Source organism: Lentzea alba (assembly GCF_011067745.1).
Taxonomy (GTDB): Bacteria; Actinomycetota; Actinomycetes; order Mycobacteriales; family Pseudonocardiaceae; genus Lentzea; species Lentzea alba.
In genome coordinates this window covers 227,685-284,424 of record NZ_JAAMPJ010000002.1, presented here as the reverse complement: position 1 = coordinate 284,424, position 56,740 = coordinate 227,685, and the positions used below count along the sequence as shown (strand labels likewise).

At 68.6% G+C, this 56,740-nt stretch carries 55 protein-coding genes, 2 tRNA genes and 1 riboswitch (2 of these 58 only partly in view); of the genes, 32 read left to right on the top strand and 25 right to left on the bottom strand.

The features are described 5' to 3' along the window. On the bottom strand, positions 1-852 hold the 5' portion of the coding sequence (locus G7043_RS09635; protein WP_166045235.1) for an ABC transporter substrate-binding protein. It extends 459 nt beyond the left edge of the window; the window shows 852 of its 1,311 coding nt (coding positions 1-852); the start codon lies at positions 850-852; its stop codon lies beyond the left edge, outside the window. Positions 853-1,113: 261 nt separating this feature from the next. On the opposite strand from G7043_RS09635, the gene G7043_RS09630 reads away from it, so the two are divergent. From G7043_RS09630 to G7043_RS09615, 4 genes are read left to right on the top strand one after another with little or no spacing between them, the layout of a single operon-like run. Next, positions 1,114-3,096: a beta-galactosidase gene (locus G7043_RS09630; protein WP_313887774.1), complete on the top strand. Its 1,983-nt coding sequence runs from the start codon at positions 1,114-1,116 to the stop codon at positions 3,094-3,096. A 1-nt stretch (position 3,097) separates the two neighbouring features. Next, positions 3,098-3,895 (top strand): DeoR/GlpR family DNA-binding transcription regulator, encoded by a 798-nt coding sequence (locus tag G7043_RS09625; protein ID WP_086666230.1) that lies wholly within the window; start codon positions 3,098-3,100, stop codon positions 3,893-3,895. After that, a complete protein-coding gene (gene galT, locus G7043_RS09620) occupies positions 3,892-4,980 on the top strand; it encodes a galactose-1-phosphate uridylyltransferase (protein WP_166045234.1) in 1,089 nt (362 codons plus the stop codon). The genes G7043_RS09625 and galT overlap by 4 nt, the downstream gene beginning before the upstream one ends. Positions 4,981-5,031: 51 nt before the next feature. Beyond that, a complete protein-coding gene (locus G7043_RS09615) occupies positions 5,032-6,522 on the top strand; it encodes a S1C family serine protease (RefSeq protein WP_166045233.1) in 1,491 nt (496 codons plus the stop codon). A 146-nt stretch (positions 6,523-6,668) separates the two neighbouring features. Here the strand turns inward: G7043_RS09615 and G7043_RS09610 are convergent, their stop codons facing one another. Next, entirely contained in the window at positions 6,669-7,451 is a 783-nt protein-coding gene (locus G7043_RS09610; protein ID WP_313887773.1) for an RNA-guided endonuclease TnpB family protein, read from the bottom strand. Continuing rightward, positions 7,382-8,041, bottom strand: coding sequence for a helix-turn-helix domain-containing protein (locus G7043_RS48175; protein WP_242642082.1), 660 nt, complete (start codon positions 8,039-8,041; stop codon positions 7,382-7,384). The genes G7043_RS09610 and G7043_RS48175 overlap by 70 nt, the downstream gene beginning before the upstream one ends. Before the next feature lie 148 nt (positions 8,042-8,189). Between G7043_RS48175 and G7043_RS09605 the strand changes: the two genes are divergently transcribed. From G7043_RS09605 to G7043_RS09595, 3 genes are read left to right on the top strand one after another with little or no spacing between them, the layout of a single operon-like run. Beyond that, positions 8,190-8,873: a response regulator transcription factor gene (locus G7043_RS09605; RefSeq protein ID WP_313887772.1), complete on the top strand. Its 684-nt coding sequence runs from the start codon at positions 8,190-8,192 to the stop codon at positions 8,871-8,873. A gap of 41 nt (positions 8,874-8,914) precedes the next feature. Then, positions 8,915-9,775 (top strand): sensor histidine kinase, encoded by an 861-nt coding sequence (locus tag G7043_RS09600; protein ID WP_166045705.1) that lies wholly within the window; start codon positions 8,915-8,917, stop codon positions 9,773-9,775. A 5-nt stretch (positions 9,776-9,780) separates the two neighbouring features. Next, complete coding sequence (locus G7043_RS09595) at positions 9,781-10,281, top strand: MogA/MoaB family molybdenum cofactor biosynthesis protein (RefSeq protein ID WP_045311897.1); 501 nt, start codon at positions 9,781-9,783, stop codon at positions 10,279-10,281. A gap of 724 nt (positions 10,282-11,005) precedes the next feature. On the opposite strand, the gene mscL is transcribed toward G7043_RS09595, so the two are convergent. From mscL to G7043_RS09575, 4 genes are all read right to left on the bottom strand, one after another. Continuing rightward, a complete protein-coding gene (gene mscL, locus G7043_RS09590) occupies positions 11,006-11,446 on the bottom strand; it encodes a large-conductance mechanosensitive channel protein MscL (RefSeq protein WP_166045232.1) in 441 nt (146 codons plus the stop codon). Further along, positions 11,446-12,000 (bottom strand): SAF domain-containing protein, encoded by a 555-nt coding sequence (locus G7043_RS09585; protein ID WP_166045231.1) that lies wholly within the window; start codon positions 11,998-12,000, stop codon positions 11,446-11,448. Before G7043_RS09585 ends, mscL begins: the two co-directional genes overlap by 1 nt. Before the next feature lie 70 nt (positions 12,001-12,070). After that, positions 12,071-12,373: an FmdB family zinc ribbon protein gene (locus tag G7043_RS09580; protein ID WP_166045230.1), complete on the bottom strand. Its 303-nt coding sequence runs from the start codon at positions 12,371-12,373 to the stop codon at positions 12,071-12,073. A gap of 94 nt (positions 12,374-12,467) precedes the next feature. Then, on the bottom strand, positions 12,468-13,034 hold the full coding sequence (locus tag G7043_RS09575) for a 5-formyltetrahydrofolate cyclo-ligase (RefSeq protein ID WP_166045229.1): 567 nt from the start codon (positions 13,032-13,034) through the stop codon (positions 12,468-12,470). A 38-nt stretch (positions 13,035-13,072) separates the two neighbouring features. Here G7043_RS09575 and G7043_RS09570 point away from each other — a divergent pair, with 38 nt between their 5' ends. The 11 genes from G7043_RS09570 to G7043_RS09520 all read left to right on the top strand — a co-directional run bounded on the left by G7043_RS09570 (position 13,073) and on the right by G7043_RS09520 (position 21,034). Beyond that, complete coding sequence (locus G7043_RS09570) at positions 13,073-13,957, top strand: UTP--glucose-1-phosphate uridylyltransferase (RefSeq protein ID WP_166045228.1); 885 nt, start codon at positions 13,073-13,075, stop codon at positions 13,955-13,957. A 31-nt stretch (positions 13,958-13,988) separates the two neighbouring features. Then, the gene (glp, locus tag G7043_RS09565) at positions 13,989-15,212 is read left to right on the top strand and encodes a molybdotransferase-like divisome protein Glp (protein WP_166045227.1); all 1,224 of its coding nucleotides are present in this window, start codon (positions 13,989-13,991) and stop codon (positions 15,210-15,212) included. After that, entirely contained in the window at positions 15,212-15,865 is a 654-nt protein-coding gene (locus G7043_RS09560) for a GNAT family N-acetyltransferase (RefSeq protein WP_166045226.1), read from the top strand. Before glp ends, G7043_RS09560 begins: the two co-directional genes overlap by 1 nt. Before the next feature lie 155 nt (positions 15,866-16,020). After that, positions 16,021-16,746, top strand: coding sequence for a divisome protein SepX/GlpR (gene sepX / locus G7043_RS09555; protein WP_166045225.1), 726 nt, complete (start codon positions 16,021-16,023; stop codon positions 16,744-16,746). 58 nt (positions 16,747-16,804) lie between these two features. Further along, positions 16,805-16,877 (top strand) — tRNA-Ala (locus G7043_RS09550). Between the two features lie 271 nt (positions 16,878-17,148). Next, on the top strand, positions 17,149-17,616 hold the full coding sequence (locus tag G7043_RS09545) for a MarR family winged helix-turn-helix transcriptional regulator (RefSeq protein ID WP_166045224.1): 468 nt from the start codon (positions 17,149-17,151) through the stop codon (positions 17,614-17,616). Between the two features lie 182 nt (positions 17,617-17,798). Beyond that, the gene (locus tag G7043_RS09540; protein ID WP_166045223.1) at positions 17,799-18,296 is read left to right on the top strand and encodes a SigE family RNA polymerase sigma factor; all 498 of its coding nucleotides are present in this window, start codon (positions 17,799-17,801) and stop codon (positions 18,294-18,296) included. Then, positions 18,293-19,060, top strand: coding sequence for a hypothetical protein (locus tag G7043_RS09535; protein WP_166045222.1), 768 nt, complete (start codon positions 18,293-18,295; stop codon positions 19,058-19,060). The genes G7043_RS09540 and G7043_RS09535 overlap by 4 nt, the downstream gene beginning before the upstream one ends. A gap of 135 nt (positions 19,061-19,195) precedes the next feature. Continuing rightward, on the top strand, positions 19,196-19,927 hold the full coding sequence (locus G7043_RS09530; protein ID WP_166045221.1) for a hypothetical protein: 732 nt from the start codon (positions 19,196-19,198) through the stop codon (positions 19,925-19,927). Positions 19,928-20,019: 92 nt separating this feature from the next. After that, positions 20,020-20,400: a cupin domain-containing protein gene (locus G7043_RS09525; RefSeq protein WP_166045220.1), complete on the top strand. Its 381-nt coding sequence runs from the start codon at positions 20,020-20,022 to the stop codon at positions 20,398-20,400. A gap of 79 nt (positions 20,401-20,479) precedes the next feature. Continuing rightward, positions 20,480-21,034, top strand: a complete 555-nt coding sequence (locus G7043_RS09520; RefSeq protein ID WP_166045219.1) for a hypothetical protein — start codon at positions 20,480-20,482, stop codon at positions 21,032-21,034. On the opposite strand, the gene G7043_RS09515 is transcribed toward G7043_RS09520, so the two are convergent. From G7043_RS09515 to G7043_RS09505, 3 genes are all read right to left on the bottom strand, one after another. Next, positions 21,022-22,992 (bottom strand): hypothetical protein, encoded by a 1,971-nt coding sequence (locus tag G7043_RS09515; protein WP_166045218.1) that lies wholly within the window; start codon positions 22,990-22,992, stop codon positions 21,022-21,024. The genes G7043_RS09520 and G7043_RS09515 overlap by 13 nt on opposite strands. Next, complete coding sequence (locus G7043_RS09510; protein ID WP_166045217.1) at positions 22,989-23,714, bottom strand: hypothetical protein; 726 nt, start codon at positions 23,712-23,714, stop codon at positions 22,989-22,991. The genes G7043_RS09515 and G7043_RS09510 overlap by 4 nt, the downstream gene beginning before the upstream one ends. An 82-nt stretch (positions 23,715-23,796) precedes the next feature. After that, complete coding sequence (locus tag G7043_RS09505) at positions 23,797-24,456, bottom strand: Crp/Fnr family transcriptional regulator (protein ID WP_242642155.1); 660 nt, start codon at positions 24,454-24,456, stop codon at positions 23,797-23,799. A gap of 289 nt (positions 24,457-24,745) precedes the next feature. On the opposite strand from G7043_RS09505, the gene G7043_RS09500 reads away from it, so the two are divergent. Continuing rightward, the gene (locus G7043_RS09500; RefSeq protein WP_166045215.1) at positions 24,746-26,719 is read left to right on the top strand and encodes a serine/threonine-protein kinase; all 1,974 of its coding nucleotides are present in this window, start codon (positions 24,746-24,748) and stop codon (positions 26,717-26,719) included. Positions 26,720-26,860: 141 nt separating this feature from the next. Here G7043_RS09500 and G7043_RS09495 read toward each other — a convergent pair whose 3' ends face one another. Continuing rightward, positions 26,861-27,460: a hypothetical protein gene (locus G7043_RS09495; RefSeq protein WP_166044997.1), complete on the bottom strand. Its 600-nt coding sequence runs from the start codon at positions 27,458-27,460 to the stop codon at positions 26,861-26,863. 64 nt (positions 27,461-27,524) lie between these two features. Here G7043_RS09495 and G7043_RS09490 point away from each other — a divergent pair, with 64 nt between their 5' ends. Beyond that, on the top strand, positions 27,525-28,046 hold the full coding sequence (locus G7043_RS09490; protein ID WP_207310913.1) for an RNA polymerase sigma factor: 522 nt from the start codon (positions 27,525-27,527) through the stop codon (positions 28,044-28,046). Beyond that, positions 28,036-28,695 carry a hypothetical protein gene (locus G7043_RS09485; RefSeq protein ID WP_166045213.1) on the top strand — a complete coding sequence of 220 codons (660 nt, stop codon included), beginning with the start codon at positions 28,036-28,038 and terminating at the stop codon, positions 28,693-28,695. The genes G7043_RS09490 and G7043_RS09485 overlap by 11 nt, the downstream gene beginning before the upstream one ends. On the opposite strand, the gene G7043_RS09480 is transcribed toward G7043_RS09485, so the two are convergent. Together G7043_RS09480 and G7043_RS48170 are read right to left on the bottom strand one after the other, a co-directional pair. Further along, positions 28,692-30,809 carry an acyltransferase family protein gene (locus tag G7043_RS09480; protein WP_166045212.1) on the bottom strand — a complete coding sequence of 706 codons (2,118 nt, stop codon included), beginning with the start codon at positions 30,807-30,809 and terminating at the stop codon, positions 28,692-28,694. The genes G7043_RS09485 and G7043_RS09480 overlap by 4 nt on opposite strands. An 89-nt stretch (positions 30,810-30,898) precedes the next feature. Then, complete coding sequence (locus tag G7043_RS48170) at positions 30,899-32,461, bottom strand: dolichyl-phosphate-mannose--protein mannosyltransferase (RefSeq protein ID WP_242642081.1); 1,563 nt, start codon at positions 32,459-32,461, stop codon at positions 30,899-30,901. Between G7043_RS48170 and rsmI the strand changes: the two genes are divergently transcribed. Then, on the top strand, positions 32,462-33,307 hold the full coding sequence (gene rsmI / locus G7043_RS48165) for a 16S rRNA (cytidine(1402)-2'-O)-methyltransferase (RefSeq protein WP_313887771.1): 846 nt from the start codon (positions 32,462-32,464) through the stop codon (positions 33,305-33,307). It begins immediately after the preceding gene. Positions 33,308-33,375: 68 nt separating this feature from the next. Here the strand turns inward: rsmI and G7043_RS09465 are convergent, their stop codons facing one another. Genes G7043_RS09465 through G7043_RS09455 form a run of 3 tightly spaced genes read right to left on the bottom strand, consistent with a single transcriptional unit; the run spans position 33,376 to position 35,639 of the window. Next, on the bottom strand, positions 33,376-34,104 hold the full coding sequence (locus G7043_RS09465; RefSeq protein WP_166045209.1) for an ABC transporter permease: 729 nt from the start codon (positions 34,102-34,104) through the stop codon (positions 33,376-33,378). Next, the gene (locus tag G7043_RS09460) at positions 34,094-35,026 is read right to left on the bottom strand and encodes an ATP-binding cassette domain-containing protein (RefSeq protein ID WP_166045208.1); all 933 of its coding nucleotides are present in this window, start codon (positions 35,024-35,026) and stop codon (positions 34,094-34,096) included. The genes G7043_RS09465 and G7043_RS09460 overlap by 11 nt, the downstream gene beginning before the upstream one ends. Positions 35,027-35,084: 58 nt before the next feature. Beyond that, positions 35,085-35,639, bottom strand: a complete 555-nt coding sequence (locus G7043_RS09455) for a PadR family transcriptional regulator (protein ID WP_166045207.1) — start codon at positions 35,637-35,639, stop codon at positions 35,085-35,087. 54 nt (positions 35,640-35,693) lie between these two features. Here G7043_RS09455 and metG point away from each other — a divergent pair, with 54 nt between their 5' ends. The 9 genes from metG to G7043_RS09410 all read left to right on the top strand — a co-directional run bounded on the left by metG (position 35,694) and on the right by G7043_RS09410 (position 46,790). Then, entirely contained in the window at positions 35,694-37,484 is a 1,791-nt protein-coding gene (gene metG, locus G7043_RS09450; RefSeq protein WP_166045206.1) for a methionine--tRNA ligase, read from the top strand. Beyond that, on the top strand, positions 37,481-38,305 hold the full coding sequence (locus G7043_RS09445; protein WP_166045205.1) for a TatD family hydrolase: 825 nt from the start codon (positions 37,481-37,483) through the stop codon (positions 38,303-38,305). Before metG ends, G7043_RS09445 begins: the two co-directional genes overlap by 4 nt. A 302-nt stretch (positions 38,306-38,607) precedes the next feature. Further along, complete coding sequence (locus G7043_RS09440; protein ID WP_242642080.1) at positions 38,608-40,017, top strand: resuscitation-promoting factor; 1,410 nt, start codon at positions 38,608-38,610, stop codon at positions 40,015-40,017. A 180-nt stretch (positions 40,018-40,197) separates the two neighbouring features. Beyond that, positions 40,198-41,028: a 16S rRNA (adenine(1518)-N(6)/adenine(1519)-N(6))-dimethyltransferase RsmA gene (gene rsmA, locus G7043_RS09435; protein ID WP_242642153.1), complete on the top strand. Its 831-nt coding sequence runs from the start codon at positions 40,198-40,200 to the stop codon at positions 41,026-41,028. Positions 41,029-41,116: 88 nt separating this feature from the next. Continuing rightward, positions 41,117-41,210: riboswitch (SAM riboswitch) on the top strand. A 215-nt stretch (positions 41,211-41,425) separates the two neighbouring features. Beyond that, a complete protein-coding gene (locus G7043_RS09430; RefSeq protein WP_166045203.1) occupies positions 41,426-42,424 on the top strand; it encodes a methionine ABC transporter ATP-binding protein in 999 nt (332 codons plus the stop codon). After that, complete coding sequence (locus G7043_RS09425; protein ID WP_166045202.1) at positions 42,421-43,104, top strand: methionine ABC transporter permease; 684 nt, start codon at positions 42,421-42,423, stop codon at positions 43,102-43,104. The genes G7043_RS09430 and G7043_RS09425 overlap by 4 nt, the downstream gene beginning before the upstream one ends. Before the next feature lie 70 nt (positions 43,105-43,174). Next, positions 43,175-43,930, top strand: a complete 756-nt coding sequence (locus G7043_RS09420; protein WP_313887770.1) for a MetQ/NlpA family ABC transporter substrate-binding protein — start codon at positions 43,175-43,177, stop codon at positions 43,928-43,930. Positions 43,931-43,987: 57 nt separating this feature from the next. Beyond that, the gene (locus G7043_RS09415) at positions 43,988-44,950 is read left to right on the top strand and encodes a 4-(cytidine 5'-diphospho)-2-C-methyl-D-erythritol kinase (RefSeq protein ID WP_166045200.1); all 963 of its coding nucleotides are present in this window, start codon (positions 43,988-43,990) and stop codon (positions 44,948-44,950) included. Between the two features lie 67 nt (positions 44,951-45,017). Continuing rightward, positions 45,018-46,790, top strand: coding sequence for an ABC-F family ATP-binding cassette domain-containing protein (locus G7043_RS09410; protein ID WP_166045199.1), 1,773 nt, complete (start codon positions 45,018-45,020; stop codon positions 46,788-46,790). Here the strand turns inward: G7043_RS09410 and G7043_RS49290 are convergent. Next, positions 46,787-48,100, bottom strand: a complete 1,314-nt coding sequence (locus G7043_RS49290) for a DivIVA domain-containing protein (protein ID WP_313887769.1) — start codon at positions 48,098-48,100, stop codon at positions 46,787-46,789. The two genes, G7043_RS09410 and G7043_RS49290, sit on opposite strands and share 4 nt — an antisense overlap. A gap of 100 nt (positions 48,101-48,200) precedes the next feature. Between G7043_RS49290 and G7043_RS09390 the strand changes: the two genes are divergently transcribed. Then, positions 48,201-49,814 (top strand): fatty acyl-AMP ligase, encoded by a 1,614-nt coding sequence (locus tag G7043_RS09390; RefSeq protein WP_166045198.1) that lies wholly within the window; start codon positions 48,201-48,203, stop codon positions 49,812-49,814. Between the two features lie 253 nt (positions 49,815-50,067). Here G7043_RS09390 and pth read toward each other — a convergent pair whose 3' ends face one another. From pth to G7043_RS09350, 8 genes are all read right to left on the bottom strand, one after another. After that, a complete protein-coding gene (gene pth / locus G7043_RS09385; RefSeq protein ID WP_166045197.1) occupies positions 50,068-50,646 on the bottom strand; it encodes an aminoacyl-tRNA hydrolase in 579 nt (192 codons plus the stop codon). Further along, positions 50,636-51,142: a DivIVA domain-containing protein gene (locus G7043_RS09380; RefSeq protein ID WP_207310910.1), complete on the bottom strand. Its 507-nt coding sequence runs from the start codon at positions 51,140-51,142 to the stop codon at positions 50,636-50,638. The genes pth and G7043_RS09380 overlap by 11 nt, the downstream gene beginning before the upstream one ends. Positions 51,143-51,204: 62 nt before the next feature. Continuing rightward, on the bottom strand, positions 51,205-51,804 hold the full coding sequence (locus tag G7043_RS09375) for a 50S ribosomal protein L25/general stress protein Ctc (protein WP_166045196.1): 600 nt from the start codon (positions 51,802-51,804) through the stop codon (positions 51,205-51,207). A 411-nt stretch (positions 51,805-52,215) separates the two neighbouring features. Then, positions 52,216-53,187, bottom strand: a complete 972-nt coding sequence (locus G7043_RS09370; protein WP_207310990.1) for a ribose-phosphate diphosphokinase — start codon at positions 53,185-53,187, stop codon at positions 52,216-52,218. 14 nt (positions 53,188-53,201) lie between these two features. Then, complete coding sequence (gene glmU / locus G7043_RS09365; RefSeq protein ID WP_166045194.1) at positions 53,202-54,671, bottom strand: bifunctional UDP-N-acetylglucosamine diphosphorylase/glucosamine-1-phosphate N-acetyltransferase GlmU; 1,470 nt, start codon at positions 54,669-54,671, stop codon at positions 53,202-53,204. 47 nt (positions 54,672-54,718) lie between these two features. Beyond that, on the bottom strand, positions 54,719-56,407 hold the full coding sequence (locus G7043_RS09360; protein ID WP_313887768.1) for a GGDEF domain-containing protein: 1,689 nt from the start codon (positions 56,405-56,407) through the stop codon (positions 54,719-54,721). Positions 56,408-56,439: 32 nt separating this feature from the next. Beyond that, a tRNA-Gln gene (locus G7043_RS09355) sits at positions 56,440-56,510 on the bottom strand. 99 nt (positions 56,511-56,609) lie between these two features. Then, a protein-coding gene (locus tag G7043_RS09350; RefSeq protein ID WP_166045193.1) for an alpha/beta hydrolase family protein crosses the window boundary here: on the bottom strand, positions 56,610-56,740 show its final stretch. 1,012 nt of this gene lie beyond the right edge of the window; 131 of the gene's 1,143 nt are visible here — the last part of the coding sequence; the start codon falls outside the window, past its right edge; its stop codon occupies positions 56,610-56,612.

The window sequence follows — 56,740 nt, the reverse complement described above, 5'->3', positions numbered from 1 at the left end:
CAGGTACATGCCGGACTTCTTCTGCTGCAGCGTCTGCGCGGCTTCCTGCCACTCGCGGCCGAGCGCGTTCTCCTGGTGGAACGGCAGCAGCCGCTTCCAGGTGTCGAAGACGTCCTTGACCTTCTTGTCCTGCCAGTTCTCCTTGCCGGCCAGCAGGTCGACGTGGAACTGGTAGCCGTTGAGGCGGAAGTTCAGCTGGTCGAACGTGCCCATGAGGGGCCAGCCCTGCTTGCCGGCGGACGCGATCGGGATCAGGCCGTCGGCCTTCATCTTCGTGGCGAGGGCCACCAGCTCGTCGAGCGTCTTCGGGACCGCGTAACCCTTCTCCTGCCAGACGCTCTTGCGGTAGAACATGCCCCACGCGTACTGCGTGAACGGCACGAAGTACTGCTTCTTGTCCGAGCCCGTGGACGCCTGCTTGAGCGCGTCGGAGTAGTTGCCGCCGATCTTGCCCCACAGGTCGCTCAGGTCGCCCGTGAGTCCCTGGTCGGCGAAGAACCGCATGCGGTACCCGGCGAACCAGGCGAGCACGTCGTCCGGCTTGCCCTGCAGGTAGTTGTTGATCTGCTCCTGGTACTGCTCGTGCTGCTTGGTGTTGATCGTGACCGACAGGCCGCCGGAGTTGGCCTCGAAGGCCTTCACCGCCGCCGTGATCGCGTCCTTCGGCACCTGGTCGGACAGGTTGTTGCCGAACGTCACGACCTTGGAACCGCTGTCCGAGCTCGATCCGCCGCTGCCGCAGGCCGCGAGGCCACCGGTCGCGGCGACACCCGCACCCGCCAACATGACCCGCAGCAGCGTCCGCCGGTCCAAACTTGGTGACGGAGAGGAACCGGGTGTGTACCGAACCATCATCGCTCCTACGGGTGACGCTCGGTCTCGCGAACCGAACAGGACTCCAACAAAGTTGCGCACAATGTGGTCCCAGGCACACACCATGTCAAGTCTCGTTACGCAGCTGTTAACCCCCGTGTACGCGGCGTTTAGCCCCGTGCACCGGGTGTTTGGGGGTTATGCCGGGACGGGGCCCGGTCAACCGCCGAACAGAGCTAAACGCAAAGTTGTGTTTGCTTGTGTTGACGTTGGGGGTTGTTGTCGGCCACGCTTGCCGCCGTGACGACATGGCCGACTGGCATGCAGGGGCTCGCGTGGGGTGCTGACTACAACCCCGAACAGTGGCCTGAGCACGTGTGGGCCGAGGACGTCGAGCTCATGCGACGGGCCGGCGTGAACCTGGTCAGCGTGGGGATCTTCAGCTGGGCGAAGATCGAAGTCAGCAAAGGTGAGTACCGGTTCGACTGGCTCGACCGGGTGCTCGACCTGCTGCACGAGGGTGGCATCCGGGTCGACCTCGCGACCGCCACCGCCGCGCCTCCGCCATGGCTGACCGCCCAGTACCCCGAGATGCTGCCCGTCCGCGCGGACGGTGTGCGGCTCTCGCACGGCTCGCGGCAGGCTTACTGCCCGTCATCGCCGATCTACCGTGACCGGGCGACCGCGCTCGCGGCCGAGATGGCCACGCACTACCGCGACCACCCGGCGCTGGCGGCGTGGCACGTCGGCAACGAGTACGGCTGCCACGTCCCGCGCTGCTACTGCGACACGTGCGCCGCGTCGTTCCGTGAGTGGCTGTCTGCCCGTTACACGCTCGACCAGCTCAACGACGCGTGGTCGACCGCGTTCTGGAGCCAGGGCTACACCGACTTCTCGCAGATCCTGCCGCCGCGCGCCACGCCCACGTACTCGAACCCGGGACAGGTGCTCGACTACGACCGGTTCAGCGACGACGCGCTGCTGGAGCAGTACAAGGCCGAGCGCGACGTGCTGCGGATGATCACGCCGGACGTGCCGATCACCACGAACTTCATGGTCACCTGGACGATGGAGGCCCTGGACTACTGGAAGTGGGCCCGCGAGGTCGACTTCGTGTCCAACGACCACTACACCGAGGCCCAGTCGCCCGACCGGCACATCGAGCTCGCGATGTCCGCGGACCTCACCCGAGGCCTCGCGGGTGGCAAGCCGTGGCTGCTGATGGAGCACTCCACGTCGGCGGTGAACTGGCAGCCGCGCAACATCGCCAAGCTGCCCGGCGAGATGCGGCGGAACTCGTTCCAGCACATCGCGCGCGGCGCGGACGGCACGTTGTTCTTCCAGTGGCGGCAGTCGCGCGGTGGTGGCGAGCGCTACCACTCGGCGATGGTTCCGCACGCGGGCGCCGACACCAAGGTGTACCGCGAGGTCTGCCAGGTCGGTGCCGACTACGCGGCGCTGTCCGACGTCATGGGCTCCACTGTGGACGCAACCGTGGCGATCCTGTTCGACTGGCAGTCGGGTTGGGCGCTGCGGCAGGACTCGCACCCGACCACGGACTTCGAGTACCGCAAGCACGTGCTCGGCTACTACAAGGCGTTGTGGCAGGCCGGTGTGACCGTCGACTTCGTGGCGCCGGGCACGAACCTGTCGGCGTACTCGATGGTGGTCGTGCCGGCGTTCTACGCCGTGTCCGACGCGCACGCCGCCGTGATCGCCGACTACGTGGCAGGCGGCGGTCATGTCGTGGTCACGTACTTGTCCGGTGTTGCCGACGAGCACACGCGGGTGCGACTCGGCGGATACCCCGGCGCGTTCCGGGACGTGCTCGGCGTGTGGTCAGAGGAGTTCTACCCGCTGCGGCAAGGCGAAACCATTTCGTTGACAGACGGGTCAACCGCTTCGCTGTGGACGGAGCACCTGCACGTGCGCAGTGCTGAGGTCGTTGTCTCCTATGCCGATGGGCCGTTGCCCGGCGTGCCCGCGGTGACACGCAACGCGTTCGGCAACGGTGTCGCCTGGTACGTGGCGTGCGACCTCGACGAGAGCGGTCTCGGCCGAACGGTGGAAAACGCGCTTTCCGGTGCGGGCGTACCGGTGTCTCGTTCTGAGATTGAGCTTGTCAGGCGCAAGGGCGACGTATCGTGGCTCTTCGCCGTCAACCACTCCGACACCGACGCGCAGATCGAGGCGTCCGGTGTCGACGTGTTGTCCGGCACGCAGGTCTCCGGACGCCTCACCGTGCGAGCCGGGGACGTCGTCGTCCTCAGGGAAGAGGTGTGAGGTGCTGGCACGTCAACGGCAAGCGGTAATCATCGAAGAGGTCCGGCGGACGGGAGCGGTGCGCGTCAGCGACCTCGTCGTCCGGCTCGGTGTCTCGGACATGACCGTGCGCCGCGACTTGGACGTGCTCGCCTCACGTGGCCTGGTGGAAAAGGTTTACGGCGGCGCGACGTCCGTCGTCGGGCGCTCGACCGACGAGCCCGGTTTCGAGGCCAAGTCGGTCCGGCAGCTGCCCGAGAAGGAAGCGATCGCGGCGGCGGCCGCGGGACTCGTGCGTCCGGGGACCGCCATCGGTCTGTCGGCGGGCACGACGACGTGGACGTTGGCGCGCTTCCTCGACGACATCCCGGACCTGACCGTCGTGACGAACTCGATCCGCGTCGCGGACGTGCTGCAGCAGAGCGGGCGCACCGACCGCACGGTCGTGCTGACCGGTGGCGTGCGCACACCGTCCGACGCGTTGGTGGGTCCCGTGGCCGTGCAGGCGTTGCGGTCGCTGCATCTGGACGTGGTGTTCCTGGGCGTGCACGGCATGGCCGAGCGCTCCGGCTTCACCACCCCGAACCTCAACGAGAGCGAGACGGACCGCGCGCTCGTCGACGCCGCCGGCCGCGTCGTCGTGGTCGCGGACCACGAGAAGTGGGGCACCGTCGGCATTTCCACGATCGCGGACCTCGACGAGGCGCACGTCCTGGTGACGGACGAGGGTTTGCCCGACGACGCGAGGGCGATCCTCAGCGAACAGGTCGGCGAGTTGGTGTTGGCTCATGTACCAGGAAGCGGCGAGGAGTTGGCGTGAGGCGTACCGCGGGGAAGCTGGCGGACGGCCGGGAGATCATTTACTTCGACGACAGCGCTGAGGCACCACCGCGAGTCGCGGTGGACTCCCGGGACCTTCCCGAGTCGCAGCCGCTGTCCGAAGTCCGGTTGGACCCGTTGACCCGCGAGTGGGTCGCCATGGCGGCACACCGCCAGACACGGACCTACAAACCGCCGGCGGACCTCTGCCCGCTGTGCCCGTCGACGCCGGGCCGGCCCACCGAGATCCCCGAGGCCGACTACGACGTCGTCGTCTTCGAGAACCGGTTTCCCTCGCTGGCGCAGAACGTTCCCGATGTGCCGTCCACTGTGGATGGTGAGGAGCTGTTCGCGCGCGCGCCGGGGCGTGGACGGTGTGAGGTCGTGTGCTTCACCTCGGACCACAACAAGTCGTTCGGCGAGCTGTCGGTGTCGCGCGTGCGGACCGTCGTGGACGCCTGGGCGGACCGGGTCGCGTTCTTGTCAACGTTGCCAGGCGTGGAACAGGTCTTCCCCTTCGAGAACCGCGGCGAAGAGATCGGCGTGACGCTCTCGCACCCGCACGGTCAGATCTACGCGTACCCGTTCGTGACGCCGCGGACCGAGCGGATGGTGGAAGCCGCACTGGAGTACTACGCGGCACACGGGCGTCCGCTGTTCGGTGACGTGCTGGAAGCCGAACTACGCGCGGGCGCGCGCGTGGTGGAAGAGTCCGCGCACTGGGTGGCCTTCGTGCCCGCCGCCGCGCGCTGGCCCGTCGAGGTCGTGCTGGCGCCGCGTCGCCAGATCGCGGACCTGGCCGGTCTGTCCTCTGTGGAGCGTGACGACTTCGCGTCGTTGTACCTGAACGTGCTGCACCGCCTGGACGCCCTGTACGACCGCCCGCTGCCGTACATCGCCGCCTGGCACCAGGCACCGGTCAACGTCGGCCGTGACGAGATGTGGCTGCACCTGCAGGTCTTCTCGGTGCTCCGGACCAAGGACAAGCTGAAGTACCTCGCGGGCTCCGAGTCCGGCGAGGCCGTGTGGATCAACGACGTGACGCCGGAACAGATCGCGGAACGCCTCCGAGGAACACACAACTAGCTCCCAGGCTGGTTTAAGGGTTCTCTCAGGACGGGCCGAGAGACTATGCCCATGACCGAGAGCAACCAGCCAGCGCAGCAGCCGGAACAGCCCAACTCCGCGCCGCCGATCGCCGGTCAGACCGACTCCGGCGCGCGGGAGCAGGGCCCGCCGCAGCCGGATCCCGGCCAGCCGGATCCTTTGCAGGGGGGATCCGGCCAGGCTGGGGCCTCGGACGTGCCTCACGGTCTCGGCAGCGTGCCTGCCTCCTTCACTTCGGCCCAGCCGCAGGTCCCCTCACCTGACGCGGGCCAGGCGCAGCTCGGCGGGTCCGGACCCGGCCAGCAGCTACCTCCACCAGGGTCCGGCCAACTTCCCCCAGGCCACCCCCTCGGCCTGGGGGCCCCTACCGCCCAGTTCGGCGCGGAGCCCCCGTCGACCGGCCAGTACTACCTCCCGCCCGGCTACCAGCCCCCGCCCGCCGCACCGCAGCCCAAGGGCCGCGGCAAGGTCGTGGCAGGCGTCGCCGCGCTGGTGCTGCTGGTCGGTGGGTTGTCGGGTGGCATCGGCGGCTACCTGGGCTACAACTTCGCCAACGAGTCGTCGTCCGTCAGCTCCCTGGACTCGCCGCGCCCCGCCTCGCAGGCCAGCAACGCCCCCGCGGGCTCGGTCGAGGACGTGGCGAACAAGATGCTGCCGTCCGTCGTCCAGATCCAGGTCACGACGCGGACCGGCGCCGGCGAGGGCTCGGGCTTCATCATCTCCAGCAACGGCCAGATCGTGACGAACAACCACGTCATCGAGGGTGCGGCCGCCGGCGGTGACATCAAGGTCGTCTTCCAGGACGGCAAGACCGCCAGCGCGAAGATCCTCGGCCGCGACCCCAGCTCCGACATCGCCGTCATCCAGGCCGACGGCGTCTCCGGCCTGCCGGTCGTCCAGCTCGGCAACTCCGGCGACCTGAAGATCGGCCAGGGCGTCGTCGCGATCGGCTCGCCGTTCGAACTCTCCGGCACCGTGACCTCGGGCATCGTCAGCTCGGTGAACCGCCCGGTCTCCGCCGGCAGCGACGCCCGCAACTCGCAGGCGACCGTCCTGAACGCCATCCAGACCGACGCCGCCATCAACCCCGGCAACTCCGGCGGCCCCCTGGTGAACATGCAGGGCCAGGTCGTGGGCATCAACTCCGCGATCTACAGCCCGAACCAGCAAGGCGGCCAGGCGGGTTCGGTCGGCATCGGCTTCGCGATCCCGATGGACCAGGCGCGCCGCACGATCGACGAGATCGTGAAGACCGGCAAGCCCAAGCAGACCGTGCTCGGTGTGAAGGTCGAGTCGACCGAGCAGGGCGCCAAGATCACCGAGATCACGCCCGGCGGCGCCGCCGAGAAGGCCGGGCTGAAGGCCGGTGACGTGATCACCAAGTTCGGTGACCGCCGGATCGACGAGTCGGACACGCTCGTGGCCGCGGTCCGGTCCAAGGCTCCTGGCGACAAGGTCACCGTCACGCTGTCCGACAACAGGACGGTGGAAGCCACCCTCGACGGCGTCGAGGTGGGATAGGTCGGGGGAGCGTACGGCTCTGGCATCCGCCGCCCGCCAGAGCCGTACGTCACGACCCGGGAGACTGCCCCCCGCGCACCTGCCCCGCGCGGGGGTCAGTCGTTGCCCTGTGCGCACCTGCCGTTGCCTGGCTCGAATTCACGACTTCAGGCAGTCGTCGCCTTGTGGCGGCGACGTTGGCCTGCGCCGGTTGGCGCGGGTCTTCCCGTGGCGGTACCCGCAGCCCGAGCAAACCGGGTCTTACATGGGTTTCCATCGGGCTTGTTTAACGTCCCGGCGCAACTCGCCGTGGACTGGCCACCCGGTATCTCGTCAACGAGTGCGGCGGGGTTGCGGGCGGCGTTGAGATCGCGGTCGAGCACGCAGCCGCACTCGACACAGCGGAACACACGGACGCGCAGTGGCAGCTTGGCTTTCACCGCACCGCAGTCCGAACAGGTTTTCGAAGACGGGTACCAGCGGCTTGCAATGACAAGCCGGCTGTTTGACCAGGTGGTCTTGTAGTCGATCTGCCGTCGTAGTTCGGCCATCCCAGCCCCGCCGATGTGACGTGCCAAGCGGTGGTTGTGCATCATACCGGAGACGTTGAGGTCTTCCAGCACGATCGTGCCGTACGTGCGGCAAAGACTGGTGCTGAGCTTGTGCAGTCCGTCTCGTCGTGCATTGGCGACCCTGGTGTGTAGCTTCGCTACACGGTTCTGGGTGCTGCGCCATCGGCTTGAGGGGTTCTGCCCAGTGCGTTTGTCAGGGCCGATGCGTCGGGAGGCCTGACGATTTAGACGGCGCAGTGTCTTTTGTACGGCTTCGAGGTGTTTCGGGTTGGGGATGACCTGCCCGGTGGACAGGACCGCCAGCGACTTCACTCCAAGGTCGACACCGACCACCGCGTTGGGTTGTGAAGGTTTTGGGTCGGTCCGGGTGATCTCCACCGAGAACGAGCAGAACCAACGGCCGGATCGGTGGAGACGGTCGCTGATCGAATACGAGCCGTTCCGCGTTCGACGTGTCGGGCGAGCTGGCGCGTGGATTCGTGGGTGCGAACGGTGCCGATGCGTGGAAGCTTCACGTGCCGTCGATCCGAGTCGGCGAGGCCGATCGCTCCCGTGGTGAAGTGGCACGACGGCGTGCTGCGTTTGTTCTTGAACGTCGGGAAGTTCAGCTTGCGACCTCGCCGTTCACCGGTACGTGAGTGTTGCCAGTTCGTCAGCGCGGTAGCGAGATTGGCCAGACCCGACGAGTAAGCCTCCTTGGAGTTCTCGTTCCACCAGGGTGCAGCCACGTCTTTGGCCTGGTTCCAGTCCTTGCGCATGCTGTAGGCCGACCAGCGCAACGCCTTGGTGAGTTGGTCGTCGGGGATGTCATAGGTCTTCTCTGCTGCGCGCTGGTCGAGGTTCGCCTTGATCCGCGCGAGTCCCCAGTTGTAGGCGTAGCGCTGTCCGCCGCAATGCGACCGCAGGTCGGCCTGCTGTTGCGGCGTCGGATCGAGGGCGAACCGATATGCCTGGAGGACTGTGCTCATCGCGGGACAGTGAAGCAAGCGTCCGAACGCAAAAGTTCACCGGTCCGTGCAGTTTTCGGGCTTCCATTCCTTGCCATGATGGAGGGTTTTCTTACGGCCACGTGACGGATCTCAGCCGGGCCGGTGTTCTTGGCTTAGCGTTGGTGACGTGGTGGAACGGGTCTTGGTCGTCGACGACGACACGACGGTGCGCGACGTGGTGCGCCGCTACCTCGAACACGCCGGGTACGAGGTCGAGCTCGCCGGGGACGGGGAGCAGGCGCTGCGGTCGATGGCCGCTCAGGAGCCGGACATCGTGGTCCTCGACCTGATGCTGCCCGGGATCGACGGGCTCGAGGTGTGCCGGCGGATCCGGGAACGCGGCAGCACGCCGGTGGTCATGCTGACGGCGCTGGGCGAGGAGGAGGACCGCATCGCCGGGCTGCAGATCGGGGCCGACGACTACGTCACCAAGCCGTTCAGCCCTCGTGAGCTGGCGTTGCGGGTCTCGTCGGTGTTGCGGCGGGCTTCGCGTGCCTACGAGCCGCGGGTGGTGCGGGACGGCGATCTCGTTCTGGACGTGGCCGCGCACACGGCGACGTTGGACGGCATGCCGTTGCAGCTGACGACCCGCGAGTTCGACCTGCTGGCGTTCTTCATCGCTCATGCCGGCCGGGCTTTCGGCCGGACCGAGCTGCTGGAGCGGGTGTGGGGCTGGCAGTTCGGGGACCAGTCGACCGTGACCGTCCACGTGCGACGGTTGCGGGAGAAGATCGAGAAGGACCCGGCCAAGCCGATGCGGCTCAGCACGGTGTGGGGCGTCGGCTACCGCTACGACAGAAGTTCGCTGTGAACGTCTTCGATCGGCTGAGCCGCGTCTCGCTCACCACCGCGATGACCGTCATGGTGATCGTGCCGGTGGTGGCGACCATCGCCGGAGTGCTCGCGGTCGGCAAGTTCATGTTCACGCCGATGCTCACGGCCGCTTTGGTGGTGTGCGCGGTGGTCGGCGTGATCACGGTGCCGCTGTCGATCATGCTGGGCCGTGCGATCGCGCGGCGCAGTGTGTGGGAGCGGGAGGCCGAGGCGGCGCGGCGGCAGCTGGTCGCGTGGATCAGTCACGACCTGCGGACGCCGTTGGCCGGTATTCGGGCGATGACCGAGGCGTTGGAGGACGGGGTCGTCTCCGAGCCGGGCGAGGTCGCCGTGTACGCGAAGCAGATCGCTCTGGAAGCCGATCACCTGTCGAAGCTCGTGGACGACCTCTTCCAGCTCTCGCGGATCACCGCCGGCGCGTTGAAGCTGACGATGCACGACGTGCGACTGGCGGACGTCGTGAGCGACGTGGTCGCCGGGTCCCGTCCGGTCGCTGCTCTGAAGGGCGTGGAGTTGCGCGCCGACGCTCGCGAATGGCCGGTCGTACGGGGCTCAGATCCGGAACTGATGCGTGTTGTGCGCAACCTTGTGTCCAACGCCATTCGGCACACACCGGAGGGTGGCGCGGTGGCCGTCCAGGTCGATGTGGACGGACCCGACGCGGTGGTGCGGGTGGACGACGCGTGCGGCGGCATACCCGATGACGTGCTGCCACAGGTTTTCGACGTGGGCTTCCGCGGTTCGTCCGCGCGCAATCCCTCCGGTGCCGGACTGGGACTTTCGATCGCTCGGGGCCTGGTCGACGCGCACCACGGGAGGATCAGCGTCCAGAACCACGGTCCTGGCTGCCGCTTCGAAGTCCGACTCCCGCTACGGTGATCGGTATGGAACGCAGCGCGCAGCGCCTTGGCCGCGCTTTGGTCGTGATCGTGGACGACCGGGTGGCGCACGGCGAGCAGGACGACAACTCCGGCCCTCTCGTCACCGAACTGCTCGAAGAAGCGGGCTTCATCGTCGACGGCACCGTCGCGGTCGAGGGTGAGGTGGTCGACATCCGGGCCGCGCTCAACACGGCCGTCATCGGTGGCGTCGACCTCGTGGTCACCGTGGGCGGCACAGGCGTGTCACCGCGCGACGTCACCCCCGACGCAACGCAGGGCGTGCTCGACCGCCCGATCCACGGCATCGCCGAGGCACTCCGTGCCTCCGGTCTTGCCGCGGGCGCGGTGGACGCGGGCATCTCGCGCGGTCTCGTCGGCGTCTCCGGCAGCACCTTGGTCGTCAACCTCGCCGGGTCGCGCTCCGCGGTCCGCGACGGCATGGCGACGCTGTCGGCATTGGTGCCCTACGTGATCGAGCAGCTGAGCGGTCTTGACGAAGAGTGATTCGCAGTCTCAGCCGGCCGACGACGACGCGGTGAAGCGTCGCCGTCGGTTGGCTGAGGTGTTCGGGGACGTGCTGCCGGAGACCACGTCGGATGAGCGTGGGTCGGCTTCTGGTGACGGTTCTGGGGACCGTGAGGCTTGGTATCGGGAGAATCGGCCGCCGCATCACGGTGGCTGAGCTGTTGCCTGCTGGGTGAGTTGGCCGAGTGGGTCGGCTTGCGGGGCTGGTCGCGTTCCGAACGGGTGGTCGCCTTGCGAGGGCTGGTCACGTTCCAGCGGAGGGGTCGCCCTGCGGGCGGACAGTCACCTGGCGAAGGTGGTTGCGCGGGCCTTACCGAGGGCGTGGGAGTGCATCGCCGCTTCGCGACGATTGCGATTGGGGCTTGGCCTCGAGCCTCTGGCGGGACGCTGAATCGGCCTCAAAAGCCGGGGATCAAAGCGCCCCGGCCGAGCCCACGAGGGAAGCATCCCGCCCCTTCAAGGTAAAGCCCCAATCGCGACGCGTGGGCGCCCAACCGCTACGCAGCCGATTGGTGCCCGCCGGGACATGCGCTCTTGCCAACCCCTCCGCGCCTCGCCCAGCGCGGCACCACACTGGGTGCACCCAGCGCGGCATGCGCTGTTCGGCTTGCCGTGTCGGCCGGTTCGTCGGGTAGCACCGCGCGGCGTGTGCGTCTCGGCGTCGCCACGCGGTGCTGTTGTCTCAGCTTGTCCGGCGTGAGCGTCAGATCTTCGGGCCGCGCACGTCGGTGGTGGTGGTCAGCGTCGGCTGCTGGTTCTGCTGGGCCGCGAGCAGGTCGCGGATCTCGATCAGCAACTCGACGTCCGTGGGCTCGGCCGGGCCCGCTTCCTCGCCCCGCTTGCGGCGCTCCTGGATCTTCTTGATCGGCAGCACCAGCACGAAGTACACGACCGCCGCGACGATCACGAAGTTGATCGCCGCATTGATGATGTTGCTGAAGTCGAGGTACGTGTCCTCCTTGTTCTCTCGGAGGTAGAAGCCCAAACCCTTCGTCTCGGCGCCGCCGAGCGAAGCGATGAGCGGCTTGATGAGGCTCGTGGTGAACGCGGTGACGATCGCGGTGAACGCCGTGCCGATGACCACGGCCACGGCCAGGTCGACGACGTTTCCGCGCATCAGGAAGTCCTTGAAACCCTTCAGCATCAGCGGAGGGTAACGGCTAACGCATGATCCAGTGACATCGCGGCCACACGGTTGGCATTAAGTCTCGGCAACGTGAGGACTACGACTTGTCCTCGTGTCTCACGCACGGATGCGTTCTCCGCGAGCACTTCCGCCGATGGCGACACCACGTCGACGCGGTCGCCCATCCGCACCACGTCGGCCAGGCCCTGGTCAGCCACTCGCACGGCCACCGAGACCTGATCCCCCGAGGTGGCGGCAAGATCGAAGTCCGTCAGCGGGGCGCCCTCCCGCGCCGCGTCGCGCAGGGTTCGGCCCACCACGGCGTCGACTCCCGGGAACGAACCGGAGATCGGCGTGGTCAGCGACACCAGGCGGACGTCCGCGGACGACAGCGGCACTCCGGCCGGCAGGTCGCGGGAGGCGACGACCGCGGGATGGCCCACGTCGGGCCAGAAGCTCGTCGACACGGCTAGCAGCGCCAGCCCCAGGGCCAGAAACCTGCGCCACGCAATGGAAGGGCGGCGGCGGGTCAGGCAGCGGAGGCGGTCGAGGAAGGTGGTGGAAAGAGTCATGCCCCGACGGTAGGGCCGTCGGGGCACGTCAAAGGGGGCTCAGCCGCAAGTTGTGGACAACTCGCGATCTTCAGCTGGCGGCGGCCGCCGGTGCGCTGCTCGCGGGCTTCGAGTCCGAGGACGACTTCTTGTCCGAGGACTTCGTCTCCGAGGTGGTGGAGGACGTCGTCGTGGACGACGTGCTCTTGGACGAGCCCGAGCGGCTGTCCGTGCGGTAGAAACCGCTGCCCTTGAACACGACACCGACGGCGCCGAAGAGCTTGCGCAGCTTGCCCGAGCACTCCGGGCACTCGGTGAGGGAGGCGTCGCTGAACGACTGCACAGCCTCGAACCGGTGCTCACACGCGGTGCAGGCGTACTGGTACGTAGGCACTGGGTTCGCTCCTAGATCTGGCACTCGGGCGTTGTGAGTGCCAACACGATTTTCGCTCAGGACCTTCCCGGAGCGCAAACACACCCGGTCAAAGTCACAGCCACCGCAGGCCCACCGAGGGGGTCAGCACGCCGTTCATCCGCACGTCGTGAGGCTCCGCGGGCACGTCGGCGAGCACCTCCGAGTCGCGCACGACAGCCACCAGCGGGGCTTTGACCAGCGGCAACGACCGGTCGTAGTGCCCCTGGCCCTTCCCCAGCCGCACCCCGGACACCGACACCGCCAGCGCGGGCACCAGCACCAGCGAGGCTCCAGCGATCGCCGAGGCGCCGAGCCGGGGACCGGAGGGTTCGAGCAACCGGAACGCGGCGGGGACGAGCCCGTCCGGTCCGGTGTGGACCGCCCAGTCGAGCGGCGAGTCGCCCGTCACGATCGGCAGCAGCACCCGGCAGCGCAGGCCGTCGAGCCACGTCGCGTCACCGGGCTCCGATCCGACCGGCAGAAACGCGCACACGGTGTCATCAGCGCCGACGTCCAAAGCAGCCACGTGCGCCGCCAGCGCCGCCGCCTCCACAGCACGGATTTCGGGCGACACGGCCCGCCGCGCGGCCATCAACCGTGAACGCAACGTGGCCTTACGGTCACGAAGATCGGACGTCATGCTGGGTAACCCCCGGTATGTCGTTAGCATCGCAGCCCATGAGCAGCGCCTTCCACACCGCTATCGTGCCCGCGGCCGGTTTGGGCACCCGTTTCCTCCCCACGACCAAAGCCGTGCCGAAGGAACTGCTGCCGCTGGTCGACACCCCCGCCATCGAGTACGTGGCCAGGGAAGCGGCCGAAGCCGGCGCGAAGAAGCTGGTCATCGTCACCTCGCCGGACAAGGCGTCGGTCGCCGAGTACTTCGACGCGAACCCCGAGCTCGAGCAGACGCTGGCCGCGCGCGGCAAGGCCGACCTGGTCGAGAAGATCCGGCGCGCGCCCCAGTTGATCAAGGCAGAGACCGCGATCCAGGAGCAGGCGCTCGGCCTCGGGCACGCGGTCGGCTGCGCCGAGGGCAACCTGACCGGCGACGACGAGGCCGTCGCGGTGCTGCTGCCCGACGACATCATCCTGCCCACCGACGCGCTCAAGAAGATGGCGAAGGTCCGCGAGGAGAAGGGCGGCAGCGTCCTGCTGGCGTTCGACATCCCGCGCGAGCAGATCTCCGCGTACGGCGTGTTCGACGTCCGCGACACCGGCAGCGACGACGTCAAGCAGGTCGTCGGCATGGTCGAGAAGCCCAAGCCGCAGGACGCGCCGTCGACGTTCGCCGCCGCCGGCCGGTACCTGCTCGACCGCGCCATCTTCGACGCTCTCAAGCGCATCACCCCTGGTGCGGGCGGTGAACTGCAGCTCACCGACGCCATCGCGCTGCTGATCGCGGAGGGTCACCCCGTGCACGTCGTCGTGCACCGCGGCGGGCGACACGATCTCGGCAATCCCGCAGGATTCCTGCGCGCTGCGGTTGACTTCGCACTCAAGACCCCGGAGTACGGACCCGATCTGCGCGAGTGGTTGCGGGAACGCCTCGACAACTCCTGACTGAATCCCTTCTGGGCGCGAGGACCATCACATGAGGTCAGTTGACGAGCAACTCGCTCGGGTGATCGCGGCCGCGGTGCGGCCCGCGCCCGTGCGGGTGGCGATCTCGGAGTCGCAGGGCCTGCTCTGCGCCGAGGAGGTCGTCGCGGAACGCGCGTTGCCCGGCTTCGACCAGGCCGCGGTGGACGGCTACGCGGTGCGCAGCGTCGACGTGTCCGGCGCGAACGCGAGCCCCGTCCAGCTCCCGGTCGTGGGCGAGATTCCGGCCGGGTCCCGGCAGCCGCGCCGGCTCCAGCCCGGCCAGGCGGTGCGGGTCGCGACCGGAGCGCCGTTGCCCACGCTGGCCGACGCCGTCGTGCCGCTCGGCTACACCGACGGCCACCACGCCAAGGTCACGGTGAACCGCAGCGTGCCGTCCGCCGGGTTCGTCCGCCGCACCGGCGAGGACGTGCAGACGGGCGACGTCGCGGTGCGCCGCGGTGCGTCCATCGGCGCTGCTCAGGTCGGTTTGCTGGCCGCTGTCGGGCGCAACAAGGTGCTCGTCCACCCGCGTCCGCGGGTGTCGGTGATCTCGCTCGGCGAGGAGCTCGTCGACGTCGACCGCACGCCCGGTCAAGGCCAGGTCTACGACGTGAACTCGTACGCGCTGGCCGCCGCCGCACGGGACGCGGGGGCGGAAGTCAGCCGGGTCGGCATCATGTCCGCCGACCCGCGCCGGCTGCGCGAGGTCGTCGAGGGCCGGCTGCTGCTCTCCGAGATCGTCATCGTCGCCGGTGGCGTGGGCGGCGCGATCGGTGACGAGGTCAAGGCCGCGCTGGCCGACCTCGGCGACGTGGACGTCACCCGCATCGCCATGCACCCCGGCTCGGCACAGGGCTTCGGGCGGCTCGGCCCGGACGCCGTGCCGACGTTCCTGCTGCCCGCGAACCCGATGAGTGCGCTCGTCGTGTTCGAGGTGCTGGTCAGGCCGCTGATCAGGGCCGCGCTCGGCAAGAAGAACCCGTACCGCCGCGCCGTGTCGGCCCGGCTGCTCTCGCCGCTGTCGTCGACGAAGGGCCGCCGCGGCTTTCTGCGCGGCCAGCTGCTGCGCGACGCGGACAACGGCGAGTACCTGGTGCAGCCGCTCGGCACGTCCGGGTCGCACCTGCTCGCGTCACTGGCGGAGGCCAACTGCCTGATCATGGTCGACGAGGACGTCACCGAGGTCTCGGTCGGTGAAGAGGTGCTCGTCAGCTTCCTCGCCCAGAGGGGTTGATGAGCGCCTTCTCGGACATGGGACGTCACCCCGGCTGGCCCGTCCGGCTGGGGCCCGTCGAGGTGCGCGCCGGAACGGTGACCCTGCGCGGACCCCGGCTGTTCGACGGCGGCAAGTGGTCCCGGTTGCGCATCCGCGACCGCGACTACCTGGAGCGATGGGAACCCACCGCGCAGGAGGGCTGGGACGAGCGCAACGCGACGCTCTCCTGGCCCGCGCAGTGGTCGTCGCTGCGCGCCATGGCCCGGCGCGGCACCACGCTGCCGTTCATGATCCTGGTCGACGGCGAGATCGCCGGTCAGATCACCGTCGGCAACATCGTGCGCGGCTCCCTGCTGTCCGCCTGGATCGGCTACTGGGTGGCCGCTGATCGGGCGGGCGGAGGCGTCGCAACGGCGGCCGTCGCGTTGCTCACCGACCACGCTTTCCGCGACGCTGGTCTGCACCGGCTCGAAGCGACCGTGCGACCGGAGAACGGCGCCTCGATCCGCGTGCTCACGAAATCCGGCTACCGCGAAGAAGGCCTCTTCAAGCGTTATCTGGATGTTGCCGGACAGTGGCGCGACCACCTCTGCTTCGCGCTCACGACCGAAGAGGTCCCTGATGGCCTAGTGCACCGTTTGGTCGCACGCGGAGAGGCCCGTCTTCCCTGACGTTCGCGTCCGTTCGCTCTAATCACTTCACCCAAAAGTGGGTGATACACCACACTTTGGTACGCACCGCGCTCGGCGAGCCTCCGACACAGGTGTGACTGTTGTGACTAGCGTGGTGACAGCACCACGCGTGGGCCGGGGGAGGTGAACGGGGAATGCCGAGTTCGCTGATCATCGTTGCGCTGGTCGTGGCGTGGCTGGTGGTCCTCGTCCCCATGATGGCCCGCAAGCGCCAGGAGAGTGCGCGCAGCGTGGGGGAGGAGTACGACGCCATGCCCGACGCCGAGTACGACGACATCCACGACATCGACGACGACTACTTCGACGAGGAGGAGTACGTCGAACGCCCGTTCCGGCGGGGCCGTGGCGGCTACGACCCGGAGAGCGCGGCCCTGGTCGCGCAGGCCAAGTACGCGTTCCGCCGCAGAGTCGTGGCGTTCCTGCTGGTCGCCGCCGTGGCCTCGGGAATCGTCGCGGGCGTGTTCTACGCGAAGCTCTGGTACGGCCACGCCGCACTGGACCTCCTGCTCGTGGGCTACCTGACCTACCTGCGCCGGCAGGTGCGGATAGAGGAGGAGATCCGCGCGCGCCGGCTCGCCCGCCTGCAGCAGGTGCGCCGCCGCCGTGCGACGGGCCCGCAGCCGCAGCAGGCCGAACAAGCCCCGGTCGTTCCGGCTCAGCCGACCACCTCGCCCGTCGAGATGGCGGAGACCACCGAGGTCGAGGTGGTCGACGACAGGCCGGCGCTGCCACCGTTGCCGCGCTACGAGCACCACGTGCGACCGGGCACCATTCCGGTCGATTCCGACGACGAGGACCCGGTCTTCGTCGAGTTAGAGGGACTGGAGTCGCTGCGGTACCGAGGTGCTGTCGGGGCGTAGGTGGGGGTGGTGAAAACACCCCTCCAGCCCCTGCTATAGTTCTCTCGTAACACCGCAAGGGGCTGTAGCACAGTTGGTAGCGCGTCTCGTTCGCATCGAGAAGGTCAGGGGTTCGATTCCCCTCAGCTCCATTTAGTGCCTCGGGCCGAGGAGTGTCTGCAGAAAGCGCAGACCTCCTCGGCCCGAAGTGTTTTCTGGGGGCCGAGCCCCAAACCCCACGCCGAGGGCAAGCCCCCGGACCCCCGTAGGTCGACCGGCAGGTCGGGGTTCTCATGCGGTGGCTCCAGGTCCACAAAGGACTGCGTGCATTCAGGACGCTGCCCGGTCGGGTTCTCTTGACCTCGACCTTGGTTGAGCTTCTACGGTCTCCTGGTCAGTGATCTTTCACCGGAGGCGGCTCATATGACCAGGCAGCACCTTTCCGACGCCGAACTCGCGGTCCAGCCCGCCGCGTACTGGACCGGAGTGGCCTACGAGGCTCTCATCGCGTTCACTCGGACTCAGCAGGCCGAGCTCGGCTTCACCCAGCCTCAGTACTGGCTGCTGCGCAACCTGTCGGAGAACGACATCTCACCCGACGGCCAGGGGATGACGATCCCCGAGCTCCAGCGGGCGATGAGCACTTACCTCAGAGCCGAGGACGACCTGGAGGCGGAGGCGGAAGTCCTGCTGGAACGAGGCTGGCTCACCCGTGATGACGAGGGACGGCTGTGGATCACCGATGCGGGAGATGAAGCCCGTGCGGACCTCAAGAAGCACGCCCCGGCGATCCGCGAACGCATCCACGAGGGCATCGACGACGCCGACTACGTGGTTGCCCTGAAGGTGCTCCAGCAGATGATTCGCAACACGGGCGGTCCGGTGGTCTGAGCGCTTGGCCGGGTCAGGCCCACCGCACGAAAGGCCGTCCACATTGAGTGGACGGCCTTTTCTTTCGCAGGTGAGGCAGCCGGGGTGCGGCGTGGAGACTCTCCACAGATGTTGGGAGACCGGATGCAACGTCTGGGGTCACTTCTTCATTAGGGGTGCGAAATCGAGTAGACGATCGGGAGTTGCCGGTGGAGTTCACTGAGTACGTGGCAAGGCAGCGTCCCGCGCTGATGCGGTTCGCCACGGTCCTGACCTGCCAGACGTGGCTGGCCGAGGACCTGGTGAGCGACGTGTTGGGCAGGGCGTTCGAACGCTGGGAACGGATCTCGGGGATGGCCGAGCCGAACGCCTACGTGCGGCGGATGGTCGTCAACGAGTTCCTGTCCTGGCGCAGAAGGCTGACCCGCACGTCCCCACGAGCCGAGGTCGAGCCGGTGGTGATCTCCGACGGCACGGACGAGTGGGCCGAGCGGGACGCGATGATCCGCCGCCTCGCCGGTCTGCCCAGGAAGCAGCGGGCGGCCGTGGTCCTGCGCTACTACGCGGGCCTGTCCGACAGGGAGATCGCCGCACAGCTGGGGTGCCGGGAACCGACCGTGCGCAGTCAGATCCATCGAGCGCTCAACGCTCTGCGCATCGACCTCACCGCCAGCGCCCCCAACTTTCAGGAGACCTCATGAGTGACCTGCGCACCCTCCACGACGCCTTCGCCGAGTTGGATCGGCGCGCCGACGCCGCGACCGCGGGCACGGCCGCGGACATGGCCCCGGTCGTGCGGCCGCGGCGGGCCGTGCGGCTGGTACCCGTCGCGGCCACCGTCGTCGCGGTGGCGGCCCTGGTCGCGAGTGCGGTGTGGCTCGGGCCGGGCGGCTCCGGCACGCCCGCTGCCAGCCCGCCGGCCAACTCCCCGTCGACCACGCAGAGCTCGGTCCCCATCTCGCCGGATGACCTGATCGCCCGGTTCAGGGTGGTGCTCGGCGACACCGCGACGTTCGAGGTGACCGACAAGTGGTCCGTGCCGAAGCCTTCCCCGTCCAAGCAATCGGGGGAATCCGTGACAAAGTTGGAAGGCCCGGGTATCGGCGCGATGGTCGCCGGGACTCTTACCTCCGCGGGCATCACCGGAAGCTGGCTCCTGACTGTGCACCCCAGTGAGTCCGAGCCCGGCGAGTGGTGCGACCGTGGCCGCCCGATGGTCTGTGATGTCAGCACCCTGCCCGACGGCTCCCGGCTGGCGACCGGGACCCTGCAGCCGGATGTCGGCGCGGTGGCGTACATGGCGTGCGTCAAGCGGCCCGACGGGACGATGATCCTCTTGAAGGTCAGCAACCAGGAGGACCCCAGCGGTACCGTGACCTTCGCGCCGGGCGGTCGAATCCTCTCGCCGCAGTCGCCGCTGACCCTCGACCAGCTGAAGGCGATCGTCACCTCCGACAAGTGGTGACGAGGTTCGTGATGGCCGGCCACCTCGGTGGCCGGCCAGCAGCCACGCACCGTCCGAAGTGGACTTTGCGGCGAGTGTGTGGAGATGCTGTGAAACACCTTCGGGTTCTGCCGCGCTGCCGGATACCGTGTGCGCGTGAGAAACAATGGGGGATTGAAGGCGGTAGTCGTCGTGGCCGCGGCACTCGCCGCCGTCAGCTGCACGCCCGCGGAACAGCAGGCCGTGCAGGAGAAGCACTTCGACGTCACGGGCTGGGGAAAGCTGAAGCCCGGCATGTCCAAGCAGGACGCACTCGCCACCGGTGAGCTCGCCGCCACGGGCGCGGGCAAGTCCGGGACGTGCGAGGACTACCGCTACCAGGGCGCGCCGGCGCCGGACGCCGCGCAGCTCGCCGCGGACATCGAGGCGGAGAAGCAGTACGAGGCCGCGCAGAAGGCCGCGGACGAGGCCGACGCCGCTGTCGGGCCCGCGCCGGGAGCGAACGCCAGTGCCGAGGAATACGCCACCCACGCGGAGAAGCTCGCCAACGCGGCTCAGGTGGGGGCCAAGGCGACTCAGCTGATCGCGGAGTCCACGGAGCGCATCGCCAAGCGGGCCGAGGCCCGTGAGGCCAACGGCGGGGTGCTGTTCGCCGGGGACAAGATCCGGATGATCGTGCCGCCGCCGGGTGCCACCGCGGCCAAGGGCGTGGGCAAGGGTGCGACGGTCGACCAGGTCAAGGCGGCCTACCCGACGCTCGCGCAGCGGGACGACAAGACCTACGACGTGCCGGTGCCCGACCAGCAGGGCACGGTGCTGAGCTTCCACTTCACCGACGGGAAGCTCGTGACGTTCCTGCTGTTCAACGCCGAGAACAAGTGCAGCTGAGCTGAGCCGACTGGGCCGTCCACCGTAATGTGGGCGGCCCGTTCGGCTATACAACGGCTGTAAGCCCGTTCGGCTCCCGAAAGGCTGTGCCCATGAGCGACGCGCCGCAGGACAAAGTCACGGTCCTGTCCGCTGAGGCCCTCGCCCAGCTGAAGTCGTTCCCGCTGCACGGCGACGAACGACTGCAGAACAAGCTGCTGTGGAAGTCCCCCAACGGCGACACGATCGTCGGCCTGATCCAGATGGCACCGGGTGCACGCGATGTCGGGCACAACCACCCGTCGGCGACGCAGCACACGTGGGTCATCAACGGCACGGTGAGCATCGGTGGCTTCGAGGCTGGCGCGGGCTCTTACGCGTTCGTGCCGCCGGGCGTCGACCACGAGACCGTCGCGGGCGATGAACCGGTCACGATGTTCTACATCTACCAGCCGTTCGCGCCCAAGCACGACCGCGACCACCACGACCACTGACGACCTGGCGTTTCGCCCTCACCCATCTGTGGGGTGAAGTTCGGTGAGGAACGCGGCGACCGCAAATAGCTTTTCTCGCATGAGATCAGTGGTCGCCGCGTTATTACTCGTGGCCGTCACCTCCGGAGGAGCAGCGGCGTCGACCGAGGCTCCTGCCGCGAGGTGCGCGGCCGCCCGCCCCGTCGTCTCCACCACGGAAACAGCTGTCGAAGCGCGCGTTCTCACCGGCTGCACGGCCGGTGAGCTCGTCGTCTTCCGCGCCGCCTTCGTCGCCCGCGCCCACGGCACCTCCTGCACCGCGATCTCCGCGGAACTGGAAGCAGACCCCGCCACCGTCCCGCAGTGGATCCGCGCCCGCCTGGAACTGGCCTGCGCACCCGGCGAGAAGGGCCTGCTCGGCTCGCGGATCACCGTCGAGATGCACGGCTCCAAGGACGCCCGCGTCGCCACCTACGGCTTCGGCGACTCCTTCACCGAGGCCAACCCGTCCGCGCGGCACCTCTGGACCGTGGAGTTCCTCGCCGGGCTCGGTGAGCTGCCGGTGGCGGTGGATCCGGCCGTCAGGGCGTCGAGCGGGTCGGCGGGGGAGGGCAGCTCGCGGGCGGAGGCGGAGCACGGCATCTACGACGGCTGAACCCGTCTGGCGACCCGGAAGATCCGGCGGATGGCCGACCGCATGTACGGATACCGGCGACACAGTCGCCGCACCGCCGCACGTCGTCGCCACCAGCCGAGCTCCGGGCTGACCAGCTGGGCGAACCACACGAGTTCGGTGGCGTCGTCGTCGTCCCAGGTTGCCGTTTTCGCCCTGTCCGCCATGCGCCGGAGCACGTACGGGCCGAACATGTCGTCGTTCAGCACGTGATCGAGCAGGATCTGCACCGCGTTCGGATGCTGAGCGTTGAGCACGACGGACAGGGCGCGGGACTGCTTGTAGAACCCGATCACCCACAGGGCGAGTCCGATCGCGACCCTCGGCAGTCCGGTCCTGCGGTACTTCGGCGATGTCCAGGACACAACGGTGTCCAGCGCCACCTGCTGGGTGCTCTCGTCCAGGAGCAGCGGAAGCACACCTGCCACAACGGCGTTCTGCGGTGTGTACTTCTTCGACTTCCCGATCTTGGTGAACATGTCGAGCACCGCGTGTGGCGGTCGATGCGGTGCCGGGGTCGAGTAGACCCTCGCGACGGTCCACAACGGATACGCGTAGCCGTCCTCCACCCACTGGTGCATCGCCTGTTCGGCGGGCCCCCGCATCCGGGCGTTCTCGGTGAGACGCACCAGCGTCGCGACGGCGATCGTGCGGCGGCCGACGGCCGTTTGGGAGGCGAGGTGTTCCACGAGTGCAAGAGGTTCACGCGCGGGAACGGTCGTCACGATCGCGTAGATCGCTCTGGTGACCGCGTCGCGCGCTTCCTCGGAGGTGTCGTCGCACATCCAGTTGCGGAGGATTTCCCTCGCCGCCGGGTACTGCTGCCACATGTACGTGAAGACGGCGGTGGCCCAGTCCTGCCGCTGGAACCGGATCGTCTCCTCGGTCTGGCCGACGATCGTCGGGTGTTTGCGGATCTCCGTGGCCGCTGCGATGTCGTGCAACAACTTGATCTTCGGCTGTTCCAGGACTCCCCGCGGCCGGAGGTTCTTGTCGATCGGCAGCGCCGCCGCGCGGATCCGCTCGTCCAGGATCCAGCCGCGGCTCAGCACGTGCTCGTACGGGTGGTTCTCCAGCAACGCCACCGCGAACGAGTAGGCGTGTCCCCGGACGTCGAGCTTCTCGAACCAGTGGGCGACGGCGTCCGTGGCCTCCTCCTGCAGCTTGTCGAGGGCCTCGGTCACCGTGAGCTGGTTCTTGTGCACCTCCACGGCGAGGCGCGCGGCGAACACCGCCTTGTCCGGCGAAGCACCCTCCAGCGCCGGCGCCAGATCGGCTTTGACCACCTGCAGCATGGCCTCGTCCACGTCCTCAAGGCGTCGGAGCGCGGCCTGCGCCACCTCGACGGGCGGGGGCGCTTCCAGCGTGTACGAGTGCCGCGCGGCGGTCACGGGCGTCTGCTCGCGATGGTCGAGAAGAACGACGAGCAGGCAGCGGGCCTGCCGCATGACGTTCAGGCCCTGCTCGAAAGCCCAGTCGGTGATCGGCCGGTCGTTCGTGCCGCCGAGGTCCAGCAGGTAGGCCGTGCCTTCGTCCAGCTCGTCGGGTTGCAGGTGATCGAGCGGCCGGGCGCGGTTCAGGTAGACGAACGTCGTCAGGCCGGATTCGTACGTGAGCAGCCGACGTGCGGCGTGCGTCCGACCGGTGCCCTTCCCGCACAGGACGACCGCGTTGTTCGCCTGCAGTGCGGCGCGCGCGGACGCGAAGCCGCCTGGCGTCACGAAGAGCTCCTGCGCGTCCAGGACCTCCTCCGGTGAGGCGTACCGGGCGCGCAGTTCGGTTTCCGGCTTGGCCTTCGAGTTGCCGTAGTAGTTGACATCGCCGTTGACGTCTCCGGTCTGCACGCCGCTCATGTCGCCTTGTGCGACGTTGAGCAGGTACCGAGGCTCGTCCGGAGAGAGCGGTGCCGTCTCCGCGGGTTTCTCCTGGATCTCGCTCATCGCCGGCGACCCCCGTGGAAGTTCAGGTCGCCGCCCACGTTCCCGGCTTGGACACCGCTCATGGCGCCGTACGCGATGTTCTGGTTGCGTGCAGCGGGTTCTGGCGCGCTCGCGGCACCGACGAACCCGGCCAGGCTGCGCGGGTCGAAGCCCGGCACGCGAACCCACGCGTCGTGCCGGTACTCCTTGTGCGCCACGGGCAAGGACGCGAAGTCACCGCGCCGCGCCACCTGCGTGTGGTCGCCGCTGAACGCCGTGTCCAGGGCCTCGGACGAGACGATCAACGCGGTGGTCGCGGTCTCTTCTGCACCCTCGTCCTTACAGCGTTTCAGCAGGTCCTTGAACTCCGGTGCGTCCAGCAGGCGGGTGTGCGTGATGCGGGCTCGGTGGAAGCCGTCGTCGCCGACCGGGCCGACGTGCACGGCCACGCGCAGCCGCACTTCCGGTTTGCTCCACCGGTTGTGGTCGATGGTGAGCTGGTCGAGCCGCACGGCCGCGTCGAGGACCGCGCCGAGTTGTCCGCTCGGCAGCACCATCAGGACCCCGTCGCCCGGCGACTCGACGGAGAGCACGTGGTCCGGCTCGACTCCGCTCTGCTCCAGTGCGGAGTCGACCAGCTTCGAGATCGTTCCCGGGACTGCGTTCATCAGGTAGGCGGGCAGGCGGGCCGAGCCGATGACGTCGACGCCGAGCAACGCGCGGTGCTGCGGAACGGGATTCACTCGCTGCCTCCATCTTCGCGGGAACAGCGAGTGTGGTGGCAGGGGCGGGTGCGCTCTCCCGGAAACCAGGGGCAAGAAGTGGTCAGTTCATGCCATCCGCGGTGGCAATGAAATGGCCAAGAAGATCAGGGGCCGGCAGCCGGTAGCAGAGGCGGCTGGTGTGCAGCAGGCCGCGATCGCGCAGCGCGTGCAGGAACGGTTCGATCGTCTTCACCGACATCGCCACGGCGTGCGCCAGGTCCTGTTGGCTCACGCCGCGCAGTTCGAGACCGCGGTCGTTCTCCGTGCCGAACTCGCGTGCCCACGACAGCAGGCACATGGCGACCCGAGCGGCGCCTGTGCGCGTTTGCCGCAGTTGGTTGTCGTCGGCGTTGCGCTGTCGTTTGCGCCAGGTCTCGTCGACCAGCCTCCGGACGTCCGGGTCGCCGTCGCGCAGGGCGAGGAAGTGGCTGCCCGCGACGTGCCACGCCGCGCCGGTGACGAGTGCGATCACGTGAGCGCTGCGGCGGGCGCCGCTGGTCACGCCGATCTCGCCGAGCAGATCGCCCGGGCCGTACAGGCCGGTGATGGGATCGCGGGCCGCGCCGGTCGGCAGCACGACCTTGACCAGGCCCGACTCGAGCAACAGCACCTCGTCGCTCGGTGTGCCCGCGGTGATCAGGTGTTCGCCGCGGTGGAACGGGCGTGGCCTCCTGCCGGCGCGCAACGCGGCGCGTCCGCGGTTGGCCGACAAGTCGTCCATCACGCGCTGACCAGCAGGGCAACGATCCTCATGGACCTACACCCTGGCAGAGCTGATCACGCTCCGACCAGGGCCTGCGAGGCCGATGCGCGACGGTGGTCAACGGGGCGGGGTTCCGCCGCGTTGTAGAGGGTGACAGCACCCCGGATTACTGCGAACGCGTGATAGTCAGAGGTACAACGCAGTGATCGTGCAAGAGGTTGCTGTGGCGTCAACCGCAGACCAATTACGCACCGTAGGCTGTCGGGACGCCTAGGCTGGGGGTGATCGCGGAAGGGGTGGTGTGGGCGTGGGGCTCGCGGAGTCCTTGCTCACGTGGCTGCACGGCTTCGTGGGCGCGAGTGTCTGCCCCGGTGACTGGGTGTGGACCACCACAGCGCTCGGCGCGGTGCTCGGGTTGTTCCCCACGATCGGGGCGCTGCTGTCCATCGCGGTGCGCCGGGTCGTCGGCAACTCCTACGGCGCGGTGACGGGCGCGATCTTCGCCGTGCTCGGCGTGGCCAGCTGTCTGGTGCTGCCGTGGCTGATCATGCGCGGGACCGTGCAGGGGCTGCAGAAACGGTCGATCCCCGGTTCCGGCTCGCTCGACGACGTCACCTGCTTCGGCCAGCTGCGGCAGGGCGACTACCTGGTGGACAGCACGCCGTCGATCCTCAGCGTGGTCCAGCGGCCGGGTCAGTCGATCGTCTTCCTGGTCGCCGCCGCCATCACCGTGGTGCTGGCGCTGCTGTGCCTGCTGTTCGTGATGCTGCAGTCGGGCTCGGCGTTCCGGCTCGGGCCCAACTGGCCGCGCCGCGTGTTCTGGCCGCCGTTCCTGGTGCTGCTCGCAGCCACGTCGGCACTGCCCGTGACGCTCGTGGGTCATGTACTCCTCGGGTTTCTACCGATTGCGATAATCGGCTCAATCGTCGTGCGGATTTTCGGGTTGACTACCGCCATGCTCAACCGCCCCGGCCGCGACCGGTCCCAGGACCGGAACTCGCAGAACCCGCCGCCACCGCAGCCGGTGGCGCGCACGCCGCAGCAGCCCCAGGTGCCGCAGAACCCCCAGAAGAAGGCGCCGACCAAGCCGATCACGGCGGGCCAGCACCAGCCCCCACCGCATCAGCCGTCGCAGCACCAGCCGACGCAGAACCCGCCGCCGTACCAGCCGGCGCAGGTGCCGAAGTACCAGCCGGCGCCGATGAACCGGCCGATGCGCCCGGTGAACCAGCCGCCGCCTCCGCCTCCCGGCCAGTACCCGCCGACCCGCGTCGCCGAGGTCCTGCCGCAGCCCAAGCCGCCGCAGCCGTCCCAGCCTGCCGTCCTCGCCGACACGCCGGGCCCGCTGCCGTTCGGACCTGGTGCCGCGAACGCCGACGCGCCCGCGCCAGTGCAGAAGTCGGGCAAGGTCTGGAACCCCGGCAACGGCCGGTTCCGCCGCGTCCGCCAGCTCGGCGCCGGTGGTTTCGGCACGGTCTGGCTGGCCGTCGACGAGCAGCTCGACCGCACGGTGGCGGTGAAGCTCGCGCACGCCCCGGACAACGAGACCGAGGCGCGCATGCTCCGCGAGGCCCGCGCGCTGGCCGCGGTCCGGCACCCCAACTGCGTGCGGGTGTTCGACATCGTCCAGGACCCGGACGGCCTGGCCCTGGTCATGGAGTACATCGAGGGCGCCTCGCTGTCCGAGACGGTCCTGAAGAACGGCCTGATCGACGACAAGCTCGCCGCCCGCCTGTGGCTGAACATGGCCGACGCGCTGGCGGCGGCGCACGACCGCGGTGTCCTGCACCGCGACGTGAAGCCGTCCAACGTGATCGTCGACGACCAGGGCACCGCGCACCTGATCGACTTCGGCATCGCCCGCTCCAAGGGCGACAGCACCCTCACGGCCACCGGCATGATGGTCGGCACCCCGGACTTCCTCGCACCGGAAACGGCCCGCGGCGAAACGGCGTCCCCGGCGTCCGACTCCTGGCAGCTGGCCGCGACGGTCTCCTACGCGCTGACCGGCCACCCGCCGCGCGGCTCGCGGGAGAACCCGATCTCCTCGCTGATGGCCGCCGCGCAGGGCGAACCGATCACCAAGCTGCCGCAGAACAGCGCGCACGCCAGGCTGCTGCTCGCGGCGATGGACCCGGAACCGGGCCGCCGTCCGACGCTCGCCCAGGTGCGCGGCCAGCTGTCGCAGTTCCTCGACCAGCAGGGCATGAGCAAGGAAGGCCCGGTCACCCGGTTCATCAGCAAGCCGACGCCGCCACCCACGAAACACATGCCGATGTAGGCGAACCGGGTGAACGTTCGGCCCGGCCGTAACGGTGATTCACCGTTCCACGACCTAAGCCGTGGTTCACCCGGAAGCTTCGGCATCTCACGGATGCCCTACGAAGGGTGGTGAGGCGGTTTCCGCCGATCGCCTCACCACTCACCTTCGCGCGAACGGCCGCAACCTCTTGCGCAGCACCAGGAACAGTCCGGCCGCGCCCATCACCACGAGCCCGACGAGCCACACCGGCGCCGGCCTGGACTCGGGTTCGGGTTCGGCAGGCACCACCGCTGCCGCCGGTTCAGGTACGGCAGCGGGCGTCGCGACGGGTGGCGCGATCTCCTGCCACGGGCCCTCGACCTCGCCCTGGACCCTCTGCGGGTCCGGCGGCTTGATCAGGAACGTGCCCGGCACCGTCAGCGAGCCCAGCGAGTGGTCCGGGAACAACCCCTGCACGCCGAAGACCTCGTACGACCCGGCGGGCAGGCTGAACGTCACGGCGTAGTGCGCGGCCTGGCCGAGCGGGACACCGACGAACACCCGCTCGTCGGAACCGGAGCGGAACCGCAGCCCCGTCTTGCCGAGATCGTCCCCGGCGTACGGATGAGTGCCGTGTTGCAGCACCCAGTAGCCGACGGTGTGGGTGACGGACGGCTGGACCGACGGCACCGGGTCCAGGTACGTGACCGCCCAGGCCCCCGCAATCGCGGAAGGCGCGCTGATCAGCAGGAACGCGCACATCAAGGCGAGAATTCTCATGACGCGAATACACCGGGAACCGAGGCGAGGTTCCCGGTGTAGGAAGGGCATCACGGACGAAGCGGTGGCACGGGCGATCGCAGGTGACCAGGCGGCCTACGGCGAGCTGGTCGCCCGGTACACCGCGCTCGCGCACCGGACTGCCTACCTGCTCGGGGCGGGTGCGGACGCCGGTGACGTGGTGCAGGAGGCGTTCGTGAAGGCGTACCGGAAGCTCGGCACGTTCAGGTCGGACGCCGACTTCAAGCCGTGGCTGCTCAAGATCGTCGCCAACGAGACCAAGAACCTGCACCGCAGCCGGCGGCGCCGCAACCTGATGGAGCTCAAGCTCGCCTCCGTCACCGAGACCGTCGACCACGACGACCCGGGCACCCTGGTGGACGGCTCCCGCGCCCAGCTCCTGAAGGCCCTCCAGAACCTCCCGGAGCACGACCGCCAGGTCGTCACGTGCCGGTACCTGCTGGACCTGAGCGAGGCCGAGACCGCGCAGACCCTCAACCTCGCCAAGGGAACCGTGAAGTCGCGGCTGTCCCGCGCACTGGCCAAGCTGCGCCCGATGCTGGAGGAGGTGGCCCATGATCGATGACCAGACCGAGGCCGCCCTCCGCGATCTCGGGCGGAAGATCCACGTGCCGGAACCGCCCGATCTCAGCGCGAGCGTGCTGACCCGGATCAACGCCCCGCGCCGCAGGAACCGTTGGCTCACCGCACTGGTAGCGGCGATCACGGCCTTCGCGATCGCCTTCGCGGTGTCGCCGGCGGTCCGAGCGGGCGTCCAGAACCTCCTGGAGTTCGCCGGCGTCGAGTTCCACACCGAGGCGCCGAAGAGCATCGCGCCTCCGTTGCCCAGCCAGGAGGTCTCGCTCGACGAAGCGAAGAAGCAGATGCCGTTCGAGATCCACCTGCCGCGGGAACTCGGCACTCCGGACCGGATCACCGTCCACGAAGGACGGTTCGTCACGCTGCACTACGGCAACCTGAGGCTCGACCAGTTCGACGGCACCATCGGCTCGACGGTAGGCAAGCTCGTCCACGGCGAGGGCGTCGAGCAGATCAACGACAGGATCTGGATCCCGTATCCGCACCCGTTCTTCTACATCGACCGCAACGGCCAGTGGCACACCGAGAAACCGCAAGGCGCCGGACAAACCCTGATCTGGCAACGAGATCAGGTCACCATGAGGCTTGAGGGCGAGCTGACCAAGGAGCGCGCCCTCGAAATCAGCGAAAGCTAGCCGATCTCCGCCGCGATCATCGGCTTCAGGGAGCGGCTGTACTCCTTGTTCAGGTGGTCCCGGTCGAAGTAGACGGCGACGCCCCCGATCACCGCGTAACACAGCTGCTCGTCGCAGAAGTACTTGGTGAAGTCGATCAACTTCACGCCGGGGTTCTTCGTCGATCTGGTGGCCTCGGCCAGCGGATCGGCCGGTTGGGCCTCGGATCGCGGGAGGGCGCAGTCCTGCGGGGTCTGTGGGCTCTCCGGCACGCATTCGGTCGAGCGGATGTCCCCGTTCAACGGCGGGTCGGCGAACACGAACACCCGTGCGCCCGCATCGGTCCACTTGCGCCACTTCGGGTCCAGACCCTGGAGGTACTGCTCGGCCTGGCTGCGGCCGCTGCCGTCGTTGACCGCCTCCTTGCGGGAGAAGAACGACATGAACACCATCGACGGCCTGTCGGCCGCGATCACGTCGGTCATCCGCGGCGTCCAGGAGGTGCAGCGCTCGATCACCGCCGCGGTGTCCTTGCCGCGGTAGCCGACCAGCGCGACGTCCGCGAACGGGCATCCGCCGAGGGTGCTGACGGTGAGCTTCCACTTCTTCTCGCGCGCGAGGTCGAGCATCGGGGGGATCCAGTGCTCGGCGTGCGAGTCGCCGACCAGCCACACCTTCGGCGCTGAAGCGTCGCCGCCGCTGTAGTCGCAGATGGTCGTCGTCTTGCGGTCAGCGGCCTTGTACTCGTCTTCGAGCGACTTGCACTCCGGGGGGAACAGCCAGAACTCGTTCGCCGGACCCATGATGGTCTCGTGGGCCGGGCCGAACGGCGCGGCGCAGTTGTTGGCGGGGACCATGGCACCGGCGCCATGACACTTGTCGGTCGACGTTGCGGCTGCCCTCTGCTCAGCCTCCGCGGCCTGCCGGTGGTAGCTCCACTGCAGCCCGCCGGCGAGCACCTCGACGAGCGCGAGGCCGACGATCATCGCCCCGAACGTGCGGATGGTGCTGCGGCTCAGCCGCGGCCAGGTCCTGGCGCGGTCCTCGACGTACATCTTCGTCAGCCACGCGAGCGCGAACGACACCCCGACCAGCCAGAACCGCCACGGCGTGGTGAGCGCGCCCTTGTCCAGCGCGCCGCTCAACGCGAACGGCGCCAGCACGACGATCGGCCAGTGCCACAGGTAGAGCGAGTAGCTGATGTTGCCCACGAACTGCACGGGCGCGGAGGCCGTCACGGCCGTGTGCCACTGACGGTCGGGGCGCATACCCGAGATGATCACCAGAGCGGTGCCGACGGTGGGCACCAGCGCGAGGTATCCGGGGAACGGCGTGGTGTGGCCGTAGACGAACGCGGACACCAGGATCATCGCGAAGCCGATGCCCGCGGCCACCTCGGCGCCGATCCGCGGCAGCACGAGCTTCGAGGCGGCCAGTGCGACGACGGCGCCGATCGCGAACTCCCACACCCGCACCGGGGTGATGAAGTACGCCTCGCTCGGCGAAACGATCGTGTAGTAGACGCTGAACGCCAGCGACAGCACGCCGAGCACCACGACGCCGGGCAGCAGGAACCGCCGGCCGCCGAACTTGACCAGGCCGATCAGCAGCAGCGGCCAGAACAGGTAGAACTGCTCCTCGACCGACAGCGACCAGTAGTGCTGGACCAGGCTCGCGGCCTCGGTCTGCGCCGAGTAGTTCACCGACTTCGCGGCGAGCAGCCAGTTCTCCCAGTAGAACGCGGCGGCGAAGGCCTCCCACGCGTTCGTCGTCCACCGCGGGTACGGCAGCAGGAACCACGCCAGCACGATGCTCACGACCAGCACCAGGAACGCCGCGGGCAGCAGCCGGCGAACGCGCCGCGCGTAGAACGTGCCGAGTCGCACCTTGCCGGTGCGGACGAGCTCGCGGTCGAGGTGCGAGGTGATCAGGAAGCCGGAGATGACGAAGAAGACGTCGACGCCGACGTAGCCCCCGGTCATCACGTTCGGCCAGAAGTGGTTGACCACCACGGCCAGCACGGCGATCGCCCGCAGCGCCTGCACGTCCGTCCGGAAGCCGGCGGACGAGGGCTTGCGACCTGTGCCAGGCCCGCGTTCGTCCTGCTCCGGGCGTGACTGCATGGTGGTGGTCATACGGCTGTGGATCCCCCTTTTCGCAGGAGGATGTTAACTGATCGTCGCTGGTGGGAAAGGCCTTGCGGGCTTTCCCCGCGAGATCCGGGTCACCGCCAGCTGGGCAGCCAGAGCTGCTGCTGCCACATCTCCGGCGTGATCGGATTGCCGTTCAAGATCGGCCACAGCCACACGAAGTTCGCCACCACGATGCCGACGTACAGCGACACGACCAGCAGCCCCGTGCCGCGCCGTTCGGAGCCCGCGGTCCGCCGGCCCAGGATCTCGCCCAGCGCCAGCACGATCATCAGCACCAGGAACGGCGCCATCGGCGTGACGTAGAAGAAGTACATCTGCCGGTCGAGGTTGAGGAACCACGGCAGCAGGCCCGCCGCGTACGCGACCAGGACGCCGGCGTAGCGCCAGTCCATCCGGCCGACCGAACGCCAGACCGCCCAGCCGATCACCGGGAACGCGAGCCACCACATCGCGGGCGTGCCGATGAGCATGATCGCGCCGAGGCACGACGCCGCACCGCAGCCCGTGACGGCGTTGTCGTAGTAGTAGAGCATCGGACGCAGGCCCATCGGCCACGTCCACGGCTTCGACTCCCACGGGTGCCGGTTGGTCTCCGAGGTGACCAGCTCGACGTGGAACTTGTAGACGTTCTTCGCGTTGTACCAAAGCGACTGCAGGACGTCCGGGATGTACGCGATGTCCTTGACCTTGCCGCCGACGACATGCCGGTCGATGCCGGTCTCGCTGGCCATCCACGGGAACCAGGTCGCGATGTACACCAGGACCGGGATCGCGACCAGCCCGCCGAGCGAGGGCAGCACGTCCTTCGCGAGCGCGCCGAGCCACGGCTCCTCGACCCCGGCCGCCCGCCGCGCCAGTGCGCTCCAGATGACCGTCAGCAGGCCGAACGCGCCGATGTACCAGATGCCCGACCACTTGATGCCGCACGCCATGCCGAGCATCACGCCCGCACCGAAGCGCCACCAGCGGAAGCCCAGCCACGGCCCGAACGCCGAGTTGTTGATGAAACCCTCGCGCACGGCCACGGCGAGGCGCGCGCGCACCTGTTCGCGGTCGACGACCAGACAACCGAACGCGGCGACGACGAACAGCGCCAGGAAGATGTCGAGCATGCCCATCCGCGACTGGACGTGCGAGACGCCGTCCGCGATGAGCAGCACGCCGGCCAGCGCGCCCAGCAGGTCGGACCGGGTCAGCCGACGCGCGATCCGGACGATCAGCAGGATCGTGATCGCACCCGCGAGCGCGGACGCGAACCGCCAGCCGAGGCCGTCGTAGCCGAAGAGCTCCTGGCCGATCGCCATCAGCTGCTTCGCGAGCGGCGGGTGGACGATCAGCTCGTAGCCGGGGTTGTCCTCGTAACCGCCGTTGCGGAGCACTTGTGCCGTCTGCGGCACGTAGTGCTTCTCGTCGAAGATCGGCGTGCCCTTGTCCGTCGGATACCCGAGGTTCCAGAACCGGACGAAGGCGCCGACGAGCGTCACGACGATCGTGACGAGCCACCCGCGCATGCGGTCTCCGGACGGAGGCGGGTCGAGCGCCGCCGCACGATCCGTGCGTGGCTCCTCGACGACGACGGGCGCCTCTCCTGGCTGCACGAGGACTGTCACGCCGCCGATCGTAGGGTGAACCATGTGAGTCCTGTATCCGGTTCAGGCCGTCTGGTCCTGGCAGCCACCCCTCTCGGGGACATCCGCGACGCCTCCGCCCGCCTGATCGAGGCGCTGGAGACAGCCGACGTGATCGCCGCCGAGGACACCCGCCGGCTGCACAGCCTCGCGAACGCGTTGCAGGTCAAGCCGTCCGGCCGGGTGATCAGCTTCTACGACCAGAACGAGATCGGGCGGCTGCCGGGGCTGCTGGAATCGCTGCGAAATGGCGAGACCGTGCTGCTCGTGACGGACGCAGGGATGCCCTCCGTGTCGGATCCCGGATATCGGCTCGTGGCCGCGTGTGTCGAGCAGGACCTCCAGGTGACCTGCCTGCCCGGTCCGTCCGCCGTGACGACCGCGCTCGCCGTGTCGGGCCTGCCGAGCGACAGGTTCGCGTTCGACGGCTTCCCGCCGCGCAAGTCCGGTGAACGGAAGCGCTGGTTCGCGCCTTTGGCCGCGGAACAGCGCACCGTCGTCTTCTTCGAGGCACCTCACCGGCTCGCGGACACGCTCGCGGACGCGGTCGAGGTGCTCGGGCCGGACCGCAGCGCCGCCGTGTGCCGCGAGCTGACCAAGAAGTACGAAGAGGTCGTGCGCGGAACGTTGGCGGAGCTCGCCGAGTGGGCCGTGGAGGGCGCACGCGGCGAGATCACCGTTGTGCTCGGCCCTGCGCCCATCGCGGACACGCCGGACCTGGAAACCCTGGTCGCCGAGGTCAAGCAACGCGTAGCTGACGGCGAACGCATGAAGTCGGCCGCCGCCGAGGTCGCGGACGCGGCCGGCATCAGCAAAAAGACCCTCTACGACGCCGCGATCAAATCCTCCTGACCGCGCTGTTTTCGGGAACGCGGGGGCCCCGCGTTCCCCGGAAGGAAACGCGGGGCCCCCGCGTTCCCTCAAGCAGACTCGCGGTGGAAGGTGCGGACGCCGTAGAAGACGCCGACGAGTACCAGGGCAGATGCCGAGGTCAGGCCTAGCAGGATCGAACCGGTGTTGAAGATTGAGCGTTCGGCGTCGACGACGTGCGCCAGCGGGTTGATCCGCGACAGCCAGTAGAGCCACTGCGGGCCGTTCGACATCGGCAGCAGCACGCCGGACAGCAGCATCACCGGCACGATCGTCGAGGACAGCACGGACGCGAAGACGTACTCCAGCTTCACCTTCAGCGCGATCGCGTACGACAACGCCCCGATGGCGACGCCCAGCAACGCCACCAGCCCGAGCCCGAGCAGGATCTCGCCCGGCGTGGCCCGGAACCCGAACAGCATCGCGGCCAGCATGATCAGCAGGCCCTGCACGACGAGCAGCACCACGTCCTTGCCGACCCTGCCGACGAGCAGCGCGATCCGGCTGACCGGGGTCACCCGCAGCCGTTCCATCACGCCCGTCCGCACCTCCGGCAGCAGCGAGAAGCCCGCGTAGGCCGTGCCGAACAACGCCATCTGCACCAGCAGCCCCGGCACGAACCACTGCCAGCCGGTGTCGCCGAGCAGCGGGCCGAAGAGGCCGAGGTAGAGCAACGGCTGGGCGAGCCCGAACACGATCGCCACGGGGTTGCGCAGGACCGGGAGCATCACGCGGACGAAGACGAGCCAGGTGTCACGCAACAGTGTTTTAGAAAGCATTTGCTGGCTCCCGGAGAGAGCGGCCGGTCATGGTGAGGAACACGTCGTCCAACGTGGGCCGGTGGACCTGCACCGAGTGCAGTTCGACGCCGAGGTTGTCGAGGTCGCGGAGCAGGCCGGGCAGCGCGCGGTCGCCGTTCGGGATGCGGAAGCTGACCTTCTCTCCCTCGACCACGGCGTTCTCGAACTTGCCCGCCACCAGCGCGGCCTGCAGGGTGCCGAGCACGACCAGGTCGCCGGAGACGTTGTTCTTGAGTTCGTCCGGTGAGCCCTCGCCCACGATCGAGCCGTGGTCGATCACCAGCAGCCGGTCGCTGAGGAAGTCGGCCTCGTCCAGGTAGTGCGTGGTCAGGAAGACCGTGGTGCCATCCGCCTTGAGCTGCTTGACGTGGTCCCACAGGTTGCGGCGGCTCTGCGGGTCGAGCGCGGTCGACGGTTCGTCGAGGAACAGCAGCCGCGGGTCGTGCAGCATGCCCATCGCGATGTCGAGCCGGCGCTGCTGGCCGCCCGACAGCGTGATCACGCCGCGTTTCTCCAGGCCCTGGAGGTCGAACCGGTCGAGCAGGTCGGCGACCTTCCTGCGGGCGTCGTGCTTGGACAGGCCGTAGAAGCGGGCCTGGAACTCCAGCTCCTCGGCGACGCGCTGGTCGGCGCCCGCGCCGTTCTTCTGCCCGACGTACCCGATGTTGCGGCGCACTCCCGCCGGGTCGGTGAGCAGGTCGTGCCCGGCGATGACCGCCTCGCCCGCCGTCGGCTGCAGCAGCGTGGTGAGCATGCGCAACGTCGTGGACTTGCCGGCGCCGTTCGGGCCCAGGAACCCGACGAGCTCCCCCTCGGTGACGTCGATGTCGACCCCGCATACCGCGTCCACGGGACCTGACTTCGTCGCGAACCGGCGCGCGAGGCCGCGTGCCTTGATCATGACTGAATCCCCTCTAATCAAATTTGACTAGAGGCTAGCGGGAGCTAATCAAGTTTGACTAGTCCTTCAGTTCGTAGGCACCGGCCTCTAGACGTTCGATCAGCTCCTGAGTCCAGCGCACCTGGCCTTCGAGGTGGACGAGCCACAGTCGAAAGAGCTCGCTGACGTGCGCGGGCTTGCCCATCTCCGGCATCGAGTCGATGCCGTGCCGGGTGGGCGTGAGCTGCCCTTCGAGGCCCGCCAGCCGGTTCTTCAGCAGCACGACCGCCTGCTTGCGGGGGACGAGGTTGAGCATCGCGATGCCCGCGGAGACCTCGTCGTTGCCGGCGGAGGCGTCGGCCAGCGCGTGCGCGAGCAGGTCCTGCAGCTCGTGCTCACCGGCGGCGGTGATCTTGTAGGTGGTGCGGGCGGGGCCCTCGTCGGACTCGGCGGTGCCGACCGGCTCCAGCAGTCCGTCCTTGGCCAGCGACTTCAGCGCGTGGTAGATCGAGCCCGGTTGCACGTTCGCCCAGGCGTCCGCGGACCACGACTTGAGCTCGCGCCGCACCACGTAACCGTGTGCCTCGCCGACGAGCTTGACCACGCCGAGCACCAGCATCCTGGTCGCGGACAAACCGACCTCCCACTCGGTGAAAACACCCTGGCACCGCCTCCGTAGGCTATGTGCATGAGTGCCTCCGTACTGACCGCGGTGGCCTGGCCTTACGCCAACGGCCCCAGGCACATCGGTCACGTCTCCGGTTTCGGTGTCCCTTCCGACGTGTTCTCCCGCTACATGCGCATGTCGGGGAACCGGGTGCTCATGGTCAGCGGCACGGACGAGCACGGCACACCCATCCAGGTGCAGGCCGAGAAGGAAGGGCTCACGGCTCGTGAGCTCGCCGACAAGTACAACCGTGTGATCGCGTCTGACCTGCAGGGCCTCGGCCTCTCCTACGACCTCTTCACCCGCACCACCACCGGCAACCACTACCAGGTGGTGCAGGACCTGTTCTCCGCGCTGTGGAAGAACGGCTACGTCGTCCCCAAGACGGAGATGGGCGCCATCAGCCCGTCGACCGGCCGGACGCTGCCCGACCGCTTCATCGAGGGCACCTGCCCGATCTGCGGGTACGACGGCGCGCGCGGTGACCAGTGCGACAACTGCGGCAACCAGCTCGACCCGATCGACCTGAAGAACCCGCGCTCGCGGATCAACGGCGAGACGCCGAAGTTCATCGAGACCGAGCACCTGTTCCTCGACCTGCCCGCGTTCATCGAGTCGCTGGGCAGCTGGATGGGTACGCGCACCGAGTGGCGTCCCAACGTGCTCAAGTTCTCGCAGAACCTGATCAAGGACCTGCGGCCGCGCGCGATCACCCGTGACCTCGACTGGGGTGTGCCCATCCCGCTCGACGGGTGGAGCGACCAGCCGATGAAGCGGTTCTACGTCTGGTTCGACGCGGTCATCGGCTACTTGAGCGCGTCCGTGGAGTGGGCCCGTCGTTCCGGCGACCCGGACGCCTGGCAGGAGTTCTGGACGGGTGACGCCCAGGGCTACTACTTCATGGGCAAGGACAACATCGTCTTCCACTCGTTGATCTGGCCGTCGCTGCTGCTCGGGCAGAACGGCGCGGGCGACAAGGGCGGCGAGCCCGGCCGGTTCGGCACGCTGAACCTGCCGACCGAGGTCGTGTCGTCGGAGTACCTGACGATGAGCGGCTCGAAGTTCTCGACGTCGCGCGGCACCGTGATCTACGTCGGCGACTTCCTGAAGGAGTTCGGGCCGGACGCGCTGCGGTACTTCATCTCCGTCGCGGGTCCCGAGAACCAGGACACCGACTTCACCTGGGAGGAGTTCGTCCGCCGGACGAACTTCGAGCTGGCGAACGAGTGGGGCAACCTGGTCAACCGCTCGGTCTCGATGGCGCACAAGAACATCGGCGCGATCCCGAAGGCCGTGGCTTTGACGCCCGCGGACCACGAGCTGCTCGCGCAGTCTCGCGCGGCGTTCGACACGGTCGGTGCGCACCTGCGCCGGTCGCGGTTCAAGCAGGCGTCGGGCGAGGCCATGCGCGTCATCTCGGCGGCGAACAAGTACCTGTCGGACCAGGAGCCGTGGAAGCTCAAGGACGACCCGGACCGCCGTGACTCGGTGCTGCACACCGCGCTGCAGGTGGTTCAGGACGCGAACACGCTGATGACGCCGTTCCTGCCGCACTCGGCACAGAAGGTGCACGAGGCGTTGGGCGGCACGGGCGTGTGGGCCGCACAGCCGTCGATGAACGAGGTCACCGACCTGGACGTGCCGGAGCGTTCGTACCCGGTGCTGACCGGTGACTACGCCGGTGAGCAGGCTCGCTGGGAGTCGACGCCGATCGAGGTCGGCCGGCCGCTGCAGAAGCCGTCGCCGCTGTTCTCGAAGCTGGAGAAGGAACTGGGCGACACCGGTCCCGAGTGGGCTCCGATCGTCAAGTGACGTCCGACAAGCGTGAACGACCGCCGGTGCCGGAAGCTCTTCCGGCACCGGTGATCGACGCTCACACGCATCTCGACGCGTGCGGGGCTGTCGACGCGGCTGACGTGGCGGTCCTGCTGGACCGTGCGGAGGCCGCCGGAGTCTCGCACGTGATCACCGTGGCCGACGACTTGAAGGCCGCGCGGTGGGCCGCCGAGGCGTCCACTTGGGACCCGCGGGTCTACGCGGCGGTGGCCGTGCACCCGACGCGCACCTCTTCGTTCGGGGACGCCGAGAAGGCCGAGCTGGAACGGCTCGCTGCCTTCGACCGCGTGGTGGCGATCGGCGAGACCGGTCTGGACTACTACTGGGACTACTCGCCGCCGGCCGCTCAGCACGAGGCTTTCCGTTGGCACATCGACCTTTCCAAGCGCGTCGGGAAGCCGTTGATGATCCACGACCGGGACGCGCACGAGGACATCCTCAAGATCCTCGACGCCGAGGGCGCACCGTCCACTGTGGTCTTCCACTGCTTCTCGGGCGACGCGGACTTCGCCCGGCGGTGCGTCGACGCGGGGTACGTGCTGTCGTTCGCGGGCCCGGTGACGTTCAAGAACGCCCGCGCGCTGCGGGAGGCGGCCCAGCTGGTCCCGCAAGATCAGTTTCTGGTCGAGACGGACGCGCCGTTCCTGACGCCTCATCCGTACCGGGGGCGGCCGAATGAACCATATTGTGTGAATTACACAGTTCGGGATTTGGCCACGCTCCGTGGCGAAGATCTTTCTGAACTCTGCTCCGCCGTCACCCGTACTGCTCAACGAGTGTTCGGGCTTGGCTACTGAAATGCGAACTAGAACGAACGGAGCACAGGGTTCCTACCCCCATGGGGTGACTGAGGTCACAACATCGGCGGGGGTGTTTGCGCAACGTCCGCGACCCCGTTACTGTCCCGTGACCGTGCCACCTGGACCGACCCAGTCGGTTGGGAGCACGCCCGCAGTCGGGGCGGGACCGAAGCCAGAAGCGCGAAGAAGCGAGACCACGTAGGAGGAGTTGCCGGGAACCTTCGAGCTCAACCCTCGAATGATCTTTGCAGCGCCAACTGTGCGGTGGCCTCGAGCTTCCGCAATGGAGGTATCGACCCTTGTCTGGAAGCGACAGAACTGCCGCTCCGTACGACTTCAACGACGACACCGACTGGTTCACGCCGGTCGGGGGTACCGCAGTCGGAGTCGCTGATCCCCACCCGAGCTTTCCCGCCGGTGCGCTGACCATCTCGCCCGCGGACGTGCTCGAGGTGCTCGGCCCGGACGCAGACGAACTGCTCGCCACCGCGAACGTCGACGTCGACGAGCTGATCCGGCTCATCAACGCCGAGACGACGATCATGCCGCCCCTCGTCCTCCCGTCGGAGGAAGAGGAGAAGAACGACCCAGAGCTGCTCGTCACGGCCGTCTCGTCCTGGAAGCGCCGCTTCCTCAAGGGCGCGGTCGCCGCGGTCCTCGTCTCCATCTCCGGTGGCGGCGTCACCGCCATGGCGATGGACAAGTCGCTGACCGTCGAGGTCGACGGCGCGCTGCAGACCGTCCACTCCTACGAGGGCACGGTCGGCGAGGTCCTGGCGGAGGAAGGCATCACCGTCGGTGAGCACGACGCCCTCTCGCCGTCCCTGAACGCTCCGGTCTCCGACGGCGGCAAGATCAGCCTCGACCGCGGCCGCCTGCTCAAGATGAGCGTCGACGGCCAGGCCCGCGAGGACTGGGTCCGCTCGGTCACCGTCGAAGAAGCCGCCAAGCAGATGGGCGTGCCGCTCGAAGGCGCCTGGATGTCGGCGCCGGGTTCCCAGGACGTGCCGCTGGAAGGCATGAACCTCGAGGTCAAGACCCGCAAGAACATCAAGCTGTTCGACGGCGCCAACCCGGTCCGCGAGCTCCAGACGACCGCGGTCACCGTCGACGAGCTCCTCAAGGGCGAGAACCTCACCCTCGGCCCCGAGGACGCCGTCACCACCGGCCTGGACGTGAAGCTCGCCACCGGCGCCGAGGTCTACATCTCCCGCACCGGCGTCACGGTCATCAACGTGAACGAGCCCGTGGCGCCGCCGGTCGAGAAGACCAACGACCCGAACATGAACGCGGGCCAGCAGACCGTCACCGACCCCGGCACGCCGGGCGAGCAGGTCTCGACCTACCGCGTGACCGTGAAGAACGGCAAGGAGATCAGCCGCGAGAAGATCGGCGGCAAGATCACCAAGGAGCCGAAGCCCAAGAAGATCACCGTGGGCACCAAGCCTCTGCCCGACAGCGAGGTCTGGGACCGTCTCGCCAAGTGCGAGGCAGGCGGCAACTGGGCCATCAACACGGGCAACGGCTACTACGGCGGCCTCCAGTTCTCGGCCAGCACCTGGGCCTCGAACGGCGGCACCATGTACGCCCAGCTCCCGCACCAGGCCACCCGCGAGCAGCAGATCGCCATCGCGACCAAGCTCCGCGACCGCTCCGGCGGCACCTACGGCGCGTGGCCGGGCTGCCGGGCCAAGCTCGGCCTGCCGTAAACCCGCACCGCGCTTTGGCTTTGGCCGCTCCTGGTTCGCCGGGGGCGGCCTTTGCCGCTTCCGGGGGAGTGGGTTGGCAGGAGCGCATGCCCCGGTGGGCAACAATCGGAACGCGACCAGCCCCGCAAGCCGCCCACCCCCGCCCTCCACCCACAAGCCTGCGAGAATGCCCCAGTGAGCCTGCTGGGACCCGTAGAAGTTCGCCGTCTAGCCGAAGAGCTGGACATCCGCCCGACCAAAAAACTGGGCCAGAACTTCGTCCACGACCCCAACACGGTCCGCAAGATCGTCACCGCCGCCGAACTGGACGAAAACGACATCGTCCTCGAGGTAGGCCCAGGCCTGGGCTCCCTGACCCTCGCCCTGCTCCCGAACGCCCAGCAGGTAGTGGCTGTCGAAATCGACCCACCCCTGGCCCAGAGGCTCCCGCAGACCGTCAGCGAGATGGACCCGGAGAACGCAGCCAAGCTCCACGTCGTCCTCAAAGACGCGATGAAGGTCACCCAAAAAGACCTGCCGGCCCAACCCACCGCGATCGTCGCGAACCTGCCGTACAACGTCGCGGTCCCGGTGGTGCTGCACCTGCTCAGCGAGCTCCCGACCCTCCAAAAAGGCCTCGTCATGGTTCAGGCCGAGGTCGCGGACCGGATGGCGGCCAAGCCCGGCAACAAGATCTACGGCGTGCCCAGCGTGAAGCTCGCCTGGTACGCGGAGGCCAAGAAGGCCGGCTCCATCGGCAAGAACGTGTTCTGGCCCGCGCCCAACGTCGACTCGGGCCTGGTCTGGTTTCAGCGTCACGAAAAGCCGCTGTCCACAGTGGACAGGAAACGCCTGTTCCAGATCGTCGACGCCGCGTTCGCGCAGCGAAGGAAGACGCTCCGCGCGGCGCTCAAGGGCTGGGCCGGCAGCGCCGAAAAGGTCGACGAGCTGCTCCAGAAGGCCGGGATCGATCCGCAGCAACGGGGCGAGCAGCTCAGCGTGATCGACTTCATCCGGATTGCCGAGGTCTAGGCCGGGGATCCTTCGGCCATCAGTGTGATCTGTCGAACGAATCGGAATCTGGCTTGCGCAACCGAACGTCCGTCCGGTTGACTGCTAAGTGCCATCCGGAGCGACTGAGAGACCTGGCTCTACGACGTCGCAGCAACCACCCGCTGGATGCGGGCAGGTGCTAACGCCAGGACCGATGGAGGATCACATGGGTACCACGCGAATGCTGACGCGCCGTCGAGTTGTCGACCAGTGCCGTCGCACCGCCTCTGCATGTCGTCGCCACCTCGTCTAAGGCGCCTTCTCAAAGTCCTTTGACGCGCACTCAGTCAACGAGTGGCGCACACACCTGAGCAGAACTCCGATCGCGCACCGCCCACGAGGCGTGTGTGCCGTCGCGCGCAGCCGTGGAGCAGATGTGATCACTGTCGAAAACCTCACCAAGTCCTTCCAGGGTGTCAACGCCCTGAACGGCGTGACCCTCGACGTCGAGGCGGGCACCGTGCTCGGCGTCGTCGGCCCGAGCGGGGCCGGCAAGTCGACGCTCGCGCGCTGCGTTGCGCTGCTGGAGCGTCCCGACTCGGGTGCGATCCGGGTCGACGGCACCGACATCACCAGCCTCGACGGGTCCGCCCTCCGCGCGGCCCGCAGGCAGATCGGCGTTGTGCCGCAGGGGGATTCGCTCCTCCGGCAGCGCACGGCGGCCGGCAACATCGCTCTTCCCCTCGAAAGCGCGGGAGTGCCCGGACCGCAGCGCCGCACCCGAGTGGGCGAGCTGCTGGACCTCGTCGGGCTGACCGACAAGGCCGGCGCCTACCCCGACCAGCTGTCCGGCGGGCAGCGTCAGCGCATCGCCGTGGCGCGTGCGCTCGCCGCGAACCCGTCCGTGCTGCTCGCTGACGAGCCCACCAGCGCGTTGGACCCGGAGACCACCGGTTCCGTGCTGACCGTGCTCGACCGTGCGCGCGCTGAGCTGGGTGTGACCGTTCTCGTCGTCACGCACGACATGGGCGTGGTCCGCAAGATCTGCGACGACGTCGCGGTGCTGGAGCAGGGCCGTGTCGTCGAGCACGGCAAGGTCCTCGACCTGGTCAACGACGCCGCCAGCCGCACGAGCAGTGCGCTGCTGCCCGCCGTCGACCTGAACCCGATCAACGAGAGCAGCTACGACCGCGTCGCGGACGTCGTGCTCGTCGGGTTCGCCGCGGTCGGTGCCTTGCTGCCTGAGGCCGCGCATCGGTTCGGGGTCGAGCTCAACATCGTCGGTGGTGGCCTCACGCGTCTGGGCGAGACCCCGGTCGCGCGGTTCCGCCTCGGCCTGAACGGCGAGCGCTCCGACTCCGCGCTCGAGTGGATCGGCGAGGCCGGCGGTGCGGTGCAGAGGTCCCTGAAGGGCCCGCAGGGAGTAGCTGCGTGAGGTCTGCAACACCCTGGTCCGACGTTCTCAGCTTTCTGCTCGAAGCCACCGGCGAGACGCTGTACATGGTCGGCGTCTCGACCGTCATCGCCACCGCGCTTGGAATTCCCGTAGGTGTTTGGCTGCAGCTCACCGCCAAGGGTGGGCTGCGGCCGAACGTCGCGGTGCACCGCGTCCTGAGCTTCATCACCGACCTGGGCCGCTCGATGCCGTTCATCGTGCTGCTCGTCGCGCTGACGTCCGTCACCCGTCTGATCGTGGGCGGCTCCATCGGCAGCACGGCGGTCATCGTGCCGCTGGCCGTGGGCGCCATCCCGTTCGTGGGGCGGCTCGTGCAGAACATCCTGTCCGAGGTGCACGTGACCGTGGTCGAGGCCGCGATCACCACCGGCGCCTCGACGTTGCGGATCGTGCGCAGCGTGCTCATCCGCGAGTCGTTGCCCGCGCTGATCAACGCCATCGGCGTCACCGTGATCGCCCTGATCGGGTACTCGGCGATGGCCGGCGTGATCGGCGGTGGCGGCCTCGGTGACCTCGCGATCCGCGAGGGCTACCAGCGCTTCAACGACCGGATCCTGTGGAGCACCGTCGCCTGGCTCGCCGTGCTCACCACGGTGATCCAACTCGGGTTCACCCGTGCCGCCCGTGCGTCCGACCGGCGCCGGCACGCCTCCGTCTGACCCCGTAGAAATTCTCAAAAGGAACGTAATGCGTATTCGTGCTGCCCTGATCGCAGTCGCTTTGTCTGCTGTGACCGCTTTGTCCGCTTGCTCATCCGGTGCCGGCGCGTCCGACACCCTCAAAGTCGGTGTCTCACCCGTGCCGCACGCCCAGATCCTCAAGTACGTGGCCGACAACCTCGCCGCGCAGAAGGGCCTGAAGATCGAGGTCGTCGAGTTCACCGACTACGTGCAGCCGAACACCGCGCTGGTCGACGGTTCGCTCGACGCCAACTACTTCCAGACCGTGCCGTACCTGGAGACGTACACCTTGGAGAGCGGCGCCGAGGTCGCGTGGGTGGAGCCCGTCCACGTCGAGCCGCTGGGCCTCTACTCGAAGAAGGTCAAGAAGCTCGACGAACTGCCGAGCGGAGCCAAGGTCGCGTTGGCCAACGACGCCACGAACGAGGCGCGCGGCCTGAAGCTGCTGGAGGCGAACGGCCTGATCAAGCTCAAGGCCGTGGACCAGCCGACCGTCCGCGACCTCGCGGAGAACCCCAGGAACCTGCAGTTCGTGCCGCTGGAGGCCGCTCAGCTGCCCCGGTCGCTGGAGGACACCGACGCGTCGGTGATCAACGGCAACTACGCGATCGACGCGGGCCTCAAGCCGGCCACCGACTCGCTCGCGCTGGAGAAGGCCGAGGGCAACCCGAACGCGAACGGCCTGGTCACCCGCACCGAGCTCAAGGACGACAAGCGCATCCGCGAGCTGGCGGAGCTGCTCGGGTCGCAGCAGGTCAAGGACTACATCAAGCAGACCTTCAACGGTTCGGTCATCCCGGTTTGACAGCGACAGTGACCGGGGGAGGAGTCCGGGACTCCAGAACGCCCGTAGGCTGACATGGTGCTCGCAGTCGTTCCACCCCCGGTCACAGTTCGCGTCCCGGCCAAGGTCAACCTGCACCTGGCCGTCGGTGACGTGCGCCCGGACGGCTATCACGACCTGGTGACCATCTTCCAGGCGTTGTCGCTGGTCGACGAGGTCACCGTCGCGGTGGCCGACGAGCCCGGCGTGGAGGTCCACGGCGAGGGCGCCGACCAGGTGCCCACCGGTGCCTCGAACCTCGCCTGGCGCGCGGTCCGGCTGCTCGCGGCGCACGTGGGCAAGGACCCGGACGACCCCAAGGTCCGCGTCGTCATCCGCAAGGCCATCCCCGTCGCGGGCGGCATGGCGGGCGGCAGCGCGGACGCGGCTGCGACCCTGGTCGGCCTCTCTTCGTTGTGGCGGTTGGAGATCAGCCGCGACGAGCTGGCCGAACTGGCCGGGAAGCTCGGCGCGGACGTCCCCTTCGCCCTGTACGGCGCGACCGCGCTCGGCACGGGCCGCGGCGAGCGGATCGTGCCGGTGCTGGGCCGTCACCAGTTCCACTGGGTGCTCGCGTTCGACCGGCGTGGACTGTCCACTCCGGACGTGTTCGACGAGCTGGACCGCTTGCGCACCGAGGGTGATCCGCCGCGCGTCGGCCAGGTCGAGGCGGTGCTGGAGGGGTTGTCCTCCGGCGACCCGCGCCAGCTCGCTCTGCTGCTCGGCAACGATCTGCAGGCCGCCGCCGTGTCGCTGCGACCGAACCTGCGCCGTACGCTCCGCGCGGGTGTCGACGCGGGCGCGCTGGCCGGCATCGTGTCCGGCTCGGGCCCCACGACGGCGTTCCTGTGCGAAGACGGCGACACGGCGGTGCGGGTGGCCGCCGAGCTGGCCGGCGCGGGTGTGTGCCGGACGGTTCGGGTCGCGCACGGTCCGGTGCCCGGTGCGCGCGTGATCACGACTGAAGAGCCGAAGCCGACGCCGCCCGAGGTGCACGCGTAGCCGCAGGGGCTTTTGCCCCTCCTGGGTAGCCTGCACCGGGCAGTTTCTTACTAGTCGTGAGGTTTTGATGGCCAACCTGGTCAACCTGGAGTCCGTGTCGAAGTCGTTCGGCGTCCGGCCGCTGCTCGACGGCGTGTCGCTCGGCGTCAACGAGGGCGACCGGATCGGTGTCGTCGGCCTGAACGGCGGCGGCAAGACGACGCTGCTCGAGGTGCTGGCCGGGGTGGAGCCCGCCGACGACGGCCGCGTGTCGCGCTCGCGGGATCTGCGGATGGCCGTCGTGACGCAGCGGACGGAGCTGCCGGACGGCTCGACCGTGCGCAACGCGGTGATCGACCCCCTCGGGTTCGACGCCGAGCACGAGTGGGCCTCGGACGCCCGCGTGCGGTCCATTTTGGACGGACTCGGGATCACCGCGCTGGGACTGGACTCCGTGGTCTCCACGATGTCCGGTGGCGAGCGGCGCCGCGTCGCGCTGGCGGCCGCGCTGATCCAGGACCTCGAACTGCTCGTGCTGGACGAGCCGACGAACCACCTGGACGTCGAGGGTGTGCGGTGGCTCGCGGAGCACCTGCTGGCCCGCAAGTGCGCGCTCGTGGTCGTCACCCACGACCGGTGGTTCCTCGACACGGTCTGCAACCGCACGTGGGAAGTGGTGCAGGGCAAGGTCGAGCAGTACGAGGGCGGCTACGCCGACTGGATCTACGCCCGCGCCGAGCGCACCCGGCTGGCCGACGTGCTGGAGGAGAAGCGGCAGAACCTGGCGCGCAAGGAACTCGCGTGGCTGCGCCGCGGTGCGCCCGCGCGGACGTCGAAGCCGCGCTACCGGATCGAGGCCGCCGAGGCGTTGATCGCGGACGTGCCGCCGCTGCGCGACAACGTCGAGCTGCTCGCGTTCGCCAAGAAGCGCCTGGGGCGCACGGTGATCGAGGTCGAGGACGCCACACTGTCCATTCCGGACCGAGTGCTGGTGCGCGACCTGACGTGGCGCATCGGCCCCGGTGAGCGGATCGGTCTGGTCGGCGTCAACGGCTCTGGCAAGACGACGTTGCTGAAGTTGCTGGCGGGGGAACGTGAACCCGAGACGGGCAAGCGGATCCAGGGCTCGACGGTGAAGATCGCGCACCTCTCGCAGGAGCTGCTCGACCTCAACGGGTCGATGCGCGTGCTGGAGGCGATCGAAGAGGTCGCGCGGCGGGTCGTGCTCGGCAAGTACGAGATGTCGGCCTCGCAGCTGGGCGAGCGGTTCGGGTTCTCGTCGCAGAAGCAGTGGACGCCGGTGTCGGACCTGTCCGGTGGCGAGCGGCGGCGGTTGCAGCTGTGCCGGTTGCTGATGGCCGAGCCGAACGTGCTGCTGCTCGACGAGCCGACGAACGACCTGGACATCGACACGTTGCAGCAGCTGGAAGATCTGCTCGACTCGTGGGCCGGCACGCTCGTCGTGATCTCGCACGACCGCTACCTCGTCGAGCGCGTGTGCGACAAGGTCGTGGCGTTGTTCGGTGACGGCGGGCTGACCGACCTGCCCGGCGGCATCGAGGAGTACCTCAAGCGCCGGGACTCGTTGCGCGACCGGGAAAGCGCCATTGCCGCCCCGGCTGCCGACAAGGCGCCGTCGAACGCCGCCGACCAGCGCGCCGCCCGCAAGGAGCTGGCCCGGCTGGAACGGCGCCTCGAGGTGCTGCACAAGAAGGAAGCCGAGCTGCACGCCGCGCTGGCCGAGGCCGCCACCGATCCGGACCGGCTGCTGAAGCTCGACGCCGAGCTTCGCGCCGTGCTGGCGGAGGAGACCGACGTCGAGGCTGCCTGGATGGCCGCGGCCGAGGTGGTCGAGGGCTAACGCCCTCGGCGGCGCAGTTCGTTCGCGAGCATCGGCAGCAGCTCGTCGATGAACGACGTGTCGTAGCCCTGGCCGGAGAGCAGGGCGTAGCTGAAGCGCGCCTTCATGACCTCTTCGGAGGTCGCCCCGAGCATGCCGTCGAGCGCGACGCCGATCTCCTCCAGCATCCGGTCGACCTGCGCGGTGCGGTAACCGCGCTGACCGGCAGCGGCCTGCGGGATCCGCAGCTGCCGCAGGTCCTTCCACGACCTGACCTGCGGCATGCTGCGCATCGGTCCGGCGAGCTGCTGTTCGATCTGGCCGAGGAACGCGTCCACCTCGGTCTCGTCGTAGCCGCGCCGGCCGATCAGCGGGCGCGAGAAGCGGACGTCCCGGATGTCCTTGCCGGTCAGGTTGTCCTGGCCGAGCAGCGTCGCCTCGATGCGGTCGAGAAAGGCGTCCACCTGGGACTCCTGGTACCCGCGGCGGCCGCGGGGAGGGCGGTGGAACGCGACCTTGCGGATGTCCGCGGCGGTGAGCTTCGGCGAGTCGACGGCTCTGGGCGTCGCGGGCTGCTGCACCGGTGCCTGAGTCTGCGGTTGCGGCGGCTGAGGGCGCTGCTGCGGCTGTGGCTGTGGGCGGCGCTGCTGGGGCCGTTGCTGTTGCTGCGGCAGCTGCGTCGTCGGAGGGGAGGCCCTGAGCGGCGGCGGCGCGGTTTCGAACATCAACACGACGAGGTCGAGGAACGTGTCGACGTCCTCTTCGTCGTACCCGAACGTGCCGGGCGCCGTCTCGCCGAACACGGCGTCCTGGATCTGTTGCGCGGTCAGGTTGTCGGCACCGCGCAGGGTGGCCTCGATGCGGTCGAGGAAAGCGTCGATCTGGCCTTCGTGGTAGCCGCGGGTCCCCGGTCTGGGCTTGTGGAAGCGCACAGCGGCAACGTCGTCGGGTGACAGCCGCACCGCGGGTCTGAGCGCCTGCGACGTGGCGTGCGCGCCCTGAGCGGGCGCTGAGGCCTGCTGACGTTGCGGAGTGGACCGCAGTGTGTCGGCCACGAGTTCCATGAAGACGTTGACCTCGTTGACGTCGTAGCCCGGATCCCGGGTCGCGTTGCTGAACTTGACGTTGAGCACGTCCTCACGCGTGAGGATGTCTCTGCTGCGCATGGTGTCCTCGACGCGGTCGAGAAATGCGTCCACCTCAGCCGCGTCGTACCCGCGCTGTCCCGAAGGGGGACGGTGGAACGCGACCGAGGCCACGTCCTGCGCGGAGAGCAGAGGTGCCGGATGCGCGGGCAGACGATGCTGCGCTCCGGGGCCGCCCCGATCCACCAATGACCTCCTCCTGCGTACCTGTACTGGGGAGTATCGCGTTTCGCGTGGCATAACGTTTCGCCCTGATGGACCAAACGGCGCCACTACGATCGCGAACATGAGTCAGTTCGTGGATGTGATGCTGGCGACGGCCGCAAACGGTCGGGACAAGGGCATGACGACGGGTGAACCCGCCGCGCCCGTCCGCCGGACCTGGGCCGAGGTGCACGAACGCGCCCGGCGGATGGCCGGTGCGCTCGACGTGGCGCCGGGCACCGCGATCGCCGTGCTCGCCGCCGAACCAGCCGTGATCGCCCCAGCCGTGCAAGCAGCCTGGCTGTGTGGTGGCAGCGTCACGATGTTGCATCAACCCACACCACGCACCGACCTGGCCGAGTGGGCCGAGGACACGCTGCGGGTGCTCGCCATGATCGACTCGCGTCTGGTCCTGCTCGGCAGCCCTTTTGACGCTCTGGCTTCCGTGCTGGACCAGCACGGAATCCCGTACCGCAAGCTTTCCGAGCTAGACGGCGAACCGATCGCTCACCCTGTTCCCACTCCCGAGGATGCCACGGCACTGCTGCAGTTGACGAGTGGGTCCACCGCAGATCCCAAGGCGGTGCGAATCACACACCGCAATTTGATGGCCAACGCCCGCGGCATGGAGATCGCGGCCGCGCTGGATCCGTCGTCCGACGTGATGATTTCGTGGCTGCCGTTGTTCCACGACATGGGAATGGTCGGCTTCCTGACCGTGCCGATGCTGTTCGGCCTGGAATTGGTGAAGGTCACCCCAGTCGACTTCCTGTCGCGACCGACCCTGTGGGCTGACCTGATCACCCGGTATCGCGGCACGATCACCGCCGCGCCGAACTTCGCCTACGCGATCGTGGCCCGCCGGCTGGCCTCGTCGTCCGACTCGTTCGACCTGTCCTCGATGCGGCTGGCCCTGAACGGTGCCGAGCCGATCGATCCGGCCGCTGTCCAGGCCTTCGTCGACGCCGGCGCCCGCTTCGGACTGCGGCCGGAGTCGATCCTGGCCGCGTACGGCATGGCCGAAACCACTCTGGGTGTCGCCTTCGCGCCCCTGTTCACCGGGCTGTCGGTGGACGTGGTGGACGCGGACGCCGTCGAGGCCGACCGGCGGGCCGTGCCTTCCGACTCGGGGCGCGGGTTCCCGTTGCTCGGGCCGCCGCTGCCGGGCCTGGAGCTTCGGGTGGTGGACGAGTCGGGCGCGGTTCTGGGCGTGCGGGACGTCGGTGAGCTGCAGATCCGCGGTGAGGCCGTGACTCCGGGGTACCTGACGGTGAACGGTCCACTGGCGACTCAGGACGCCGAGGGCTGGCTGTCCACTGGAGACATCGGATACCTGGTGGAAGACGGCCAGGTCGTCGTCTGCGGGCGGCGCAAGGACGTCATCATCATGGGTGGCCGGAACATCTATCCGACCGATGTGGAGCGTGCCGCCTGCTCGGTCGACGGTGTGCGGGCCGGCAACGCGGTCGCGGTGCGGCTGGACGCCGGGACGCAGCGCGAGCGGTTCGCGGTCGTGCTGGAGTCGAAGCTGGCCGGGGACGCCGAGGCGGAGAAGTCGCTGGTGAAGGAAGTCACGGCGCGGGTCGTGGACGCGGTCGGGTTGCGGCCGTTCGCCGTCGTGGTGCAGCCGCCGGGGACCTTGCCGAAGACGCCGTCGGGGAAGCTCCGGCGGTCCGCGGCGGCCGCGTTGGTCTAGGGCCTGGTAGAGGCCCTTCAGGAGGTGGCGGAGCTCCCTCGCACTGCGACGGGGGAGTTTTCGCACGGCGTTGACCAAAATCTGGTGGGCGTCCCACGGGTTGCCGCAGCACTCGAAGACACCGCAGGTGCTGCCGTTTTCGATGGCTCGCAGATGTGGTCCCGGCTGGTTGCCGCGCCGTTGGCCTGGCAGCGATGTTCGGGCGCCTACGCGGCATGGCCCTTTCGGTTGGTCATGCCGACCATTGTGCCCGCTAGTGGAAGGCGTTCTGCGCGGCTTCGAGGCCCGAGGTGACGAGGGCCTCGACCGCGTCCGCCGCCCGGTCGATCTCCAGTGCGAGCTGCTTGCGCTCGACCGTGGAGAAGTCCTTGAGGACGTAGTCGGCGGGGTCCTGGCGCCCTGACGGACGGTCCACGCCGAAGCGGACGCGGTGGTAGTCCTTGGTGCCCAACGACTTCGTGATGGAGCGGAGTCCGTTGTGGCCGTTGTCACCGCCGCCGAGCTTCATGCGGATGGTGGCGAAGGGGAGGTCCAGCTCGTCGTGGATCACGACGATGGTGGTGGGCTTGAAGAACTTCACGGCGCTCGCGACGGGGCCGCCGGAGAGGTTCATGAAGCTGCGCGGCTTCGCCAGGACCACGCGGTGGCCGTTCAGGCGGCCCTCGACGATCTCGGCGCCGGACTTGTGCGCCTTGAACTTGCCGCCCACGCGGCCGGCGAGCTCGTCGAGCACCAGGAAGCCGATGTTGTGGCGGTTGCCCTCGTACTTCGGGCCCGGGTTGCCCAGGCCGACGATCAGCGTCAGATCATTTTGGGCGAGGTCATCGGCCACGGAACCGCAACTCCTGCTCGAGGTCGTCCAGCAACGCGTCCACGGCCTGCACCTGGTACCCCTTGCCCAGCAGGCCGGACGTGGTGCTGAACCGGGTGTTGCGGACCTCGGTGGAGGTCATGGCACCCCGGCCGTCCAGGTTGGCCGCGGCGCGGGCGATGAAGGCGTCGACTTCGGCGCGATCGTATCCGGTGCCGGACTTCGGCAGCTTGCGCGCGTGCAGGTCTTCGCCGGTGGCCAGGCCCGTGGGTGGCACGATGCCGTTGCGGACCTGGTGCTCCAGCAGGTGCAGGACGCCGTCGACGCTGAGCGGGTCGTAGCCGTTGGGGACCGTGGCGAACCTGACGGTGCGCACGTGGTCCGGGTTCAGGCGGAGACGGCCGGCCAGGGCGTCGGCGATGATCAGCAGGAACTCGTTGACCTGGTCCGGGTCGTAGCCCTGCTTCTTGCGGCGGAAGGTCTTGGACCGGATCTCGGCCGGTCCCAGGTACTGCAACGGCTCGCCGCCCCCCTCGTGAGGGGGTGGCGAGCCGTCAGACCTGCCCGACGTGATGGGGCTCAGCTTTCCTCGGTGGCCTCGGCCGGAGCGGCCTCGTCACCCTCGAGCTGCGCCGCGGACGGCGCCTCGTTGACGGCGACGACGAGCGCCTCAGCGTCACCGGCGAGCGTGGCGCCCTCCGGGAGGTTCAGGTCGCTGGCGTGGATCTGCGTGCCGGCGGCGACACCGGCGATCGACAGCTCGATCTGCTCGGGGATGTTGAGCGCGTCGGCCTCGATGGTGATGGTGGTGAGGTCCTGCGTGACCAGCGTGCCCGAGACGGGCTCGCCGGAGATGACCAGCGGCACCTCGACGGTGACCTTCTCGCCGCGCTGGACGAGCAGCAGGTCGACGTGCTCGATGTAGTTCTTGATGGGGTGCGTGGTGACGGTCTTGGTCAGAGCCAGCTCACTCGCGCCGTCGAGGGCGAGGGTGAGGACGGCGTTCTGACCGTGCTCACGGACAACACGGGCGAACTCGAGCGCCGGCAGGGCCAGGTGCTTCGGGTCGGAACCGTGGCCGTAGAGCACCGCGGGGATCTTGCCGGCGCGACGGGTACGGCGGGCGGCGCCCTTGCCGAATTCGGTGCGCTGCTCAGCGGCGAGACGGACCTCGGACACGGTGGGGTACTCCTTACGAGTCTGGCCTTGTACGTCGGGGCGGTGCACAAGTTAGTCAGGCGTTGGATCTAGCTTTGGGGTGGTGGCCTGCGGCGGCGAGCAGCACGCGGATAACGTCAACACGCGCGGCATCAAGCCACCGCGTCGATCACGCCGGACCGTGGAAGGCCCGCCCTCGCCGAGGCAACCCGACCAGTGTAGGTGAGGGGGTTGTTGGGGTGCTAATCGGGGGTGGGGTGGTTCTGGGGGCGCGAGCGAGTGGGTGGTCGCATTGCGGGCGGCGACCTTGCGGTTGCGTGCTTCCCCTGGGCTCTGCCCCAGACCCCACCGGGAGCGCACTTGAAAGCAACCGCTTCGCGGAAAGGCCAAGGGGCCCTCCGCTCGTGCGGAAGGCCCCTTGGACAACTGAGGTCAGGCGTTGCCGTCGAACAGGGACGTGACTGAGCCGTCCTCGAAGACTTCCTGGATCACTCGTGCCAGCAGTGGCGCGATGGACAGGACCGTCATGTTCGGGAAGCGCTTCTCCGCCGGGATGGGGAGGGTGTCGGTGAACACGACTTCGCGGGCGCCTGAGTCCTGCAGGCGCTGGGTTGCCGGGCCGGAGAGGATGCCGTGCGTGGCGGCGATGACCACGTCGGAGGCGCCCTCGTTCAGGAGTTGCTTCACCGCGCCCGCGATGGTGCCGCCGGTGTCGACCATGTCGTCGATCACGATGCAGAGGCGGCCCTCCACCTTGCCGACCACGCGGTTCGAGACGACCTCGTTGGGGCGCAGCGGGTCGCGGGTCTTGTGGATGAAGGCGATCGGGGCGCCGCCCAGGGTGTCCGCCCACTTCTCGGCCAGCTTGGTGCGGCCCGAGTCGGGGGAGACGACGGTGATCTCGTGGCCCGCGTACTTGCCGCGGATGTGGTCGGCCAGCAGGGGCATGGCCCACAGGTGGTCGACCGGGCCGTCGAAGAAGCCCTGGATCTGGGCGGTGTGCAGGTCCACGGAGACCAGGCGGTCGGCGCCTGCCGTTTTGAACAGGTCGGCTACCAGGCGGGCGGAGATCGGTTCGCGGCCGCGGTGCTTCTTGTCCTGGCGGCTGTACGGGTAGAACGGCATGATCACGGTGATGCGCTTGGCCGAGGCGCGCTTCAGGGCGTCGACCATGATCAGCTGTTCCATCAGCCACTGGTTGATGGGGGCGGTGTGGGACTGGATGACGAAGGCGTCGCAGCCGCGCACGGACTCCTCGAAGCGGACGAAGATCTCGCCGTTCGCGAAGTCGTAGGCCTGCTGCGGGGTCACCGTGACGTTGAGGTGCTTCGAGACCTCTTCCGTCAACTCCGGATACGCACGTCCGCCGAAGAGCATCAGGTTCTTCTTCGGTGTGCCTGGCATCTGCGGGTTCACGCTCAGCGACCCTCCTCTGTCTTCTCGTCATTCTGCTTCGCGATGGCGGCCTCCGCTGCCTGAGCGGCGGCGGTGCCCGCCCGACGGCTGACGACCCAGCCCTCGAGGTTGCGCTGGGGGCCTCCGGACACGGCCAGCGCGCCCGGTGGGACGTTGCGGCGCAGGACGGTGCCCGCGCCGGTGTAGGCGCCGTCGCCGACGGTCACCGGGGCCACGAACATGTTGTCCGAGCCGGTGCGGCAGTGGGAGCCGACGATCGTGCGGTGCTTGTTGACGCCGTCGTAGTTGACGGTCACCGAGGCCGCGCCGATGTTGCTGTGGTCGCCGATCGTCGCGTCGCCGATGTAGGACAGGTGGGGGACCTTGGAACCTTCGCCGATCTGCGAGTTCTTCGTCTCGACGAACGTGCCGATCTTGCCCTTCGTGCCCAGGGAGGTGCCGGGGCGGAGGTAGGCGAACGGGCCGACTGAGGCGCCGTCGCCGATCTGCGAGTCGCTGCCGTGGGTCCGGACGACCGAAGCGCCCTCGCCGACGGTCACGCCGGACAGGGTCGTGTCCGGGCCGACCACAGCACGAGCACCGATCACCGTGCCCGCGCGGAGCTGCACGTTCGGCTCGATCAGGGCGTCCTGGCCGACCCGCACGTCCGCGTCCACCCAGACCGAGGCCGGGTCCACGACGGTCACACCGGTGCGCATCAGGCCCTCGACGATGCGGCGGTTCATCTCGGCGCCGACGGCGGCGAGCTGCACCCGGTCGTTGATGCCCTCGACCAGCCAGCGGTCGGACGCGATCAGCGCCCCGACCCGCAGGCCGTCGCCGCGGGCGATGCCCAGCACGTCGGTCAGGTAGAGCTCGCCCTGCGCGTTGTCGGTGGACAACCGCGAGAGGCCGTCGCGCAGCACCGCCGCGTCGAACGCGTAGACGCCGGAGTTGATCTCGGTGATCAACTGCTCGGTCGCGGAGGCGTCCTTCTGCTCGACGATCCGCTGCACGGTGCCGTCGGAGTCGCGCACGATCCGGCCGTACCCGGTGGGGTTCTCCACCACGGCGGTCAGCACGGTCACCGCGTTGCCCGCCGAAGCGTGCTCGGCCAGGAGTGCCTGGAAGGTCTGGGTGTCGAGCAGCGGCACGTCGCCGTAGCTCACGATCACGGTGCCGCCCAGGTCGTGCGGCAGCTCGGCCAGGCCGCACGAGACGGCGTGCCCGGTGCCCTTCTGCTCGGCCTGCACCGCGACGGTGACCTTGCGGCCCAGCGCGCCGGCCAGAGCTTCGAGGTGCTCGGTGACGGCTTCACGGCCATGGCCGACGACGACGGCCAGGTGGTCGGGATCTGTACCGGCTGCCGCGCGCACCGCGTGTTCGACGAGTGAGCGTCCGGCGATCCGGTGCAGCACCTTGGGCGTGGACGACCGCATGCGGGTGCCTTCCCCGGCGGCGAGCACGACCGTGCTGACAGGGCCCTCGAGCATCAATGCTCTCCCTAACAGGCTGGGTGGTTCGAAGTCCGCGGACCAGCCTAAGCCTCCGCGGACGGCTCCCCGGCCACGGCCGCAACCTGGCAGCCACCTTGGCGCTTCGCCACGTACATCGCCGAGTCCGCCCTTGACAGGGCCTGATTCGCGGTTTCGCGGGGGCGCAACGAGATGACGCCGACCGACAACGTGACCCCCCGGGAGAGGTCGATTGGCAAGCCTGCCACGGCATCCACGGCCCGGCCGAGGGCCGCTTCCGCGGCGTTCAGCGGGGCACCAGGCAACAGCACGACGAACTCGTCGCCGCCGTAGCGGGCCACCATGTCGTCACCCCGCAGGGCCTGCCGGAGTGTGCTGGCAATCACCCGAAGAACATCATCACCCTCGGCATGTGAATGCCGGTCGTTCACGCCCTTGAACCCGTCGAGGTCCACCAGCGCGATGGAGAACGGGTCGACCTGACCAGCGATGAGCTCGCTCATCTTGTCGTCCAGCGCCCGGCGGTTCGGCAGCCCGGTCAACGGGTCCTGCAACGCCTGTTGCGCGATCGCACCATGAGCGCGCGTCAGCCGTTCGTGCTCGCGACGCGTCGTCAACGTGGCCACGCGGGACTCGCGCATCGCCCACAGCTCGGCTTCCAGCGCCGCGTTGTAGGCCTCCAGCGCGGACATCGAGTGCGGACCGCTCAGGTGCGCGTACTCGCGTTCCAGCGACAGCACCAGCGACGGCTCCGACGTGTCGTGCTCCATCTGCGTGCGCGTGTCGGCGAGGACCTTCAGCGCGTCGTCCAGCCGGTTCGCCCGGACCAGGCACCGGGCCAGCGCGATCGCCACGATGATCAGTTCCCGCGCGTACATCGACAGGCCGCGCAACGACCACAGCCGGTCGAGGTGATCTTCGCTGGGGTTCGTCAACGCCTGCGCGGCGCCGAGGATCGGCACCTGCTCGGCGGCGGGGAGGTCGCGTCGGCCGGGGTGCAGCGACTGGCGGAACGGCACCTCGGCGGCCTCGGCGAGTCCCGCCGCGAACGCGAACTGCTCGTGCGCCTGGTCGTGGAAGTTCACCCGTTCGAGGCGCAGGCCCCAGCCGATCCGCAGCCGGGTCCGGTTCACCAGGTGCACGTAGATCTGGTGCGGCTGACCGCTCTCCCACAACGGGTTGTGGCCGCGCGCGAGCACGTCGTCGGCCATCTCGTAGACACCGAGCTGGGTCAGTACCAGGGCGATGTCCTGCAGCGTCGTGGCCAGCAACTGGTCCCACGTGCGCTTGTCGAACACCGGGTCGGTCTCGGGTTCCTCGTCGAGCATCATCGCGAGCGCCGACGCGATCTCGGTCAGCGCCTTGTCCTCGGCGTTGCCCAGCAGGAACCGGCGTCCGCGCAACGCCCGCGCGTCCGCCTCCAGCACGATCAGGCCGTGGCGGCGGCAGTGGGTGAGCATCTCGTCGAGCTGCGGGTCGGACATGTCGACCAGCCCGGGAGTCACCAGGCGGACCACGGCCGCGGCTCTGAGCAGCTGCGCGACGATGCGGGGCTCTCCGCGGCCCTGCGCCTCGGCGAGGATGTGGTCGATCTCGGAGGCCGCGTCCAGCTGCGCGGCGAGGTGGCTGCTCTGGGCCACGGCGACAAGCTCGCTCGCGCGGCCCACCAGCCACGCGTCGGACATCTCGTGGTGGCGGTGGCCCACGTTGCCCTGCTCGTCGACCGTTTCCTCGGGCAGCTTCGCACCTCCCAAAGACGCCTGTGACCCCTGCTTTCCAGGCCCTGCTCCGCCACCAGGATTCGAACCTGGACCATCTGAACCAAAATCAGAGGTGCTGCCTTTACACCATGGCGGAACGGGCGAGTTCGCACCCGCCCTGCGCACATGTTGTCACGAGACGTCCTCTTCTTGTCCAACCGCCACTCGTCCGGCGGCCGGACTGGTCAGCGCATGATCACGTTTTCAGACCGATTGACCTGCTCAGAAAGTCCGCGAGCGCGTTCCGGTACGTGTCGGTCGCCACATTCCAGCCCGAGGTGTGGTCGGCGCCGGGGATCTCCACGTACTGCAGCGGCCACCCGAGCC

Coding starts and splice junctions, on each gene's coding strand:
- G7043_RS09575 (WP_166045229.1), bottom strand. CDS start 13,034: ATGACGTCCGATCTTCGTGACCGTAAGGCCACGTTGCGTTCACGGTTG.
- G7043_RS09560 (WP_166045226.1), top strand. CDS start 15,212: ATGAGCGCCTTCTCGGACATGGGACGTCACCCCGGCTGGCCCGTCCGG.
- G7043_RS09485 (WP_166045213.1), top strand. CDS start 28,036: ATGATCGATGACCAGACCGAGGCCGCCCTCCGCGATCTCGGGCGGAAG.
- G7043_RS09570 (WP_166045228.1), top strand. CDS start 13,073: ATGAGCAGCGCCTTCCACACCGCTATCGTGCCCGCGGCCGGTTTGGGC.
- G7043_RS48175 (WP_242642082.1), bottom strand. CDS start 8,041: ATGAGCACAGTCCTCCAGGCATATCGGTTCGCCCTCGATCCGACGCCG.
- G7043_RS09585 (WP_166045231.1), bottom strand. CDS start 12,000: ATGACTCTTTCCACCACCTTCCTCGACCGCCTCCGCTGCCTGACCCGC.
- glmU (WP_166045194.1), bottom strand. CDS start 54,671: ATGCTCGAGGGCCCTGTCAGCACGGTCGTGCTCGCCGCCGGGGAAGGC.
- sepX (WP_166045225.1), top strand. CDS start 16,021: ATGCCGAGTTCGCTGATCATCGTTGCGCTGGTCGTGGCGTGGCTGGTG.
- mscL (WP_166045232.1), bottom strand. CDS start 11,446: ATGCTGAAGGGTTTCAAGGACTTCCTGATGCGCGGAAACGTCGTCGAC.
- G7043_RS09480 (WP_166045212.1), bottom strand. CDS start 30,809: ATGACCACCACCATGCAGTCACGCCCGGAGCAGGACGAACGCGGGCCT.
- G7043_RS09595 (WP_045311897.1), top strand. CDS start 9,781: ATGGAACGCAGCGCGCAGCGCCTTGGCCGCGCTTTGGTCGTGATCGTG.
- metG (WP_166045206.1), top strand. CDS start 35,694: ATGAGTGCCTCCGTACTGACCGCGGTGGCCTGGCCTTACGCCAACGGC.
- G7043_RS09615 (WP_166045233.1), top strand. CDS start 5,032: ATGACCGAGAGCAACCAGCCAGCGCAGCAGCCGGAACAGCCCAACTCC.
- G7043_RS09495 (WP_166044997.1), bottom strand. CDS start 27,460: ATGAGAATTCTCGCCTTGATGTGCGCGTTCCTGCTGATCAGCGCGCCT.
- G7043_RS09525 (WP_166045220.1), top strand. CDS start 20,020: ATGAGCGACGCGCCGCAGGACAAAGTCACGGTCCTGTCCGCTGAGGCC.
- G7043_RS09600 (WP_166045705.1), top strand. CDS start 8,915: ATGACCGTCATGGTGATCGTGCCGGTGGTGGCGACCATCGCCGGAGTG.
- G7043_RS09465 (WP_166045209.1), bottom strand. CDS start 34,104: ATGCTTTCTAAAACACTGTTGCGTGACACCTGGCTCGTCTTCGTCCGC.
- G7043_RS09505 (WP_242642155.1), bottom strand. CDS start 24,456: ATGGACGACTTGTCGGCCAACCGCGGACGCGCCGCGTTGCGCGCCGGC.
- G7043_RS09460 (WP_166045208.1), bottom strand. CDS start 35,026: ATGATCAAGGCACGCGGCCTCGCGCGCCGGTTCGCGACGAAGTCAGGT.
- glp (WP_166045227.1), top strand. CDS start 13,989: ATGAGGTCAGTTGACGAGCAACTCGCTCGGGTGATCGCGGCCGCGGTG.
- G7043_RS09370 (WP_207310990.1), bottom strand. CDS start 53,187: ATGCCAGGCACACCGAAGAAGAACCTGATGCTCTTCGGCGGACGTGCG.
- G7043_RS09390 (WP_166045198.1), top strand. CDS start 48,201: ATGAGTCAGTTCGTGGATGTGATGCTGGCGACGGCCGCAAACGGTCGG.
- G7043_RS09535 (WP_166045222.1), top strand. CDS start 18,293: ATGAGTGACCTGCGCACCCTCCACGACGCCTTCGCCGAGTTGGATCGG.
- G7043_RS09515 (WP_166045218.1), bottom strand. CDS start 22,992: ATGAGCGAGATCCAGGAGAAACCCGCGGAGACGGCACCGCTCTCTCCG.
- G7043_RS09545 (WP_166045224.1), top strand. CDS start 17,149: ATGACCAGGCAGCACCTTTCCGACGCCGAACTCGCGGTCCAGCCCGCC.
- G7043_RS09410 (WP_166045199.1), top strand. CDS start 45,018: ATGGCCAACCTGGTCAACCTGGAGTCCGTGTCGAAGTCGTTCGGCGTC.
- G7043_RS09520 (WP_166045219.1), top strand. CDS start 20,480: ATGAGATCAGTGGTCGCCGCGTTATTACTCGTGGCCGTCACCTCCGGA.
- G7043_RS48170 (WP_242642081.1), bottom strand. CDS start 32,461: ATGGTTCACCCTACGATCGGCGGCGTGACAGTCCTCGTGCAGCCAGGA.